Origin of the sequence: Pseudoalteromonas sp. PPB1, from assembly GCF_015356275.1 — a bacterium.
GTDB classification, from domain to species: Bacteria; Pseudomonadota; Gammaproteobacteria; order Enterobacterales; family Alteromonadaceae; genus Pseudoalteromonas; species Pseudoalteromonas rubra_D.
This window is the reverse complement of sequence record NZ_JACEQV010000005.1, coordinates 57,672-115,342: the sequence shown is the minus strand read 5'-3', so window position 1 is coordinate 115,342 and position 57,671 is coordinate 57,672. Positions and strand designations below refer to the sequence as shown.

Genomic DNA, 57,671 nt, shown 5'->3' with positions numbered 1-57,671 from the left:
CAAGGCTTGAGCAAAATGGACAGCCACTTTACTTTCAACAGGGCAACACGTCTATTCCTGTACTTATCAAAATTGAGTACGGACGCATTTATGAAGTCGATGCCAAAGCCAAGCAATATTGGCAGGAAAATATAGAACAATGGATTAAAAATGGCCTAAGAGCATCACTAAAAAGTGGTAATATTTTAACAGGTGCGGTATATATAGAGCTAGATTTTTACAATTCAACCCCTCCGACCAGCTTAGGGATGAATTTCGCGTACCCGGTGTTGCCGAGTGTACCGAGTGGATTTACAGCTTTATCAGAGCAAGTCATGGCTTTGTTGAACAAACTCAACAAACTGCCGCTGGATAACTCGCTCAATGAAGCACAACAAACGATGCAGGCGTTCACAGCACTGGCAGAAGAAACGCAGGCACTGGTTAATAGTTTCAACACAACGAAAGTATCTGAAAAAGTGGAAAAAAATCTAACACAATTACAGGGAACGCTGGCCCAACTCACTGCCAGCCTCAAACAATTTGAGCAAACACTAAACAACTACCAGAAAGGCTCAGGTATGGTCGAGCAACTGACAGATACTCTGCAAGAACTTGAAAGCCTTAGTAACTCGCTCAAGCCTGTGTCGAAAGGGCTTAATGAACAACCTAATATGCTGCTGTTCGACAAAGAGACTTTGGCAGATCCTGAACCCAGGAAGCAGCGCTAATGAAAGCAGTTATTGCGCTACTGTCAGTCGTGCTGACCAGCTGTGCGGGATCAGACCCAGCTCAGTATCAGTATTACCGATTTGATTCAGCGTTCGACACAAAACCAAGCACTGGCATTAGTGCATCCAGAGTATACGTCGATGAGGTAAATATTGTTGGCGTTGCCGACCAGCAAGCACTTGTCCAGTATACTTCAGCACATACTGTTCACATTGCCAATTATCATTATTGGGCAGAACACCCGAAGCTAATACTGACCAAAGAAACACTCAAATATCTTGAAAATAAAGGCTTATCGCCCGTACTCTCTGCCCATGCCAGTGATTTCAATACTGGTGATTTCAGATTGCTTATTGAAGTCTCAGATCTGGCCGGTCATTACCAGCAAGGCGCGATTTTAAAAGGTGCGTGGCACCTTTATCAAATAACAGATAATGGTACCAAGCTGATCCGTGTTAAACATTTTGACTACCAATCAGCGCTCTCACAAGACGGCTTCTCAGCTCTGATAAGCGCCCATCAGGCCAACTGGCAACTTTTGATGGCACAATTACACACGGATATCGGGTCGAGTGATATTATCTCCCCAGCAGATTAACGTATAAGTTAGTCTGCGCCATCCCTGGCACAAGCTCAAAGCTACCAACCAGAACAAAATTAAGCTTCGCTAATAGCTTGTTACTCGACGTATTTTCAGGGGTTGTAATGGCTCCGAGTGCCTTATACTTACCACAATTACTAACAAATGACAGTAATGCCTCTGCCGCTTCAAAAGCATACCCTTTGCCACAATACCGGTCGAGAAAAGCGTATCCCAGGTCCGGAAACTCCAGATAGGGCCGCTGATAGAGACCACAAATACCAATTGCAGTTCCGTCATTTAGCGCGACAATATAGGGACTTGGCGCTGCCAAGTCATATGGTGTAAAAAAGGCGCTTTCAATATACTTTTGCGCATCGGACATGGTTCGGATCTGTTTATCCGCAACATTATCGATAAAGCTCTGCTGGTTAAGCAGTTCAAAAATCAACTCCGCGTCTGCAATTTGAGCCCTGCGGATAATTAGCCGCTGTGTGCGCGTTACTATGTCTGACATAACAGTGGATCCTCGAGAAAGCGGGACAACTTGTCCCGCAAACGTTATGGCCGTTTATTCAAAACGCGCCTTCTTATAGAGCTCAGCCATAGAGTCGAGCTTCACTTCATTTGGTAATGTCGCGAATGGTTTATCAGCGAACTTCTTGCCACGGATCTGCACATTGATTCTTGATGCCTCAGTATTGAGCATACTTTGCTGGTAATAAGACTGGATATCAGCCAGTGTCACCTGTTCCATTGCGGCGATGAGCTTTGCTTTGGAGTCAAATGTCAAATTGTCACGATACCAGTCAATCAGGAATGGCTGAGACTCTTCTGCAAGATTCTTAGGGACCTGCTTCAAAGACAAAAGGGCAGCCTGCTTGAGCTGTACAAAGGCTTCTTCATCGAGCTCTTTCAATGCCTGGGTATATTCCTGTCGATAGCGGTCAAATCGTGCCTGCATTGACTGCACATCTAATACGGGAGTCTGAATATAAAAGCCAAACGCCGAGTGCTCGTCAATACTTTGTGCAACTGCGCCTACAGCGTAGGCTAGCTGCTCTTCGGTGCGTAAAGCATTAAATAAATGGCTGCTCAAATGGGATTTAAGTATCTGGGCCGCTGCTTTTTGTGCATACCCAGGTTCCGGGTGGACAAACATATCAACAATAGCGACGTCTGCCGTCTCACTGTCTTGCTGCCAAACCAGTGATTCACCGGCTTGTGGTTTTAGAAAATCAGCACGAACATAGTCATTGCGCTCAACAGGCTTTGACAATGTACCCTTGACCTGTTTCACTACCTCCGCAAGGAATTGTTTGTCGTAATTACCATACCCAAATATTCGCACAGTGTGATGATTCAAAATATCATTTTGAGCCTTACTGAATGTATCTCTGGTCATCTTAGAGGCCGTATCAATCAATCGTACTTCATCGAAATTACCTGTACGTACAAGAGATTGATACCGACCGAATGCCTGATAGAACGGAAATTGCTGACGTTGATTTTTAATATTGCGGATAAATCGATCAACGGCCTGTTCAAGTTGCTTAGCCGTTGGTTGCACTTTTAACCCTTCCAGTGACTGAGACAACAGCATCCCCTGCTTATCTGTAAACCCAGATAAGGTAAGCAATAAGCCATTGTTCACACTCATTCGCATCCCCATACCCGCAATCGATGCTTCTGTTTGCAATTTTGCTTTTTCGATTGCGTATAGGTCGGCCCAGAGTGCTGCAGCAACCCGAACCTGTATACTGTCTAACGTCAGTGGAGAGTTAATATGAACCAATAATCGACCCTTTGGTTGCTCGCTGTATTTTTCGCTGGTCTTTTGCCAAACTGCGACCGTGCTGTCCTGATATATTTTATCGACTGTATCCAAACTTTCTGACTGCGTAACAATATCGAATTGCTCAGGAAGTAAACGATTTATACTTGGGAGTGACAACTCTGGCGCTGGCTCACCTTGCCAAGATGCAATTTCTTGCTCTGTGATATCGGTAATCTGATAACGACCATCATAAAAATGTAGTTTTTGGTCATTTGGTTCTTGTTTGCTGATATACCAAACCCTTAGCTGTTGTGGATTCAGTTGTTCCAAAACACTTTTAACGGCTTGCTCGTTAAAATCAGCAAAGTGGTAAGGTGCATTAATAGCATGGTTCAACGGATATTTTTGCATACTATCGGCAAGATCAGAAACGTAAGCAAATTCATCACCCCGCTCTAAGAAACGAAACTGATTGGCAAGAGAAGTTCTGATCTCATTAAAGTACTTGCTGTCGATTCCCTGCTCTTTGATCAATGCAATATATTGCATGACAGTCGCGACAATTTGCTCACGTTGTTGCATGCCTTGATCGGTCAACTGGATATCTACGCTTAAAGCGCCGAAGTTACCGTACAAATCTGGCGTAGCATTAGCTGTGAGCTCAGAGATCCACCCTTTTTGTTTAAGCACCTGCGCCGGACTGCCTTGCATTTCATTACTAAGCAGATACGTCACGAAATAATTTGGCTTAAACGCAAATTCTTCGCGATTATTGGCGATGGTAAAGTCCAGCTTCAGCGTCTTAACATCTTCATTAGGCACATAATGAATACGCTTCTTTCCTAGCTTCAAAAAATCCAGCTCAGCGTCTACTTGTGGCTTTTCTATTTGCTTGTCTTCAATCGTAGCAAAATATCGCTGCGCTTTTTTAGTCATATCAGACAAAGGTAAATTGGATATCATCGCCAGCTTCATAATATTTGCTGAATAATATTTATTGTAAAAAGCGACGGTTTCCTGATGCAGGTTACTGCCTGGTTTGTCGCCCAAGGTTTCAAGGTTACCTATCAAAAAACGATTCGCCGGGTGCGAGCCCATCATACTGCGTGACAATTTATATTGACCAAAGAAGTCCAACTCACGACGCATTGACCATTCAGCATTAACTGCATTCTTCTCTTTGTCGGTATACTCAGGGTAAAGCTTTGGCGCTTTAAAGAAATCGGAAAAGCGGTCAAGCGCCTCGTCATAAGCCTGATTATTTACTTTGAACATATAGTTAGTAATGTCTAACCAGGTATACGCATTATGAGACCCACCATTGCGGCTCATAAAGTCTTTGTAGCCCTGTGTATCAGGAAAACGGTCAGTGCCAAGAAAAAGCATATGTTCCAGGTAATGCGCCATGCCTTGCTGTGACATAGGATCATGGAGTAGACCAACACCGACACTCAAAGCCGCTGCAGACTTTTCTACTTCAGGATCTGAAACAAGAATCACCTCTATCCCATTTGGCAGAGTAAGCGTCTTATACTGTCGATTATCATTAGGGCTGACAACCAGCTCATTAGCTAAAGGGGCAACTGACGTATTCCCCGTTCCGTTTTGCGTTGCCACACATCCGGATAACAAAGCCAGCGTGATACTGGCCACTAACATCGTTTTTTTCATTAACTGTCCATCTCAATACACTATTCTAGCCCGTTTGGTCCAAGGCTATTATCGATACTCAAACGCTACCATCTAACCCCGGTACAATTCAATCTCCGCTAGATATTTTAGTCACTTACGGCCCGAATAAGCCCACCTCTCAGCAGCTCGATACTCGCCCAACTGGTCCCCTTATGCCTATTAGTAATAATAATCATCAATCTTAAACGAATTTTTTATCACACAAGTTTATCTATTTGATAACATTAGGCACGAATTATAATGACAACTACAGATCATCAGGGGCACATAATGGAAATAAATCAACCGATCTGCGATTTTGGGCTGCACAGCGGTGAGCCATACTGCAAACTACCCGCGAGCTTCCTAAATTGGATGGTCGAAACCGGCCATGCCAAACAGGCGTTAGCTAAAGATGAACTTACTCGCAGGCACAATGCGGTATGTGACTCAAGAATGAAGTCAAAAGTTCAATAATCAGCTATGTTTACTTAGAGCTTTTAGTTTAAACTAGAGCGCATAGTTCGTCCCCACTGAAGTATATTTATGCGCTTTATCATTCCGTCGCTGCTGGCACTATCGCTGACAGCGTGTTATTCGACATCACAGTCAACTAATCAATCTACAGACAATGCGACCCGCTACCTCACTGTGCTACACACCAATGACCACCATGGTCGTTTTTGGCACAACGAAGATGGCGAGTATGGCATGGCAGCCAGGAAAACCCTGCTTGACCAGCTCAGAACCCAAGCCCATGCGCAAGGACACAGCGTTGTATTGTTGTCTGGCGGTGATATTAATACAGGCGTGCCTGAGTCAGATTTACAGCATGCCGAACCTGACTTCAAAGGCATGAGCCTGCTAGGCTATGATGCTATGGCCATTGGCAACCACGAGTTTGACAATTCGCTGGATGTGCTTGACAAGCAAATTGCCTGGGCCAATTTCCCGCTTCTGTCCGCTAATATTTTACATAAGCACAATGGCGAGCACGCCTATCAACCTTATACTATCATCGACAAGCATGGACTAAAGATTGCGATTATTGGATTAACGACCGTTGATACAGTGAAAATCGCCAATCCAGAGTTTGTTGGGGGCTTAGATTTCGTAGACCCTGCGCCTATCACAGCCCGGCTATCTAAGCAGATCAAATCACAATACAACCCTGATGTAACCATTGCAGTAACCCACATGGGCCATTACCACGACGCGTCTTTTGGGATTAACGCTCCAGGCGACGTGACACTTGCCCGCAATGTGCCTGAAGGTACGCTCGATATGATCATCGGTGGTCATTCACAAGAACCCGTGTGTATCGACGACAATGGTGCTGAAGACAATAATTTCGTACCTGGAAAGGCGTGTAAACCAGATCAACAAAACGGTATCTGGATAATGCAAGCTCATGAATGGGGTAAATATGTCGGTAAAGCAGTATTCAAAATTTCAGACGGCAAAAAAACACTGCAAAGCTATGAATTATTACCGGTTAACCTTAAAAACGACCAAGGACAATGGGCGACAAATTACATCGAACACGACCCTGAATTGAAAGCGTTCCTTGCTCCATTCCAGAAAACAGGTGAAAGCAAAATCTCAGGTGCTGTTGGTGAAGTTGATGCCTTTCTGGATGGACGCAGAAGCACGGTTCGCTTTAAACAAAGTCCATTGGGAGATTTAGTTATCAAAGCGCAAATGGCGGCCGTTGGAGCAGACTTTGGCTTTATCAGTGGTGGCGGTATACGCGCCAGTATTAAAGCAGGCGAAATAAGCTATAAAGATATTCTTACCGTGCACCCATTCGGAAACCGAATTGCTTATATCGATTGGCGTGGCGAACAGCTCCTCGACTATTTGTCAGTGGTTAGTCGCTTTCCGCCAGACTCAGGCGCCTATTTGCAATATCACGGTATCGAATTCGATTTACTCAATGGTGAACTGGCGAACGTAAAAATCCAGGGACAGCGCGTTGAACCAGACAAGACCTATCGTATGAGTATCAATAGCTATAATGCTGCCGGGGGAGATGGCTACCCAGTGTTAACTGACCAACCAGGATTCACAGCGACAGACAGCACAGATGCTCAGGTCCTGAAAGACTATATTGAACGTCATACTCCGATCAAGCGCTCGTCTTTATAGTCATTAAAAAATGTTGGGGTATACCAAATACATACCCCAACGTGCTACTTACCAATAACTTCAACGTCATTGGCTCCCAATGCCTTTAGCCCATAGCTATGCAACTTAGAACGTGAACCTTCGCCATGTGCTTTAGGCGGGTAAAGCTTTAACCTGAGATCGGGTTGGTGTGTCAGTAACTCATCCAGTGCAGCACGTATTTCACTGAGAGTTTTCTCCAGACTGTTCGAAAAGTTAGGACGCTTCCTGATAGTATGTCCCAACGCGACTAAGCGATGAAAGTACTTATCAGCAATATCCAATAGCTCATCTGGCAACTCTTTATTCTGGTTCAACGATACTTTCGGGTTATGTAAACAAAACTCCAGTAACGCAAGATAAAAACACAAGGGCTTGTTGGCCAACTGAACCTGACACGCTTTGTCTCCACTAAGACATAAGGTCTTTGAGTATAAATCCACAACCAGGTGCTGTGGTTGAGGTTTAGCCGTCACTGTTGTTGCTTTTTGCCGCTTAGCCTGCTCTCTTTTATTTGATACGGATTTATAAAAAGCCAGGTTTAACAATGCGATTAAAATGGGAATGATGTACAACCAATAGTTATGGCTGGTATTAGCCTGATAGCCGATAGCCGTATCGCCATCTGCGCCTGAAAGTAACAGCTGGCCTTCTTTCAACTCTCCATCACTACTGGCAATACTCTCTATCCGGATCCGACTGGTTTTCTTTTGTAAGTTGTCGTTGAGCGCATCAATGTACGCCTGCACCCGGGTTGCGTCACCGGCGTAATTCAGGTGTGGGACCGCAATAGGAAGCCTGTTCTTATCCAGCGCCACTCTTAACTTAATACTATCTAAATCTTGCTCGATAGCGTGTCGAATTGCGTGCTCATGTGCAAAAGCAAAAATCACCGTAAAAATGACACTATATATAGCAAACGCAAGCATACCCGTTTTACGACTCATTTTTTTCTCCAATAAAATAAACAGGTAATTTGTTGCATTGCCAGTACAAATCTAATTCGTCAAAGTAACTTGAGCCATTGTTTTTGGCTACTTCCTGTAATAAATTCTGTAACGCACAAGCCAAATCCGTGTTGTCGACATCCATTTTCATGTACCAACGGCTACCACTAATATTTTCTCCAATCGGTGTAATGTAATTAGCAGAAAAGCGGCTTTCGTCGCTTTCTTGCCAGTAGGTGGCGATAATGTCCAGCTCGCCAGATGACAGCTTTTCTCTCAGTACCTGATGGGAGCTGACGTACTGGATATCCAGAACACGCATATCCAGTTCAAGCCGTTTAAACATCTGTTTAGGAATAATGTGGCCGGAACGACTGGTGGGATAATCGAGCAAGCCAATTTTTTTATCTAAAAAATAGGCTTTGTCTAATCTCGGCTTTTCCCGATTTGAGATAAAAAAGGCTGTGTAGGTAGGGTAACCCACGACTGGCATATAATTGTAGGTCGATTGTGCTTTCAGCGCGGCCATAACATTGTCTTTTGACAACGTCAGATCAGCAAGCCCCTTCGCGATATAGTCAATTTGTTCAGCCAGCTCACCACTATAGCGCACTTCGACGTGGCCATATTGTTTGGCCACCACTTCATTCAGACACAAGGCAGGCGCCAGCCTGCGGGCCAATGGTTCTACGGGTACATGTACCCTGAACATGGCTTGGTTACTGCTGGAGCGTGTTTTACATGAGACGCTACTTTCAACCAGTTTTGGTAACTCACCAATGGGTCTGGCCGTGAGGTTACTAGCAAGTAACCAACAGCACCAGACTGAGAGAAACAAAACTGTAACAATAGTTGTTTTATTGCTTAGAGAGTGATTATATTTCAAAACATCATATTTCTTTTATTGCGCGCCCCTATATTAGATCAATTTTTATTACTCATTGCAATAGGTAATCTTACTAAAAAGATATAAACATTTGTTTTTACTACTTTATTAACAAGAAATTATGAATCTCATTGAGTCCTTTTCTTTTTCTGAAAAATCCGGACAATTGGCCGCATTCCAAATGAGTAAACAATACCCATTTTAGGTAATGAGAGATTTTGATGTTACGAGCTTCTATTAAGGGTTTAGCGTTATCTGCGCTGCTTATAAGCACCAGTGCCTGGTCTTGGGGCATGAATGGCCACAGAGTAGTAGGTGAGTTAGCCCAACAGCACCTCACCCCTGCGACAGAAAAAGCAGTAAAAGCCCTGTTATCTGAAGATTCTTTGGCCGAGGTGTCTACTTGGGCAGACGAAATGCGTGCTAACCCGAATACGTTTTGGAAAAAACAATCTGGCAAGTGGCATTACATCAATATTAAAGATCCCAGCAAAATGGCTCAGCACAACAAAGCGATTGAGCACAAACATCAGGTTGAGCATATTCTCGATGGCATCAATTACGCCGTTACCACACTAAAAAATAACAAAGCCTCAAAAGAAGACAAGCAGTTTGCCTTAAAGTTCCTGGTGCATCTGGTAGGCGATGCTCATCAACCATTTCATGCCGGTCGCAAAGAAGATCGCGGTGGTAACTTAATTAAAGTGACCTTTTTTAAAGAAGAAACTAATCTACACTCCGTATTCGATACTAAACTCATTGAGCATCAGTCTCTGTCATATCGCGAGCTAAGCGACTTTATTATTACGCGTGACAAACAGAAAATCGCTCACATGTTAGACAGCCGCCCTGCCGACTGGCTTTTGGAGTCAAATCAAATAGCTGAAAAGATTTATGACAGCAATGAAACTGACATCAGCTGGGAGTATATTTACAGGTACACCCCTGTTGTAAAGTCTCGGCTTCTTCACGGTGGGATTAGACTGGCAGGATTGCTTAACCAAATTTTTGACAAAAATTCAAGGCCACTCGAAACTGCATTGAAAGCAGTTAAGTGAACTTGACGATTATTATTTAATAAACCTATAACACGGGAAACAACATAATGAAAACGCAACTACGCAAAACGGCCCTATCGCTTGCAGTTATTGCAGGTATTGGCGCTAGTGGTGCTGCATTCGCTAACGAAACCTCTTCATCTGTTAAAGGTCAGATCGTTGGCCCTAACGGCAACCCTGCCGTAGGCACAACTATCACGATCATGCACTTACCTACTGGCTCTACAAAAGTCACAAGTGTTAACGATGCAGGTTACTTCAGTGCCAAGGGTCTGCGCGTTGGTGGTCCTTACCAAATTATCGTTGATTCAAACAAATATGAAGATCAGCTGCTAGAAAACGTTTATCTTTCTCTGGGCTCTGAATACCCAGTAAACGTTCAACTTCAGCCTGAATCGAGCATGGAGCAAATCGTTGTTACTGGTCGTCCAATCAGCCAGATGTCTGGTGGTACAGGTCCAGCTGCGACGTTCACTTTAGAAAACCTGCAAGAAGCACCGGCTATCAACCGTGATCTGAAAGACATTGTACGTGCAGACCCACGTGTATATGTTGACGAAAGCCGCGGTGCAATTCAGTGTGGTGGTGGCCACCCGCGTTTCAACAGCCTGACACTTGATGGCGTTCGCATGAACGACAACTTTGGTCTGAGCTCAAACGGTTACCCAACCGTTCGCGCACCTTTCTCTTTCGACTCTATCGAGCAAGTAGCTGTTGAGTTGGCACCTTTCGATGTTCAATACGGTGGTTTCACGTCTTGTAACATCAACGCAGTTACTAAAACAGGTTCAAATGAAATCCACGGTGGTGTTTTCTACGACTACACTAACGATTCAATGAAGGGTGACAAAGCAGACGGCGAAGAGTTTGACCCAGGTAACTACACTGAGAAGCGCTACGGTTTCAACGTGGGTTTACCAGTGATCAAAGACAAGCTATTTTTGTTCACTTCTTACGAAAAGCTAGAGGGTGTAGAGCAGTTCCAGTACTCAGCATTAGAAAAAACTGTTACCCGCGACGACATTGACAGAATCACAAAAATTGCAGCTGAAAAGTATGGCTACAATGTTGGTGGCATGACACCGAGTATGCCAGTAGAAGACGAGAAACTACTCGTTAAGCTTGACTGGAACATCAATGATTCTCACCGTGCAAACCTAGTGTATAACTACAATGATGGTTTCAGACTAGACCAGTCTGACCAGGCCAGTAATAAGTTATCTCTTGGTAGCCACTTCTATGAGCAAGGCGCTGAGTTCACGTCTATCGTTGCTTCAGTCTATTCAGACTGGAACGATGAATTCACTACAGAAGTACGTGTTGGCAAATCTGACCTTGACGCGCGCCAGCAATCGCTAGATGCGGCAAGTGGTTTTGGTGAGTTCCAAGTTGATACTGTAGGTGAAGGTACAGTTTACTTCGGCCCTGATGACTCTCGCCACTCCAATGACCTGGATTGGGATAACTTCACACTGAAGCTAGCTGGTACATACTACCTGGACCAACATACCATCACAGCAGGCTATGAATACGAAGACCTCAACGTTTTCAATTTGTTTATGCAGCAAACGCAAGGTGAGTTCGTTTTTGACTCTATTGAAAATTTTGAAAACCAGGTAGCCTCTAAAATTGACTATAATAACGCGGCTGGCACAAACAACCCGGATGATGTCGCGGCATCATTCTCTTATCAGCAGCATACATTCTACATCCAGGATGAGTACAGCTTCACTGATATTGATGCGACTTTGACATTCGGTTTACGTTATGACAAATACACCAGTGATGACCGCCCCACCAAAAATGAAAACTTTAGCAAGCGTTATGTAACGGCAGATGGTATGCCACTCGATAACAGTAAAAATATGGACGGTATCGATCTTTTGCAACCTCGTGTAGGTTTCAACTGGTACGTTGACGACGCACTAGAAGTACGCGGCGGTGTCGGCCTGTACTCAGGTGGTAACCCGAACGTTTGGGTGTCTAACTCTTACTCAAATGACGGTGTAACACAAATCGGCACATCTCGTCGCGATTACAACCTGGCTGGGGCAACGTTCACAAACTTCAATGGTGGTACCGCTGGCTTCGATGTACCTCAGGAAATGTTTGATGAAGTAGCTGGTAAAACTGTGGGCGCAGGTGACGGTGCCGTAAACTTTATTGCGCCTAATTTCGAACTGCCTTCAGAGTGGAAGTTTGCCCTTGGTGCAACTTATACAACAGAAGATGAGTATGTATTCAGCGCAGACTGGCTATACACGAAGAAGCGTGATTCAGCACTGGTTATTGATGTTGCCCTGAAAGACTCAGGTAAAACAACATTTGACGGTCGCCCTATCATCGAAGCATATGACTCGAATGACTCTCGTTCAGGCGACTACATGCTGACCAACGTCTCAGGTGACGACGGTGAAGCGCAGACTCTGTCTTTCTCTGTTGCTAAGCGTTATGAGAATGGAATCAACTTCACATTGTCTTATGCTTACACTGATTCAAAAGACGTAAACCCAATGACTAGCTCTACTGCAGGCTCTAACTACGGCAACCTTGCAGTCAGTAACCCAACTAACCCAGGTCTGGCAACATCTGACTATGAAGTACCACACCGCTTTACACTTCAGTTAGGTTATAAGCATGAGTTCTTCGACGGTTACGCGACTAAGTTCAACCTGTTTGGACAAGCGAGTGAAGGCCAGCCATATAGCTACCTGTATCGAAATGATAGAAAAACAGGCACATATACATGGGGCGATTCAAGCTGGAACCGTTCAGGTCGTCAACTAATTTACGTACCACTTGAAAACGATCCAAACGTAGAATACGACATGTCTGCTGAAGAGCTAAAAGAGTTTAACGACTTTATTGCAGCGGAAGGTCTTGAGCGTGGCCAAATCGTAGCTCGTAACTCTAAAAATGCCGACTGGTTGGTTAAGTTTGACTTTAAAGTGACTCAAGAACTTCCCGGCCTGATGGATGGTCACAAAGGTGAAGTCTTCTTCGTAATAGACAACCTGACTAACTTACTGAATGACGAATGGGGTGTTATGCGCAAAGGTAACTTTGTGGGTAACAACATTGTTAGAGTCAACAATGTTGATGGTAGATTCGTATACTCTGGCTTTAACGCGGACTCAGTACAGCCTTCAATTCAAAAAGATGCGTCTGTTTGGGAAATGCGTGTAGGCGTTAAGTACACTTTCTAATATCTAAAACACGTAATTAGATAATCTCAAAGGTCAACTTCGGTTGACCTTTTTTCGTTTTAACTCTGTAATTAGCAAATTGGTATAAGACTGAATGTAATTTGATACTTCAGATTTAACGGGTTAGAAAGTGCCCTTCCAGCTTTTGCATCATCACTAACAGTGCCTGCTTTTCTTCGGGGTTTAGTTCACTCAACAATGTGCCTTCCCAAGCCAATGCTTTCGGCGTTAAGGTTTCGTACAATGCAACCCCTTGCGGGGTCAGGTGCATTTCTGTTGCACGTTTATCTGTCTCACTTTGCTGCGCCACGAGCATGCTTTGTTGCTGTAACTGTTTAATAGCGCGTGACACCGTTGATTTATCCATACTTGCCAGATCGCATAGCTGTTTAGCTGTCGCTCCCGGATGCTGAGCCAAATGAACCAGTACCCGCCACTGAGGCACAGTCAAACCTGCTTGCTCATATACTTCGGAAAAGGCCTCACTCATAGCATTCGCCAGCCGAACCATGCGATAAGGAAGAAATTCATTAATATCAAATGCCACTATCAAGCTCCTGGTACACCGGCCCAAATCCTGTACATAAAAATTTACACATCAATATTGGCCAAAGATTGAAAATACTCTCACATGAGAGTATCTTTACAAAAAACATCAACGGAGTCTATGCAAAATGAGTGCAGAATTCGAGTACATGAGTGGTTTTGGTAATGAATTTGAAACTGAAGCCCTGCCTGGTGCCCTGCCAGTCGGTCAGTTTTCACCACAAAAAGTAAAATATGATTTATATGCTGAGCAGTACAACACCACTGCTTTCACAGCACCACGCGCGGAAAATCGCAGAAACTGGTTTTACCGAATTCGCCCTTCAGTTGTACAGGGTGATTATCAGGCTATGGATAATGGTCTGTTACGTACAGCACCGATCACAGAAGTCCCGACACCGCCAACTATGTTACGCTGGAATCCGGTTGAAGTTCCAGCTGAAAAAACAGACTTTGTCGATGGCTTAGTGACTATGGCAGCTAACGGTAGTGCGAACGGTCAAGCTGGTATAGGTATCCATGTCTACGTTGCCAACGCTTCTATGGAAGGTCGTTATTTTTACAACGCAGACGGCGAGCTGCTGTTTGTGCCTCAGCTTGGTGAGCTGGTGCTTCACACTGAGTGTGGCAAGCTGGCAATTAAGCCGGGGGAAATTGCCGTGATCCCGCGCGGAATTAAGTTCCGCGTTGAACTACTGAGCGAACAGGTTCGTGGTTACATCTGCGAAAACTACGGTAATCCTTACATTTTACCTGAGCGTGGCCCAGTTGGTGCCAATGGCTATACTAACGAACGTGATTTCCTGTATCCAGTTGCCTCTTTCGAAGACTTAGAAGGTGATTTCGAGCTCGTCGCTAAGTTCAATGGTAACCTGTTCCGCTGTGATATCGGACATTCTCCGTTAGATGTTGTTGCCTGGACTGGTAACAGTGCCCCTTACAAATATGATCTGGCCCGCTTTAACGTGATGAACACCGTCAGTTTCGACCACCCGGATCCATCAATTTTTACAGTACTGACTTCACCCTCTGGTACACCTGGTGTAGCAAACGTCGACTTTGTTATCTTCCCGCCACGCTGGATGGTTGCAGAAGATACATTCCGCCCACCTTACTACCACCGCAATATCATGAGTGAGTTTATGGGTCTGATTGAAGGTGTTTATGATGCAAAAGAGCATGGTTTTGTACCTGGAGGCATGAGCTTGCATAACTGTATGTCGCCGCATGGTCCTGAGGCTGATGTTTTCGAAAAAGCGTCGAATGCGGAACTTGAGCCACAACGTTATGAAAATACTCTGGCCTTCATGTTTGAATCGCGTTACGTCATTTCTCCGACCAAGTACGCACTGGAAGGCAAAGAGCGCCAGCCAAATTACCTTGATTGCTGGAAAGGCATCAAAAAGTACTACAAAGGTGCATAAAATAAATTGGTAAATAACATATGACAGATTAAGCGGGCTCAATGCCCGCTTTTCATCGTATTTTATTCGACCTCAATAATGAGCAGGCTATTTTATAGCAGAGCCAACGTCGTGAACAAAAGGAACAAACATGAAACTGTATACTTATTTTCGCTCTTCTGCCGCATATCGTGTGCGAATTGCACTCAACCTGAAAGACCTGGATCATGAATTAGTACCGGTTAACCTGCTAAAGTCAGAACAACAAGGAACTGACTATCTGAGTAAAAACAATCAGGGGCTACTGCCTGCACTGGAAACAGATCAGGGCGTACTGGCTCAGTCATTGGCTATTCTGGAATGGCTGGAAGAAACTTATGAAGCGGCTCCGTTACTGCCTGCTGATGCCTGGGAAAAAGCACAAGTGCGCAACTTCTGTTACGCTATTGCTTGCGATATTCATCCGATCGACAACCTCAGAGTACTAAAATACCTGAGTAACGAGCTATCCGTATCAGATGAGCAAAAAAACACCTGGTATCGCCATTGGGTAATTGAAGGGTTCAAAAAGTTAGAAGTGATGCTAGGCGACAGCCTGTTTTGTTTCGGTGATAAGCCATCGCTTGCTGATGTTTGCCTGGTACCTCAGGTTTATAATGCGCTGCGCTTCAAAGTCGATATGAATGATTTCCCTAAAATTGCGCGTATCTACGAACACTGTAACACATTGCCGGCATTTAAAGATGCAGCACCGGAAAACCAAGCCGACGCCCCTCAGTAAAAACGGCCTCAGGAGCGTTGAGAATACGCTCCTGATACCGCCGGTCCAACTATTTAAGTGCACTGTGCACCTGGTCTAAATGCACCAACAAATCGTGCCCGAGATCTGTTAGATAACCCCCATCAGGCTGATCAATCACCCCTTTGGCATATAACCGCTCGGCTGCCGATAGAATATCCTGATCTGCATTTTTGTGTATTTTTATCCCCTGATGCAAACTACTACGTGGAAATTTCACCAGTAGTTCCAGCTCAGCCATTAGTTTTTCATCAAATGCCATATTCCCTCCTGAGACCATAAAATAGGCCCGACTTCTGCATGTATTACAACAACTGACAGACCAAAAAAGGTGTGTCAGCACATTACCAATAGCTAAGGTGTATAGTACATTAGCTTTACCCCCTTAAATTTAGCTCGAACTTGGAGTTATGCCATGAAAAATAAGCTAATTTGCTTTTTATTTACAATTTTATTGATTCCACTCAAAGGTGTAGCCTATGGCAACGAGACGAATCTCTACCTCGAGCAGTTACAGGCGGTGTGTTGGTATCAGGATCTTCGTTATACTGAAGGCGCGGTAATCAAACAAGCCGAAATGTTGTATGTCTGTACTCACCGCTATAAAAACCAGCCGCAAAGCCCGTTGATATGGCTTAAGCTGGACGACAAGGGCGAACCAATCAGAGTAGAAATGAAAGGTAAAATCAGGGTACACTAGCCGTTTTAATTAAGCGAACAAAGCAGTATGAGTGGATCACAACCCAATAACCCCTTGCATGGGGTCAAACTTCAGGACATCGTAGAACGCCTGGTTGAGCAACTTGGTTGGGAAGCCATGGCAGAAGCGGTGGATATCAATTGTTTCAAAAAGGACCCATCTGTGAAGTCAAGCCTGAAGTTTCTGCGCAAAACGCCATGGGCAAGAGACAAGGTGGAGGCGCTGTATTTGGATACGTTCCATGGCTTCAGCTGGCCTGAGGCTAAAAAGCCCTAGTATAAGCGCTTGTATGCTGCCTGAATACGGCTGATTATCCGTGCTGGCACTTTCTTATTACACGCGAAATAAAGCTGAGTGTTCATGTTATCTATTGTCATAACCGGCTCGAGTTCATTGCTCATAGGTTCACTCTTGCTCTTATGCTCAAATTGCGCATCACTCAAAATGACCAGGTCAACAATATTCCGGCGCGTCGCGAGGAGCTGAAATACTCGATCAAAAGATTGGATCAATAGCAGTTGTTGGCCTTCTACAAACCCCTGACTTTTAAGATACTGATGGCTAAAGTTGTCGCGTATCACAGCAATTTTATACTGTCTGGCTTGATCGAGAGAGTCGATACTGATGTTTGCGGTCTTCAAGGCATAAAATGAGGTCGTAAAAGCACCAATGGGAAACACCCAGTTAAATAAGGCGTTACGTTGCTCACTTTTAGCAATTGAAAAAATGCAAGTATTCGGATCGCGTTTAGCACTGTTGTAGGAACTACTCCAGTTATCAACAGAGATACGATAATCTATCTGCGCCTCATTAAGCACAGAAGTCACTTTCTCAGCAGCATGACCCGTCAGCTCCCCCTCTCCGTTCACATATTGAAAATGTGCAAAGTTCTCAGTTACCAGAGTCAGTGTATAAGCGGATACGCTTGCATTACCTAAGGCCAGCCACAAATAAACAAACCAGCGTACCAAGCATCGCTCCTTATGATCGATTCAGAATGCAATTTTTAATATAGGAAAATATTCGGATGCTGTGAATATAAAAGTAGGTAAATTTTTGATGAGATAGCATAAATGCGCATGATATGCGGCCACAAAGAGGGCCTGCCGCCCTCTTTGTGCATGTGATTAGCCTTTGTTGATGGCGTCAATCAGGAAAGCTGATAGCTTAGCGCCTTCACGAAGCGTCGTTTCTGAGCTCGACAATCCTGCCAGCGAGCTATCCGTAAATGGAGCAATCTCCATCATATCAGCACCTGTGATAGGAAACTCTTTGCTCAGAGCCGTCAGTATTGTCATTGCTTCATCTGGCGTCATACCGCCTGATTCTGGTGTACCCGTTGCCGCAGCAAACTGCTCATCCAACGCATCAATGTCAAAACTCACGTACAGCTCGTCAACCTTGTCTTCTTTGAGCTGCTTAATCACCTGCTCCACAATGGCCTCAGCGCCTTGTTCACGGATCTCATTGGCCCAGTGCTGCTTAACACCGAATGTTGACTCCCAATGCTGTTTGCTCTTGCCGCTTGAACGGATCCCAAACTGGATCAAATGGTGCGGAGCTGGCAAAAACTCCAATATATGTGTACACCATGAGCCAAAGCAAAGATCAATACCCAATCGCTCTACCAGCAGGTCAGTGTGTGCATCAAAGTGGATAATCGCAGTGCGTTTACCCTGCTCACGTTTCGCCTTAAGGTAAGCTTTGGTAAGTGGATAGCTAATTGAGTGGTCACCGCCGATACCAAAAATGCCTTTGTCAGGATAATTAGCATAAAAGCCATCACAAACATCCTCTGTAATAGACAAAGGCGACACATGGTATTCGCTATTTTCGTCCTGATAGAGCGCCTTTTGGCAGTTGCTGATTGTCCCTTCATTCAGGTACTTATCATGTAGTAGGTGAGGGATAACACGCACGTCACCTAGATCAAACGCACTCACTTGTGGCTGCTGTGTCAGCAATGTTGAGCGAAGGAATAACGGACCCCAGTTCGCGCCTCTCAGGATACCACCGCCACAGTCAGAGCTGATCCCCAAAATGGCGGCTTTGTGCTCACTTTCACCCAGTGCATTTAATGACGCTTTCCACAGAGGCTCAATGTTTTCAGTCTGCCCGTAGAGTTTTTCGCGTAACGCCGCTTTTCTTTCTTTTGCCGTGTTAACGGTAAACACGCCATCTCCTGGCGGACACAGACAGTTTTCTATTTTCTGATGAAATTTTGCTTTGCTATCACTCATTGAGACCTCCTCAGTCAACTGCATAAACATGCCACGCCGTTACTCACGGATTTATTGTCAGGTTCACTGAATAGACAGGGAAAATTCCCCAAATATATCAAACACCTTTCACAACAAAAACATCAAAGCCATAGCTTTCAATGAGTTACGAATATAAAGTGGACTTTAAAACGCTAAAATATACTGTGCTGGTGTCGGTATAACATGGCTGGGAGATAAGTCAACCGCCCTGGCACCACCGAAGTTTGCCAAAGCGGTTGAATATGCAGGCTAAGTGTTTGCTTATTCGTATTTTCTGGGTTTTTTGGTTTTTATCGTTGCAATGTATCCATGCCAACTTGCATAGGCGAGTAACGGCATTATCACGATAAACCCGGCCGTGCCCGTTAAGAAGCCAACTATAACCAAAACACCAATTGTCGCGCCCCATACAATCATCGCTGCAGCATTAGATCTCACTGCGTGGATTGACGAAACCACGGCAGTCATAATGTCGACACGGCGCTCCATCATTATCTGTGGTGTGAACGCAGAAATGGCAAACACAGTCACAACCAATATGCCCCCTACCAAGGTTCCCAACCCAAGGAATGCCGATAATTGCTCAAAGTTGGGGTTTGGCACATTGGGATAAAGCGCATGAATGAGCGCTGCCAGACGCATCCAGACAATCATTATCACCATCAGTAAAATGGCGAATCCCCATTCTCCTGCTGGGTTTCTGAACATAGATTTAAGACTATGACCGAGCGTAGGCTTATGGCCTTTTTCCAGCTCCCAGGCAACATCGTAAAGACCTGCGGCAAATGCGGGGCCAATCAATGCAAATGCAACGGCAGCGGGTAAGATCACAAGGTGTGAATCAACTTCAAATGCAAGCCACATAATCGCAGCTGGTATTGTTGTGAAAACCAGTCCATATATAAGACTGAGTAAAGGAGCCCTGGCGATGTCTTTGAACGCCAATGCGAGCCAGTGAAAAGCCACAAAGGGGCTTAACTTGTTGCTTTCAAAACAGCGGGCAAACTCGGTGTGCTTGTCTATCGATTGTGTTGTAGGCATTGTAGGTATTCCCCATTTGCTTCTCCTTATTAAGGTTTAGAAGACAGTCGACAATGTTGCAAGCAATTGGTTAATTTGAGTGATACCTAAGGTTACAAACGGCGCTGTTTCGCGTTAATATCTTTGTATAATACTCGTGAGCAACCTATTGTTTAAGATGCCATTACACCTTGAATTGGCGATTTATCCTGAGCATTTATAGGATTTAAAGTAAAAAATACATTTGTCATGCTCAAAGGCCAACATAAGGACATTCGTCCTGTACTTAAATGCAGGTAAAATTGACCATTGGGCTTTAGAACTATACAAGGTTTATATATGGAAAAGGTATTTCACCTGGGTCTTTCGAAAGCAGATCTCAACGGTGCAACACTGGCTATCGTACCTGGCGACCCTAAACGTTCAGAGCGTATAGCTTCGCAACTCGACAACCCCAAATGTTTGGCTCAAACCCGAGAGTTTCATGTTTATCTTGGCGATATCAACGGCCAATCCATCGTGATTTGCTCAACCGGCATTGGTGGGCCCTCTACTTCGATTGCTATTGAAGAGCTCGCTCAACTGGGTGTAAATACCTTCCTTCGTATTGGCACCACTGGCGCTATCCAGCCACATATTAACGAAGGTGATATTCTGGTCAGCACAGCTTCTGTGCGCCTTGATGGTGCCAGCCAGCACTTCGCCCCACTTGCCTACCCGGCTGTGTCTGACTTCCACTGTACCGCGGCCATGGTCGAGGCTTGTGAACACATGGGCGTCACCTATCACACGGGCATTACTGCTTCGAGTGATACTTTCTATCCGGGCCAGGAACGATATGATACCTTCTCAGGATACGTACCAAAAGCATTTCAGGGCTCATGCGAAGAGTGGCAAAAGCTCAATGTAATGAACTATGAGATGGAATCAGCTACTCTGTTTACTATGTGTGCTGCGCTGGGACTAAAAGCAGCCTGTGTTGCAGGCGTGTTGGTTAACCGTACCCGTCAGGAAATCCCGAACGTCGATCATCAGATGGTTGAAAAAAATGCGGTTTCTGTTGTCATCAAAGCCGCTGAACTGGTACTGGAAAAAGCAAAGCAGGCTTAAACCTGCTTTGACTCTATTAGATAATAATGTAGCTTTAGCGTTTCGTTAAAGCTGCTTATTACAGCTTCTGTCACCGCACGCTGGTTTTCTCTTCCTTTTGTTTCTACCAAAGTCGCCCGCTCCAGCTTAGCCTCAGCTAGTATTTCACCGCTCATAGCCAACTGGCTCAGTGCACTTTGCATCGGTGATAAACTTGGGCTGTATGCTGCATTTTCGACATAGCGACCATAAAAACGCTTGCCGTTTTTCATCACCAACTCAGCCGCTGCTATGTTTTTGGTGTACGGTGCATAAACCTGGCTAAGGTGACTGACCAGCGTATCGGATAGCTCATCCACCTTATTAATAGCTACCGGAGCACTGTCAAATAGTGATTCCTGATTGCCTAAATCTGTGGGCCCAAAGTCTCCCGGCAGCAGCTGCGTTAACGTCGTCTCCCCTGTTGGAAGAGTGATTTTCAGCTGTTTTGCATTACTTAGTTCATTCATAAACTGGCGACAGTAACCACAAGGAGCAGCCGTAATATCCAAGCTGGTAATTTCCTTAGCGCCATTCAGCCACGCGTTGTTAATAGCAGCTTGCTCGGCATGCACCACCAAAGACAACGCCCGGTGCGAAAACTCCAGATTAGCACCCAGAAAATAGTGATCACTATGCTTATCGTATGCCACTGCACCGACCAGAAAAGAAGAGATAGGGGCCTGAGCAAAGCTTGCTGCATATGGCAACAACGCCTGCCCTAACTGAGCTTTACTGCAACCCAATAAGGCCTGAATATGAGTTTGAAGTTCTGAATTTAGTACGCCGTTGGCGGTTTTACACGCTTCCAGTACGGAAGGAATTAGCTTGTTGTCAGTATCTGCCATATATCGTTATTATTCGCACAGGCTTGCGCCTGTACAGCGCTGTTTTGCGCTTGTTTCATGGCAGACCAGTTTACGCCTGAATCAGCTTTTACTCAACCATTCCTTAGCACTTTTGAAGCACTCAAAATTCTCCGCGTTAATGCCAAATCGCTGAACCTTTTGCAAGAACAAATCATGCATAAACCCTTCAATACCCACCACTCTGGCAATCTGCATGTTTTTCACCTGATGTGCGACTTTTGGCATAATATTAACCACATCTATTGCTGCAAACCGGTGCTCCAACTCAGAAACATCCACCAACAACTTACTACTCTGGTGTTTAGAAGCATAATTGTTCGCCGCCCTGTAGGCATTAACAACATCATCTACCCCTGCTTTCCCTCTAAGGGTCATCATGATCAGGGTTGTGGTTTCATCATATGTGATACTGGTTGAAAGCGTTGACATTTCAGCCTCTGACTATTGCCTTAATTCGTGTTAAGCGCGTTTACAAGGTAGCAGGGGATTCTAGTTAATTAAGAATTGATGTCAACAAAACAACCATAAAAAACTAGATAAAATGAAAAAACCAACCCTATAGGATTGGTTTTTGTTATGAGGGGATAAAACTGCTATTGCAGCAAATTAAATTAACCCGTATTTCTTAGTCCAGCCGCAATACCCATCATAGTGATCATCAATGCACTGTCTAAGTCCTGATTATCTTTGTCCCGGGTCCGTTTAAGTAACTCAACCTGAAGCACATTAAGTGGATCGGTATACGGATTTCGTAATTCAATTGATTCACGTATCCAAGGTTGTGCTGATAGTAGCGAACCTTTTGGCGCATACTTTTCAATAAATAGCGTAGCCTCAGTCAGCTCTTTGCGCAAAGACTCCCCGAGTGGGCGCAATTGCGCCGGCACCAGGCGCTCATCGTAGTATTCGCTTAGCCAGAGATCTGTTTTACAAAATACCATCTCAAGCATCTCGAGACGTGTTCTAAAAAATGGCCACTGCTCACTCATCTCACCTAGCAGTGCCTCACCATGCGCTTTCACGACACTTTGTATGCCAGCCAAAGCACCAAGCCAGGCTGGTAACATTAAGCGATTCTGACTCCAGGCAAAGATCCAGGGAATGGCACGAAGACTTTCTATCCCACCTTGAGGTTTACGTTTAGCCGGACGAGAACCCAAAGGTAACTTCGCCAACTCAATTTCAGGCGTCGCAGCCCTGAAATAAGATACAAAGTCTGCATTCCCGCGAACAAAATCCCGATATTGATTACAAGAATGCTCACTCAGCAGAGCCATGGCATCGCGCCAGTCAGACTTAGGTTGTGGCGGCGGACAAAGGTTATTTTCTATAATCGCACTGGCGTACAGAGACAAGCTTTGAATGGCGACGGGTGTCAGGCCAAATTTGAAACGGATCATCTCTCCTTGCTCCGTCACACGTAAGCCATGACTCAGTGAACCTGGAGGCTGTGAACGCAGCGCCTGTGCAGCAGGCGCCCCACCCCGTCCAATGGTACCGCCTCGGCCATGGAACAGATGCATCTCAACCTGGTATTGCTCGCCTACTTCAATGAGCTGCTCCATCGCAAGATACTGTGCCCAGCCAGCAGCCATCATGCCCGCATCTTTGGCAGAATCGGAATATCCAATCATGACATACTGCTGCTGGCCCACATGTCCTTTATACCAGCTTGAGTCGAATAACTGCTGCATCACCTTCTGTGCATTATTCAGGTCATCCAGTGTTTCAAAAAGTGGTGCTACAGGCAGCTTAAACTGACACCCGCTTTCCTGAAGTAACAGTTCAACAGCCAGTACATCGGATGCTTCTTTGGCCATAGAGATAATATAGATCCCCAAAGCGGCTCTATCCTGGTTGGCAATAACAGCGAAAGTATCAAGCACTTCTTGTACTTCCTCGCTGGGTTGCCAGTGCTTTGGTAACAATGGGCGCCGCGACGATAACTCAGACAACAGAAACGCCTGCTTGTCCTGCTCAGACCATTGTCCGTAATCTCCCACGCCCAAATAGCGTGTTACTTCAGAGAGCACATCACAGTGCCTGCCTGAGTCCTGACGGATGTCCAATTTACACAGCTGTACACCAAAGCATCTTAATCTGTGCATGACATCCAGCAACATACCATTGGCCACCACTTCCATTCCACACTCGGTCAGCGAGCGATAACAGGCATTTAGCGGCGTCATCAGTTGTTCTTTTGAGCGGACCTTATCCTGATACGAACTGGGTTTATGTTTGATCTTGTGCTCCAGCGACAATATCGTCTCATTAATATCAGCTTTGAGTTGTTTGAGTAACGCCCTATATGGTTCCGGATGGTCCCCGGTCAGTTTTTTTAATTCGTCATTCGCCGGCGCCATAGAAAGTTCAGCACTCAGCACATCCAAATCACGATAATACAGATCCAGCGCCATCCAGCGCCCATGATCAAGCACGCTTTGAGTCACTTGGGCAGTCACATTGGGATTACCGTCTCTGTCTCCCCCCATCCAGGAAGCCAGACTAATCGGTGCATATTCTTCCGGGAGCGTGATACCAAGTTGACCTTCAGCAAGCTGAGTGAGTGTGCGGGTAAATTTAGGCACCGCATCCCACAGGCTATTTTCAATAACAGCAAAGCCCCATTTTGCTTCTTCAAGAGGGGTTGGACGCTTGTTCCTGATTTCATTGGTATGCCATGCCTGGCAGATCAGCTGCTCGATCCGCGCGATGACTTCATTCCGACACAAGCTGCTATCCTGACATGCAGCCAGCTCAGACAGACAATCACTCAGCTCAACATGCTTACTGATCAAAGTGCGACGGGTTACTTCCGTTGGGTGTGCCGTAAGTACCAGTTCAATAGATAAATTTTCAATTACTTCAGCAACTTTATGCTGATCTGTCTCACCCTGATTTACTTTTCTCGTGATTTCAGACAAGGTGGTTTGCAGAGTCTCAAATGGACCTTGCGGGCATCCTGAGTCAGAAATGGTGTGTTGCTGCTCTGCAACGTTTGCCAGGTTAAGGAAATGGCTAAATGCCCGACATACAGGCAGTAGCTCTTCATCAGGCAAGGACTGCAGGGTTTCAATTAACGTTTCTCTCGCCTGTACATCACCACCGCGTGACGATTTCGCCAGGTGTCGGATCAACTCAACTTTTTCGAGTACCTCCGCTCCCTGGGAATGGGCGATAGTGGTGCCTAACAGCTCGCCAAGCAGACTCACGTTTCTTTTCAATTCTGTGTATTGCTGTTGCATAACTTGCTCCCTGAACAATTTTCACTCACTCCAATATACTGACTATACAAAGAAAAAGAAAAGATACTTTGATGACAGACAGAGGCAAAAAGTTATAAAAGCCACAAATGCAATTAATTATCATTTATTGTTTGACATATAAACATTCTCAAGTGATAATCATTCTCAATGAAGTCCTAAACACCTCGTTGCTCGATTCTCCGTTTCCGGCTTCATTAACGTTGATATGCCAACGACTTTTCACAGGGGGAGTTGGTAAACGTACTCATTTACTTGCTACATTGCTCATATCAGTGACGGTTGATATGTATCAGAAAAGCCCGAAAGGGCTTTTTTTATTCTGCTTCAATCGCTTATACTATTCACTTGGCATTACTACTAGCTAGCACCGGCGCAACCCAGACTGCTATACTCTGCACTCAGGTCTGGTGAATTACAACATCGGTTATGAAGGAGAACGCTCATGTGGCAAAAACTTACTTACGCACTGGCCTTTGTCGGCCTGCTCGCCAATACGCCCGCTGCACAAGCCGGGCTCGAAGAAGGTATTGCAGCAGCCAATGCCGGACAATTTGATGTTGCTCTCAAAGAATTCAGATATCTTGCTGATATGGGATACGCACCAGGTATCTACGAGCTAGCCAAGATGTATGAGGGTGGATATGGTGTACCGAGAAATCCACATAAAGCGGCTGAGCTTATGCAGCAGGCGGTTAAACTTGGCAGTGCCGACGCCATGTTTTCATTGGCTGTCATGTATGAGCAAGGTAAAGGCGTAAAAATCGACAAGCAAAAAGCTGTCGACCTGTTTATGGCAGCAGCCAGAAAAAACATGCCCGCCGCGCAGTTTAACCTCGGCGTGATGCACGCCAACGGGGATGGAGTAACACAAGATTATAACCAGGCTAAGTTCTGGTACGAACGTGCCGCCGCTAATAACTATACACTAGCCATGTTCAATCTTGCGCTTTTGTATTATCAGGGACTCGGTGGAGAAAAGAACATTCAGCGATCCTACATCTGGAACACACTGGCAGAGTATAATGGCTACCGCCCAGCTTCAACCAGTCGCAGACTGGATGAAAAAAGCATGTCTCGCTCACAGCGAGAGGATGCACAAGAGATAGCTGATACCATTTATCACAAAATCCAGGCTGGAACCTATATAGCAGGGTCGCAAATTACAGAAGACTGATCTGCCCTAAAGCAATCCGTGTCACTCATTCATCGTTGCACGGATTGCCATTCATCCCTTAGTCTATTCACCAAGTGATTACCTCCTCAAATACCATACCAGTCAGTACTCAAAATTTAGATCCAACCATCACACAATGTGAACATTAAAGCACCAGGAAAATAGTTCATCTAAATTTAGATAACAGGCTGTTAAATATAAATAATTCTTTTATTTTATGTTGTCCAGTGAAGATTTCTGCCACCCGATATGATTTAATCGCCACCTCCCTGATATAGGGACATTTTGATAACTTATAAAATATAAAAGGACATATAGATGTTTAAGTATTCTAAAGTCGCTCTTGGTATTGCTACCTGCTTCGTACTCACAGGATGTCTTGAAGTTGAGGACAACGATGACAATCAAAAGCTGGTTGAGCAACTTGAACAACAGAATTCAATCATTCAGGAACAGCTTGATATTACTAAGCAGCAACATGAAACTACTCAAGCACCGATTACAATAACAGGTAGAATCGTCAGCGTTTCTGAAGGTGTGTCAGCCAGTGATGCTTCAATTAGTGTTTTGGTAGAAGGACAGTGGCGTGAATCAAGTGCTGTAAATGAGCAGGGACAATTTTCCCTTACAAAACTGCCAGCCAATACTGAGGTACTCGTTAAGGTTTCCAGCGCGAAGGAAGCATTTTTAACTCGATACTTCGCAGTCAACACGTCATCTTCACCTATCACCCGAGAAACCACCTATGATTTACTTGACCTCGAAGTTTCAGCAGGTTACACAAAAGAGTTTACCGTTCTTGAGTCAGGTACAGGTGATATTCTAAAGGCGCTTTCAATTTGGTCAGCAGACATAGTTGTTGATGAAGGTATGCAAAGCCAGTCGATTCCACGCGACGCCTACCTGGAACGAATGACCAAGGAATATGGCCAAAAAGCGGTGTTCAATGAAGATAAAGGTGTATATCAGATCTCTTTGGCGAAAGATTTACCATCCGCACTGTACTACCAGGCAGACATCAACGAAGATAGAATAGCGGATTACCGGCCAGAGTTCGCGAGTTACGACACTGACGCAGATTCTATGATGTTGGTTTCAGCCGACAACGTTAGGGACACAGATACTTTCCACTTAGAGCCAGTCGAGCAACAAGCCTATACATTGGCATTAACAGTGTTGGATAGAAATGGCAATGTAATTGAAGTGGACCGTGTTGTGGCACAGGGCAACGACATGGGTGCACAATTTGCCACTCTGAATGCTGATACCGGACAATATGAACTGGATGCAAAGTACTTTGGTGATTTAACACTCCAAATCCCTGGTTTTGTTAGAGGTGATGTCGCTTTTAGCAGCGCTACTGTGCATATTTTTGACTATAACGAACATAACGAGTCTTATAGAGTCAATGCCAATGGCTCCGATATCACTGTAGACCTGGTAGACAACACGCTTAACCTGGTTGTGAAAGTGTTTGACAGTCTTGTTGAGGAAACGAGCGTTGTGCTAGTTCAAAGCAAAGCCATGCGCACAGCGGAAGATTATGCTGAATTGTACTTTAACGTGCCAGTCGCAGTTGAAGCCAGTTCTATTAAACTCAAAAAGAATCAAGATATAGCAATCAGCAGTGAAAACGGCATCACGACGGTTGATGCAAAACCAATAACTGTTGCAGCAAATACATCAACAGACTTAAATAACACCCGCTTGAGAATTACACCAGAAACTACTCTCTAAGTTGGTAGTTCATATTCAATAGAACTGTCAGAAATACAAAACCTGGCATCAGGCAAAACAGAAAATATTTATTACAGACCTGGATTTACATTGGTCCATTCTGGCAGTGATTTCGAGCCCGAATCAATTGTAGCTGATAACAACAACTATCTCGAAAATGACCAGCTTATTCTCACTAAGAATTCAGCTGGTGAAGAGAGTCAACACTATAGACCATACAGCAGTGTCGATTTGTATTTGCCGATTAACTTCAGTAATGTAGAGTACTTTGGTATTCAGCTTACAGGCTATACCAGAGATGGGGAAGAGTATGAGCACAACAGAGATATGTCCATCATTGAAAATGGTGAGATGGTAACCTGGAATGCAGTGGAAGTTGTGCGTACACATCAACTCGCGAACAACGAGCACATTAGCTATACCTATCATTACACTGAAATTAAAGCCGGTACAACTCTGGCAAACGGTAACTATATTCGGGTATGGACTAATGTTGCCTTGAATGACAATACAGCCGATACCACCAACGAAGTTTCATTTACCTACAAGCTACAGCTTAAGGGCGATAAGACGATTAAAACTGGCACTATGACTTTACCTGTTCGATAACACGATTACATATAGTATCTGCTTTCAATCAAGGCGGTTCAATAGCGAAAAACAAGCCGTATTTGCGGCTTGTTTTTTATCAATTTTAGAAAATATCACCAAGTCTAATAGCCAAACAGCCGGCTGCCCACCAGCATAGTCAATGTTGTGATCACCACAATCGCAAACAGGTTCATAACAAAGCCTGCCTTGATCATATCACGGATTTTTATCTCTCCGGATCCAAACACAATGGCGTTTGGCGGTGTTGCCACTGGCATCATAAAGGCACAACTTGCCGCCATAGCAGCAGGTATTACCCAGATGAGCGGTGTGCCGGCAATTTGCTCAGCGACAGGACCAAGTAAAGGTAAAAAACCCGCAGCCGTAGCCGTGTTACTGGTCAGCTCCGTTAAAAAGGTAATGAGCGCAGCAACAGCCAATACACCCAGCACCAAAGGTATTGCACTGGCGCCGGCCAGCATGTTGGCAATGTACTCAGCCAGCCCCGAGCCTTTAATCTGGGACGCCAGTGTTAAACCGCCACCAAACAACAACAAGATCCCCCAGGGCACTTGCTGCGCGGCTTGCCAGTCCATTAGGCGAGTATCACTGCCACTCTTTGCTGGCAGAACAAATAGCAAAAGCGCAGCCGCCATAGCAATTCCCGTGTCGGTAATGTCCAGACCTGTCCAGCTTGCCAAGTAAGGTCGGCTGATCCAGCTAACTGCGGCAAAAACAAAAACAAGCAGCACATTTTTTTCGGCCAGGCTCATGCGACCTAATTCACCTAATTGCTTGGTAAAAATTTGCGTCAAATCTGTGTCATTATTGGTTTTTTGCACTTTAAACGCAAAACGCGTCAACCACACCCAGCACAATAAAATCATACCAAATGTGAATGGAACAGCCATCACCATCCATTGCGCGAAACCAATTTTTATCTGATAGTTTTCCCACAGATATGCGACCATCAACGCGTTGGGAGCGGTGCCAATAATGGTCCCTACTCCGCCCAGACTCGCGCTATAGGCAATCGCCAGCAACAGGGCAATACCATAGTTATTATCCTGAGATTGGTTATCCTTCAGTACATGAATCACTGACAAGGCAATTGGCAGCATCATTAAAGTGGTCGCTGTATTGTTGATCCACATAGATAGAAACCCGCTGACCAGCATCATTGCCAGGATCTGAGTCTTAGGATTGTTTCCACTGCGTAACATGGTATGCAAGGCAATACGTTTGTGTAGCTGCCATCTTTCCATTGCAATAGAGATCAAAAAGCCGCCAAGGAACAAAAAGATCAGCGGGTGTGCGTATAAACTCGAAGCAGATTTAATGTCGTTTATTCCCGCCAAAGGCACCACAAGCAAAGGCACCAGAGAAGTTGCCGGTATGGGCACAACCTCACTGACCCACCAGATCCCCAGCCATAGCGCAAGTCCGGCAGTACGCCAGGCTTCAACACTCATCCCTTCAGGGGCTGCTGTCAAACACGTCAGCAGCATAAATGCCGGACCGAGCAGCAGACATAGCCTGTCGGTCCAGAGTTTTGACTTCTTCAAATTATCCATTACTTATATTTTTACCTGGATTTAACACTCTGGGCGTATTATGCCAGTAAAATAAGTACAGAGTATGGAAAATCTGTCTACTGTGCCGATATGGACAACGTCATTCCACTGGCACTTTGGTAACCTTTTATACCGATAAACCAGTTACCAGCGCCAGGTGCATTGAAAGTACAGGTTTCTGCATTGCCGCTTTTATAAGGACGACAATCGTAGCTATTGTCCCCAACCTCTGAGCCATATTTAACATACAGGTCACCATCCCCCACTCCGCCCGACAATGTCACGGTCAAAGACTGATACCCATTGCCCAGAGATTGAGAAAAGTTAACCCAGCCGCCCTGCGCCACTGATAAGTTAGATTCGGTACGATTGATGGGAGCTGGCGTGGTCCCACCTTGTTGATACTCGCCTACCAAAGAGACATTCTGAATCTCATTCCAGGCTTCAACCATGACATAATAAGTCCCCTCACTGACGTTACTAATGGTGCAGGTTTCATTGCTGCTCGACGTAGTGCTTTTACAGTCATAGCTTTGCAGTGTTGGCTTAGAGCCGTACTTAACATACAGATCTGCATCTCCCGTGCCGCCTGATGTTTTAAAAGTCAGGTTACTGCTACCAGCAGGTACAGCCAGAGAATAATCATGCTGAGACTTAGCTATGCCGCTAATACCCGTTTTTGGTACACCATTTTGTAACTTGCCAGGATCAGGCGGTGGAGTAGAACCGGCGTTTTTACCCATTTCAGCCAGATAAGCGACCGCCAGTTTGGCAAATTTACTGGCATGTGTAGCATCAAACGAAGTGTCATTGCTGGTGTGTATTTTTCTGTTGATTTCAGACATCCGGGATTCGAAAGGCATAGAGGCTGCAAACCCCTGTTGATACCAGGAAGCATGATCTGAACAGCCGTAACCACACTGATCATAGCCATAACTTAAATTGGGTAAATAGGCGTCAAGCAGCTGCGACAAAAACTGATTCTGACCACTGTTGGTGTAATCCGTAATCATGGTGATGTCCTGCGTACTGCCATTATTTCCGGTCATATCAAACTGCACCATGCCGACCACATTTTTACCCTGAGACTTGTAATCTTGTGCAATGGCTTTAGAGCCTCTCAGGCCCACTTCTTCAGCCGCAAAGCCCATGATCTGAATCGTCCGTTGGGGTTTGTAATCCGCTGCGACCAGAGCTTTAAGCGCTTCTGTTAACACGGCAATTCCAGATGCATTATCATCTGCACCTGGTGCTCTACCCGTCGTAGGACTAGACTGATTGATAGAGTCGAGGTGTCCACCAATAACGACGATTTCACTGGCATTCTCGGCTCCGGCTATCGTCACAACAACCGACGATTGAGACCAGCTATGGTTATAAAAATCTACACTGATGTCACTGCGAGACTGTGTGATTGATTGCCAGTTTTGTTTAATCCACTGAGCCGCATCTACTCCACTTTGCTGCGTATAATAACGGTTATGGAACGCAGTGAGATTCGCTACTGTGCTATCCAGGCTCGTGGTGCTCACCTCTCCTATCATAGCGTTAACCATAGCTGGGTTATCTATGGTGTACGTCTGCAATGGTTGGCTAGTATGTGCCTGACTCAGTTGGGACAGATACGCCTCGGCGTCAGCTTTCGATTCATGGGCAACAAACCCACCACAGCGGTGGTAGTTTTCATGCATAAAATGACTGAGTTCACCATGCTCTATCTCATCAAGCTGCGCTATGCTAACACCTGGGATTGCACTCACCTGTGCGTTAACGTATTTACCTGTCAGCAGGTTTTGTAACTGATAATGTTGCCCGGCCATGGTATCTAGTGTGATCCAAGCTCTTTCGGGCTCTAACGGTACACTAGCAAATGCTGCACCGCCTGAGAAAAGTGTAAAGTTCGCGGCCATTAATAAGCTCAGCACACGAACGGGTCGTTGAACTATCATCGCAACACCCCTTAATTAATGTGATTGAACAAAAAAGGGAGCGATATGCTCCCTTAGTCGATGATTAATTAGCCTGAATATTCACAGTGACACCACTGGCTGCTGAGTAGCCACGTAAGTCAATGTGCCAGGTTCCCGCTTGAGGGTTAGTAAAAGTACAAGTCTCACTATTGCCGTTGCGGTAAGGGCGGCATTGATAGGTGGATGTGGTGGATTGGCTACCATAGTTGACATACAGATCAGCATCACCTGAACCACCAGAGATAGTTACTGTCAGGTTCGAATAGCCGGCACTTAAGTCTTGCGTAAAGCGTTGCCATTGTCCCGATCCAACACTAACATTACTCTCTGTTCGGTCAATTGGGGGCGTACCTGTACCACCCGAGGTGTACGAGCCAGTCAGAGACACACCAGAAATCGCATTCCACGCTTCGACCATCACATAATAGGTCCCAGCCTGAACATTGCTGATGTTACAGGTTTCATTACTGCTGGACGTGGTACTATTGCAGTCATAAGTTTGCAACGAAGGACGGCTGCCAAACTTAACATAAAGATCAGCGTCACCAGTACCGCCAGAAGTCACAAACGACAGATTCGTCGCATCAGCCGGAACTTCTAAACGGAAGAAGCTTTGAGCTTTAGACGAACCGCTGATCCCGGTGCGAGCAACACCATTGGTTAGCAGCTCATCCTGGGGTGGTTCAGTAGTGCCACATGAACTACCCGGGCTTAGCTGAGAAGTTACGCCCACAACTGCAAGCGCATCTTTAACATCATCATGGTTATAGCCCAGGTCACAAGCAGCGTCCATAACGCCGTTACCTGCGGTATCCCAGTCAGTGCTGGCCGTCCAGTATAATTGGTTTGCTTTCGCCATCACGATGAAAGCTTTCTTAGTATCCCAGCCTGCTTTATTCGCCAAAGTATAGAACGCTTTGTTAAATACACCTGAGCTGTGATGCACATCCATACTGGAAGTATAATCTGACTGATGGCCAATAGAGTTTCCATCTTTAGTGGGGTCATCCATATAGCGCAGTGCACCTGTGGATTTAAAGATCTCTTCACCGACCATCCAGTCATTACTGCCTTTCATGTAGAACTCAGCGGCCTCACCTGCCATATCAGAAAAAGCTTCATTCAGGCCACCTGATTTGTAACGATAAACAAGGCCGGAGTTTTGCTCAGTAAAACCATGACTGACTTCGTGTGCCGACACGTCCAGGCTAACCAATGGATAGAAGCGATTCTGACCATCACCAAATGTCATCGCACTGCCATCCCAAAACGCGTTTTCGTAGTTATTACCATAATGAACACGCATTTTAAGCTGGAAAGTTAACGGCGCTGTACCTAACCAGTCGTTGTACATATTGAAAACGACATTACCAAAATAGTGTGCATCATTTAACGGAGAATAGGCGCCGTTAATTTCCTTAACTGTATTCTCCGGACAGGTAAAACTGTGCGCCGTAGACCCGCTACTACCATGATTGAGGTTAATGGTCTTAACGTTTGCATTATTCATCGTACAGGTGTTGCCCGACTGAGACACATCCAAATGACCATAGTCAGTACCATACTGATAACGACCTGTTTTTTGGTTGCCACCCGGTCCGGTTGCATTCGCATGCTGGATGTTGTCAAACTCCATCAACAACTCGCCACTGTTGGCATCAATAATTTTGTAAGGTCGTGAGGGCGATTTGCCATAGGTCACATAGGTCACCTCGTAGACCAGTCTGGCCTGAGACTGGTCATCAAGCCAGATCCCTAGTCGGCTGGTTTCATTATGCTTAGCCAGCGCGATTTCTTCGCCATTTTGTTGTGCCGAAAACTGAGCTTCCAGTTGGCTTTGCATTGCCTGCATAGACAGTTTTGGCGTGACGGTATTCAAATCAGCCGCAATCTCATAAACAGCAGCACCATGTGCGCGCTTTAATGCGCCTGCGTTGTTATAGGTCAGGCTGACTGTGTCTCCGATAACCGGCAAACCTTTATACATTTGTTGGTAACGTGTCGTAACCGCACCATTCGCATGAGGGTATGACTTCAGCTCAACCAGTGTGCTGCCTGCATCAAGCCCAATGAGCTGCTCTGGTTGTGCCGACAAAACAGCCGGTGCCGCAGATTCCAGCATCGCAGAAATGGTATTATGTGTGTTGAGGAAGCGCTTTTGAGCTGCATTTGCAGTGCCTGATACCAGTACCAGACCGGCAGCTGTTGCCAAAGCTATTTTTGATAGTTTCACTTGATTTGCTCCATGATTACTTGTTGTTTTATGTGCAACCGGGATATTGCTATCCACAGTGCAAAACGCACATTTAACGAGTGCGCAACATAGAGACTAGTGATAAAGCTAAAAAAATAAACTTTTATTAACTTTTAGTTATTCTGAAATTTACACCTTTTTAGAATTAAAAATTAGCTTTATTTACATCTAGTTAAAGGCAACCTTCTGACACAAATTTGAGTTTAGCATGCACTAAGTGTAAAAATTTTGTTACACGCGAGCTAATATCAGTGCTTTATAAATGTACCTTAAGGTTGCCAATACAAGGATGTTATACTATAACAAAACGTTTTTTGACCGTGGTATCTTGATCAGATGCTAGTCACTTGAGCATGCTTGGCGGGCTGTAATTGCTGTGGCAATCAGTGACCAGCTAATTGGAGTTTCCTTTAACTCCGGTAAATTCCCGGGTTCTGTTTGAAGACATACTGATTGCTCTCCCTCGGCGGTTACCAGCAATAGCTCAACGGTAGCATAAGCGAGCTCGTCGTCTCCGCGCTGGGCATGAAAATCCACTTTCAACAGAGTGGCAGAAGAGACATCCGGATATTGCTCTGCAATACGAGTTGTTATTAGCTGGAATCCCTGATCTTTTGATTCTTCCATAGCAGTCGCTATGTCCTTACCTATTCCAACGTCAATAGCGAATCCAACCGCGATGCCGGCAGGGCCCAACGCCCCCATCAACATAGGCCCAGCAGCTGCGCCTCTTCCCTGATAAGAGACACTTGGCATCTCCGATTTTATAACTGGTTTAGGAGGCACAGACGAACAGGCACTCAACAGAGTAACTAACAATGCAAAGATAAATAGTTTCATTTCAGTAGCATATAAAAAGTGAACGATACCGCTATTATATGAGGGTTATGCAATTATGCATAGTATAATCAGACCTTTATAATTAACTCTCTTAGTGAAACGCAAAGTACGGCTGCCAAAGAGTAAACAGCCAAAGCAGATCATCGCGCCACAAACCGCAGTGATTGCCGTTAACTAATTAGAACGAATATGAGTATTCTAGTGATAGCTGCTGTCCGGATTGTGGCACTCGGCCGTCGAATACTCTGGGGTCGAATGCACTCGTTTGTTTATCAAACAAGTTTTGTGCCTTAATCCTGAGCTGCTTATTCGCAGCAAAGTGCCAGGTAATAGTGCCTCCTATCAACCAGTGTGCTTCCTGATCATAATGTTGGAAGTCCGGATCATCCGGTATAAACACAGGGAATACTTTAACCTGAGATCGCCACACCCCATTGAGCCCAATCTGCCAACTACCAAACTTATGGTGTAACTGCCACGATCCAAAACGCTTGTAGCTGGCACTGAATGGATCGTCAAAATGCTGGGTATAGTTTAATTTGAACCAGCTGGCATCACTTAACTCAAATGAAGCACTGACCTCGAGCCCTTGCATGTTCGTAGAGTAGGCGTTATTAAACGTGAACCGGCTTTGTGCCATATCAACCGGCTCCAGAATGATAAAATCATCCAGCTGGTTTTCAAATAACACCAGATCGAGTTGCCAGCGTGTGTATGCCATATGCCAAACGAGTTCAGTCGTTTTAATATTTTCTGACTTAAGCTGCGCATTACCCTGAGTAATATCATCATTAGAATTAAGCTCATTACTCACCGGGATCCGAAATGACTCTCCGTATTGCAGCTTAAATGCATGCTGTGGATTAAACTGATAAATGGTTGCAATGCGCGGAGACAACTTGCTGTCTATGTCGATAAACTCGTCAAAACGCAGCCCGGTAAATAATGTCAGTTGATCATCCAACGCGTATTTCAGCTGTACATAAGTGGCGTAGGAGTCAAAATCCTGCTTCAGGCTATCGAACGCTGCAAACTCGTTAAGCGGCTTGATACCACCCAAATAGTATTGATCTTCAAGAATTATTTGCCCGCTGACTGGGTCAAAGTGCGATGTGTAAGTACCAGCCCTGGACTGCTCCTCTAATGAGTACTCCAGCCCCCAGTTTAGCGCCAGCTCAGTGCTATGCTGGTAGGCCAAATCCCAGTTCAGCGTCAAATCTTCAGAGCGCCATTTTGGTCCATTAAAAAAGTCCTGCTGGAGACCCAACTCTTCTGCTGTTGCTATCAGTCCGGCACTGTCTATGTCATGGCGGATAAAACTCAACGTTAAATCACTGTCTAGTTTGTCCGATAATCTGGCCCGGTGATTTAGTTTTACTCCAATGTTACGGCTGGTATGAAAGTTGTCTTCACTGTAACTGGACAAATTCATAAACTCATCTAACGTCGTTCTGGTCAGGTGGAGCGACCCGCTAAATGCCCCCCATTGACCACCAAATTCCACAAAAAGACTCGATTGCGGGTCACGGGCTTGTTGGGCATGATAGGTTTCCCCATCCGTTGCAAAAGCACTGATATTGGCATGAAAGTGCCGCTCGGTATCAGAGTTATGACTGTAATTGAACGAGGCATGTCTGCTTTGGTGCAGGCCTGCACCAAGCTGTATCTGACGTGCAGACTGACGCGTTACGATATTCATTACCCCCAAAAACGCGTTACTGCCATACAGGGCTGAACCAGGCCCGCGAATAAACTCGACTTTTTCGACCACATCCACGGGAATAAAAGGGGCATAAACAGACGCTTTACCAAACGACGAATCATTGAGCCGCTGGCCATTTAACATCACCAGAATATTACCATTGTCGAGATAAACGCCTCTGGCATGCTCTTTGGGCACACTGCCTACCCAGTCTCCACGGGTTGACTGAAACCCTGGCACAAAGTTCATCAGTTCATAGACGTTACGAATGCCAAGTAAAGTGATTTGTTGTTGAGAAAATGAGGTAACGCTGGATGGGACGGACTGGGCTGTTTCAGCCGTTTTGCTCGCAAGCTCTACCGTCACGTCCATCAGCTCTTCAAACGACAGCTCGAACAACGCTTCCTGACGGGCACTTAAAGGTAAACTGAGCAAGATTAAACTTACAGGTAGCAGACTTTTTATCATACTCATTCGCTCAACGACACAATTACGGCTAAACAGTTGTCATGTAACATAAAAATCAAACAGCGATTTTTTATTTCAATTTTAATATTACGCAGACAGGGACAGTTCGCAAGTTTTTTGTGATATTTTAGTAAGTTAATGAGAAATGTTAGTAATAAAGCGCGAGGAAAGATAGTTGAATATGAATAAATGTTGCATAAATAACAAAAAATAGAGTGATTTATTTTCTGTAATTTGTTGAGCAGCACATCCTGGATGCGCTGCCCTACCGTTAAATTAGGCTGTCGTAAGTTTGCGTTTTTTAAAGTACTTGTACAGTCCAATTAAAGAGGCCACTATCCAGAATAACTCGATGACAAAGCTAGCCAGATTGAAGTTATAGCAAAGACTGATAAGCAGCAAAATGGCACCACTGAGGTTCATCATATTGTACTTAATACCGTCGGGGCTTACTTTGTCCAACTGGAGTAAAAAGAACGCACCAACCACCAGGAAAGTACCCGTCATACCAATGATGTCAAATAATATGTCTATCATGTTTTTGTCCATATAAAATAGGCTCACCCAAACACGCTGGCCCGGATCCATGGGTAGGGTGATTTTCAGTCTTTGAAACAGCACAAACTTTTCTATGATACGGCGTTAATCCAGCATATAACAGGATATTTGTCCGCTTCCACGAGACCACTGCACCGGGCAGATTGACCTCTATCTGTGACAGTGTCATGACATCCAGGTAAGATAGTCCATTATTAGCTCAGTATGGCAAGTACGAACCCTATCAGACAAAATTGAGCGGTATGGTAACCCGCATTGATAAGAAATAACTTCAGAGGGCGTTGTTCAAACAAATAACTGGTACCCAGGGTACTGGCGACAAAGCACACTCCAACGGCTAAGCCCAGCAACACTCCGTCTATAATAGCGGGGCTTTTACCCAGCAGCGCAGCCATTAACAGTGCAGCCAGTATGGATAAAAACATCGCGCCACTAAACACTAGTTTATGGTCGGCATTTTGAATATCCAATTCAGTAAGACCTGCTTCTTCCAGCCAGGGTTTATGAAATAGTAACGGTGAGTACCATATTCCCCCTAAAGCAAAGGAGGAGATTGCCGCAATCACAACGGCAACCACATCTACATCAAACACAGCCACAGCACTTACCTCGATTATTTCACTAATTTCAATTTAGTTAATAACCTTTGGAAGAGCAAACCAGACTGTGCATGGATTATTTAAGTACCGGGCGTTTCTGAAGTTTTCTTTGCAATGTCCGTCGGTGCATATTCAGTTGTCTTGCTGTTTCAGAAATGTTGCCATCATTAGATTTCAGGGTTTGCTGTATATGTTCCCATTCAAGCCGCTCCGGTGACATGGTCGTGTCTGTGGTTTCAGTCATTACAGTCTGTGTACCCAAAAGAGTTTTGGCTATCAACTGAGTGTCCGCTGGCTTGGTTAGGTATTCATCGGCACCCAGCTTAATTGCCTCAACGGCCGTCGCGATACTTGCAAACCCAGTCAGAAGTACAATTTTTGCGTCCGGGACGATGCCCCGGATCAATGCGATGTGCTGCAAGCCGGAGCTCGCTGTTAACTTCATATCCAACAACACATACTGCGGCATAAATGTCTGACACTGAGCCGTAATATCCAGCTCATCATGCACACACCGACATTCAAAATTCAGCTTAGTCATTCTGCGCGACAGCGTTGTGGCAAATGGTACGTCATCCTCAATAATCAATAACTTCATAATTTATACTACAGGTAAAGTCACCACAGATACGGCACCCTGAGTCTGATGGTTAGACAAGTGTAAGGTCCCCTCAAGTCGCTCGATTGTAGCATGAGAAAGCAGCAGCGCCATGCCCAAACCAGATGAACTGTCGACCACTGACTTACCTATCAAAGCCAGTTTGTCCATTGCAATGCCGGGACCGTGATCTCGGATCGACAAAGACCATGTACGATCACTGCCAGCTGAGGCCTGTTCTGACAAGCTCACACTGACTTCCAGGCTGAGCGCAGAGCACTTCTCATTGGCCTTCGCCGCGTTCACAAACAGGTTAAACAACGCCGGGATTAGCATAGGATCACCACTGACTGAAAATGACTGTTCGGGTAACTGACAATTGATGACCTGCTCAGGAAACTGCAGCGTCAGTAGTTCGTGAAGCTGCTGCCAGAGCATTGTAAATGCCTGGCTGTTAACCTGGGCATGCGGCTTAAGTAGCTCGGTTTGAGCCCTGAAACCATCTAACTGTGTCTTACACTGCGCCAAAGGAGCCTGCATATCCAGCACAGCCGGATGCTGCGGAAAATCCTCACTTAACTCTTCATACAGCAAACTCAAATGTGCGATGGGTGTGGCCAGTTGATGGGTTACCTGAGCAGCAGCACTGCCTAATGCGAGCACCTGCTCCTGTTGCAATTGTTTTTCTCTGCTTTTAGCCAGCGCCAGTTCTCGTTGCTGGATACGGCTAGCCAGAAAGGTCACTATCGTCACGATCACAATAACCATGAATACAAAATTCACCAGCATGCCAAGCAAGTGCTGGCCCATATGCATACCGTGATGGTGCATCGGAACAACCGTATACAAATACCCATAAGCAGCTAAGGCGGCACCAGAAATAAACACTACAAACTTTGGTGGCACCGTAACCGCTGCAATGATGCAAGGTAACAACAGCAAAGAGACAAACGCGTTGCTGGCTCCTCCGAGAAAAGACAACAGGACTGTCAAAAATAAAATATCAGCCACCAGCTGCATAACCATAGCCCCTGGTGATACATCACTCACTTTGCGATAAGCATAAATACTCGCCAGTTGAAATACAGACTCCAGCGCAATAACTGTAAAAATAGGTTGCTCTGGTAAATTTTTATCTAAAAACCACAACGAAATGAGCACCAGCACCAGCTGTAGTACAATGGCGATGGAACGCAGCAGCAATAACTGGCCAAGCGCCGAGTTAGGCGAGAAATTAATTAACATGATATTTTACGTTTTACACTCAATAAATACGCAGACACCAGGTGTGCCTGAAGACTTCTTAACGCTTAGGTTGCCTGACGATGGCCAGTTGACCGTCGATATGCACATCACGCTGTGGAAAGGCCACCACAATATTATGCTCGGCAAATAACTCATCAAGGCGAAAGCGCACTTTACTTCTCGCCTGCCTTAGCCCACCTTCGACGGTAGAATTGAGCCAGAAATTGACTTCAAATATCAGCGCGTTGTCACCAAAGTCTTCAAATGTAACCTGGGGCTTAGGATCGTTCAGTATTTCAGGCTGCTCTTCAGTTGCCTGCAGGATCAAGGCTGCCACCTGTTTTGCAGGCGAGCCATACGCCACTCCTACACGCACCGATGTACGCATAAGTTTATCAACCAAAGTCCAGTTGATAACCGTGTTTTCCAGTAATTTACTATTGGGGATCAGCATATGTACCCCATCCACCCGGCGTAAACGAGTTGAACGCGTGTTGATTTTTTCAACGATCCCTTTGGTGCCCTCCACTTCAAGAAAATCACCAATACGAATGGGCTTTTCCCACATCAGGATCCAACCACTGATAAAATTGTTGATGATGTTCTGAGCCCCAAACCCGAACCCTATGGCAATCGCACCTGACAAAAAGGCAAAAGCCGTAATAGGCACATTGATCACATCCAGGATAGTGATCACCGTAATGGCAATGGCCAGGACGTAGCACAGTCTTTGCACCAGATGCACCATATTCGGGTCGGTATTGCCAGCTCTGAGGCGGTTGGTTAATTTACCGACCAGATAACGGGTCAGCCAGATCCCTAATATCAACAGCAGCGGAACAAGCAATAGCTTCCCGACTGTAAAAGAATGCTCAGCGTAAGTGAACAGTGAAAAGTTCAACCATTCGCTCAGTTTATCCAGGTAATACACTATATACCTCTGTCTGTACTCGAACGACGCAGCGCCGGCGAGCTTAGTGGGTTAAATTAAGGCGCACGGTGGCATTTATTCATATTTGAGCTTAAATTCCGGACAAGGTGTTCCCTGGTGGAACATTAATTGCCAATTCGCTCCCTTGTAGCGCCAGATCGACATTCTGACGGAATAATTCAAATTAGAATAGGCATTTCGACGATAAGCAGCATGATAGGTGATCTGGGCCAGGTTTTCGGCGAGCATCTGGCCCTGAAAGTCCTGATTATAAAACTGCGGGACTTTCTCCCTAGGCAACCTGGCCAGTACGTGAGATTTATTAAACATCAACCCGTTAGCCGAAATCTCATAAAAATCTTCATCCAACAGCTGAGCCAGTCGCTGCGGATTTTCTCGCACGGCGGGATCGAGTAACTCGCGCTCCAGGTTTATGAGCATATCCAGCGTATCAAATTTAATTTTTTGCATTATAAACCAAGCAATTAACGCCATCATCTTTTATCAGTCTAGTCAATAAGCCGATTTCGACAAGGGATAATTGGATGTAACGCAAAGCGGTTTACGATATACTATGCCTTAGCCTACTGGTCGGATTTGAATAAGAGATAAAATGAAGTACGCCAAAATAACAGGATGGGGAAAAGCAATTCCCCCCGCCTCTATTAGTAATGACGAACTAAGCAACATTGTTGACACTAATGACGAATGGATCAGCACCCGAACGGGCATTAAATCTCGCCGTGTCAGCCATGTGAGTACCGCAGAGTTAGCAACGGTTGCAAGTAAACAGGCGTTAGCCTGCGCTGGCCTTAAAGGCGAGGACATAGATCTCGTCCTGCTGGCAACCTGCACACCTTCCACTATGGTGGCCAATACCGCATCTTTGGTGCAAAAAAACATTGGTGCCGTGGGTGCAGCTGCCTGCGATACCAATGCGGCCTGCTCAGGCTTTCTGTACGCACTACAAAATGCCACTGCGCAGATCCAGGCTGGTATGATCAAACGCGCTGTGGTTGTGGCAGCTGAGCGTATGACCTGGTACGTAAACTGGGCAAAACGCGACAGTGCAGTGCTATTTGGTGACGGCGCTGGCGCGGTTATTCTTGAAGCCAGCGATGAGCCCTGTGGACTGCTTGGCACTAAAACCGGGTGTGACAGTGAAGATCGTGGCATTTTACATATTGCGAATTACGGCACAGATCTGACCCGCTATGAACCAGCAGGCCCATCAGACTTATCTTTCGAAGGGCGAGAGATTTTCAAACGAGCGGTCACTGGCATGAGCGTTGCGTGCGATGATGTATTGGCACAGGCAAATTTATCCCTGTCTGATATAGATGTGCTGGTTCCACACCAGGCAAACCTGCGGATCATTCAGGCAATCCAGAAAAAACTCGATATTGCAGATGATAAAGTGATGGTCAATATCGACAAGTACGGTAATACCTCTGCAGCAACCATTGCCATTGCCTTGTGTGAAGCAGTGGAACAAGGGTTAGTTAAACCACACGCAAACATCATGTCAGCCGCCTTTGGTGCAGGCCTGACCTGGGCTGCCAGCTACATAAAATGGGGCGAGCGGGTCACGCCTTTGGCGCACAGCGAAGAAACACTGCCAGCCTGTGAACAGTCAGGTGTGGAGTTAATAGCGGATGCCGTCAAGGCATGCCAACAGTAAAGGGCTAATCTCTTTACAGGGCCAGTTCAGCATTCACACTGAATTGGCCTTATCTACTCGACCCTAAACACCTACGAGTGGTAAACTCCCCCCACTTTTTACCCACTTCCCAGCACCACTGAACCGCCAAACGTTCAGGCTGGAAGACAATAGCTCAAATAAGGGGAACCCGGTGTTTAAACCTCATTCCGACATCGCCAATTTGGCGCCTCAGATCGTATGGCAATTCTTTGATCAGATCTGCTCAATCCCACACCCGTCAAAACACGAAGAAGCATTAGCGACCTTTATTGTTGACTGGGCAAAATCACAAGACCTGGCTGTTCGTCGCGATGAAACGGGCAATGTATTTATCAAAAAGCCAGCCACGCCAGGCATGGAGAATCGTAAACCGGTTGTGCTTCAAGCACATATCGATATGGTGCCGCAGAAAAATGACGATACAGATCACGACTTTACCAAGGATCCAATTCGCCCTTACATAGATGGTGAATGGGTCACAGCCCAGGGCACTACCTTAGGTGCTGACAATGGCATGGGTATGGCGTCTTGTCTTGCAGTATTGGCGTCTTCTGACATCCCGCATGGTCCACTGGAAGTGTTACTGACAGTAGATGAAGAAGCTGGAATGTCTGGTGCGTTTGGTCTGCAAACAGGCTGGCTGGAAGGCGACATTCTGCTCAATACCGATTCTGAGCAGGAAGGTGAGATTTACATGGGTTGTGCCGGTGGCGTAGATGCCAGCATGACAGTCAATATTGCGCGTCAAGCTGTAGCAGCAGACCATCAGCTCGTAGAGATCAGTTTAAAAGGCCTAAAAGGCGGCCACTCTGGCGTTGATATCCATACCGGGCGGGGTAACGCAAATAAGCTTTTAGCGCGTGCATTAAAACATCACCTAAGTGGAGTGGACTTTAGCCTGGTGGCCTTTAAAGGCGGTTCACTACGTAATGCTATTCCGCGAGAAGCGTATGCAACTATCGCCATCTCACCTGCGCAGCGCAGTGTACTTGAACAGCGCCTGAGTGAGTTTGAAGCTGTTCTGAGCAATGAGCTAGGTGCCATTGAAACCAACTTGACGTTTGCAGTAAACGACACAGACAGCACGCTTGATGCAATGTCAGAACAGTCTAAACACAGCCTGCTTGCGCTGCTCAATGCCTGCCCGAATGGTGTTGTACGCATGAGTGATGATATTCAGGGCGTGGTTGAAACGTCACTTAACCTGGGTGTGATCACCACACAAGCCGACAAAGCAGAAGTACTTTGCCTGATCCGCTCTTTAATTGATTCAGGTCGCACAGATGTCGAAGGCACACTGAGCTCACTGGCAAGCCTGGCTGGCGCAGAGATTGAGTTTTCAGGTGCATATCCTGGCTGGAAACCAGACCCGGACTCAGATTTGGTGCACATTTTCCGAGATATGTACGAAGGGATTTATGGTAACAAACCAGATATCATGGTGATCCACGCGGGACTCGAATGTGGCTTGTTCAAAGAACCTTACCCTGACATGGATATGATTTCTTTCGGTCCAACCATCAAGTTCCCACACTCGCCTGACGAAAAAGTGCATATTGCATCGGTTGGCTTGTACTGGCAACAAATGCAGGCATTACTGCAGAATATTCCTGAGCGCGACTAATATCGCTCAATGATTGGTTCAGCACCTTACGGTGCCTGAACCATGTTAAGCCAAGTTTTAATCCTGACATTGGAGTGTAGCCTGCTTATCACCTGCCGGAATTATACTGATATCACTAAACGACAAGCTCATACTGCCAGTGGCAGACAGTTCAAATGGCATCACCATTTGATCAAACTTCACGCCCTGGCTGGCAAAGCATTGTAAGTCTATACTCAGCACTTGCCACTGCTGTGCTTCCAGCTTGTTCAGCTCAGCGCCAATATCAACCTGAGCCCGACAGCTTCCTGGCATATCTCCTTCACTTTCACAGTGCATACCAACAAATGCCTGGTCTGCAACCGTGTTACCACGTTTTACGGTCATACTGAGCACACCACCCCCAGCCTGGTAACGAGCCAGATCTTCTCTGAAGCCATTGCCACTGACAAACTGAACACCTGCTTTCATGCCCTGCCAGTCAAGCCGAAAGGCATCTTCCTGGATTTCCTTATCTATGGTTCTGTAACTCAGACTAGACAGCGTCATACTGCTTGCGGTAACAGCAAGATTTTGCTTACCTGAGAACAGCCTCAACTGCCAGGGTTGCTGAGTTTTACCGTTGAAAACCTCATACACATCTGAGGTATTCAGCGCGGCACCTGTCTCCTCAGGTAAACTGTTGCTCAGCGTTGAGGACATGCCATAACTCAAACCAAAACCGTAAGGAAGCAAAGGCGCATAATCCTGGTCGAAACGATTAACCGGCTTACTTGGATGGGCTGGCCAGGAGAAAGACAGACGACCAGTGAAATCATACTGTATCTTGCCCTCGCTGTTTTTCAGCAAAACATCGGCAACGGCTTCGCCCTGCGAGCCAGGCAGCCAGGCGGCCACAAAGGCATCACTGGCGTTGAGCTCCGGGTTAACCCACATAGGCCTGCCACTGATAAACACAGAGACCACAGGAATACCTTGCGCTTTCAGTGACTTTAACAGAGCCAGGTCTCGCTTACTACCATGCTGATAAATCAAGGTTTCCCGATCACCATGCCCTTCGGCATATGGCTCTTCACCAAATACCACAATGGCCACGTCAGGCTTGGTTTTATACTGGCCATTTTCGCTGAGCTCAACCTGACCTCCCGCCTGGGTTATCTGCCGGGCAAATCCGTCGTATATAGACTGACCACCTGGAAAATCCGAGTTCTGATTATTGGTACCCTGCCAGGTGATAGTCCAGCCCCCTGATTGTTTACCAATGTTGTTGGCAGCATCACCGGCTATCAAAATGCGCTGATTGGGTGCAAGCGGTAATAACTGTTGATTGTTTTTAAGCAAAACCAATGACTCACGCACCGCCTGGCGCGCAATATCCCGGTGTGCTTCGTGACCTATCAATTGTGTATTGTTAGCATGTGGACGCTGTGCCGGGCTGGGCTTATCAAACAAGCCTGCGCGAAGCTTCACCCGCAAAATACGACTGACAGCATCATCTATGCGCGACATAGGAATGATGCCCGCTCTGACCTGTGCAATGGTGTTCTCAAGCAGAGGTTTCCAGGCATCGGTAGGCACCATGTAGACGTCCAGGCCCGCATTCACAGCCTGAGGGCAATTGTCATTACTGCAACCGGGTATTTGCCCATGGCCATTCCAGTCGCCCACCACAAAACCATCAAACCCCATTTTGTTTTTCAGCACGTCGGTCAGCAGATATTGATGTCCGTGTATCTTCTCGCCCTGCCAGCTGTTAAATGAGGCCATCACCGATTGTGCCCCTGCCGTGAGACCGCCCACATAACCCTGAGCATGAATATCAAACAGCGCCTGCTCAGAGTCGACATTGTTACCCTGATCGTCGCCTTTCACGGTGCCGCCATCACCCAAGAAATGCTTCACGGTACTGATGACCCGGTCATCGCCCAAAAAGTCCTCGCTGGCATGCCCCTGCAAGCCATGTACAATGGCTGCGGCGTATGCTTTCACTATCTCGGGATCTTCCGAATAGCCTTCATAAGTACGACCCCAGCGATCATCACGTACTGTTGCCACTGTGGGCGCGAAGACCCAATCAATGCCCGTGGCCATCACTTCTTTTGCCGTTGCCTGGGCAATTTGTTCAATCAGTTTGGGATTATTGGCCGCCCCCAGTCCAATGTTATGAGGAAACAAGGTTGCCCCGATCACGTTGTTGTGACCATGGACCGCATCGGTCCCCCACATAGTAGGAATATCAATACCATCTAATGAGTCATCTACGGATGCCTGATACATAGCTTCTGCCAGATCAACCCAGTCTTTAACACTGGCATGCTTGTTGTTCCCGGGAAATGCTCCGCCACCATTGAGATAAGAGCCAAACCCGTAGCGCCGCATATCTGCTACCGTAATGTCACGGATCTCCGGCTGGATCATCTGCGCCACTTTCTGCTCCAACGTCATCTTGCTAAGTAGTACCGAAACCTGGCGCTCAATTTCAGGGTCCCGGGCCACCTCAGAGTGAATTTTGGGCCAGATATCAAGCCCTTGCTTAACTACCGGCGATGGTTGCCCGGCGCCACATGCGGTTAAGATACCGGCAGCTAGTACGCTGAGTGAAATCTTGGTTGTTGTTTTCTTCACTTTACTTCTCCGTAGGTAGCAATACAGGTCGGTGTCCTTTGAGCCCAAAATAACCGATAAATACATAACACAATGCCGGTAGCAGGAACGACAACTGTACGCCAGATGCATCAGCTAACATCCCCTGTAGCAAAGGAATAATGGCACCGCCCACAATCGCAAGACATAACACGCCAGCACCATGGCTGGCGCTCTCGCCCAGCTTGTCGATTGCCAGGCTGAAAATGGTTGGAAACATAATTGAATTGAACAGGCCGACGGCCAATACAGACCACATCGCCACACGGCCTTCGGTCACGACAGCGACGCACAACAGCACAATGACCATAACCGCATTGAATGCCAGCACTTTACCTGCTGCGATTTTTTGCATCACCAGTGCACCAATGAAACGTCCGACCATAGCCCCGCCCCAGTAATAGGCGATAAGCTGTGCTGCCTGTGCTTCATTAAGGCCGGCAATACGAGGGTCGTGTAAGAAATTCACTAAAAAACTGCCAATCGCCACTTCTGCCCCGACATAGAGAAAAATCGCCACGGCCCCAAGCTTAAGGTGTTTATATTGCAGTGCTTTTTTTAATGACGGTGCACCTTGCGACTGTACACCCAGTGATGGCAGTTTGATAAAGGCAAAGACAATGGCCAGTATCGCAAGGGTGGCCGCTATCATCAGATAAGGAAATTGCACCGCAGAAGCATCAGCATGTGCCGGCTCGCTGCTGCCTGAGAAAATAAGCCAGGCACCAAAAAATGGCGCAACCGTAGTGCCAAGCGAATTAAATGCCTGTGTCATAGTCAGGCGCGACGAAGCTGTCCTGGCATGCCCGAGCGCACTTACAAAAGGGTTGGCGGAAACCTGTAACACGGTAATACCAGAAGCCAATACAAACAACGCGCCTAAAAATAACCCATAAACACCGAGCTCAGCGGCCGGATAAAACAACAAACACCCAATGCTTGCGACACTCAGGCCAGTGATGATGCCTTTTTTGAAGCCAATCCTGCCAACCAACATACCGGCTGGCACAGAAACGATAAAATAGGCACCGAAGAAGCAAAACTGCACCAACATAGCCTGTGTATAAGTTAAATCGAAAGCCCCTTTGAGATAAGGGATTAAAATGTCATTTAAGCAGGTAATAAAGCCCCACATAAAAAACAGAGTCGTCAGCGTAAACAGCGCAAATCTGTGCGCCTGAGCGGATTGCGACTCATGCTTGGTATCCAGTATCACGGATGAACTAGCCATAATGAATTTCCAAAAAATATTACCAGCAGGCTCTGGTCCTGCTTAACGCAAAAACCAGAGCGGGTTTAGAATTAATTAAACTTATATCGGAAGCCCAGTGCATACCTGGGGCCGTATTGGCGGGCGAACAGGAATTGACGCTCATAACGACCAAAGCCTTGCTCGGTTTCATCATTGAGGTTCACGCCCTCGAAGAACACCGTCAGCTGCTCTGTCATATCGTAGTTGACGCTCATATCCCATTGACCAAAGGCCTTGGCAAATTGCGGCGGGTTGTCGGAAGATCCCTGATCCTGGCCGACTCCGATCAGATACTCATCACGCCAGGCATATGTCAGCTTCACAGACAGTCCGTCAAGCTCATAAAACACCTGAAAGTTTGCCGAGTCACTGAGCCCGGTAAGCGGGGTTTGTTGCTCCAGACTGGCAACATCGAACTCCACATCACCATTTACAAATGTCGCGTTCACCCCGACGCCAAATCCGGTTTCGCCGAACAGGTGCTGCACAGCCACTTCAAAGCCATCAACTGACTTGGTATCGGGCGCATTGAATGGCCGTGTAAAATCCCACACTATCAAAGGGTCATCGGCGTTTGGCGTAATATACCCCTGCTCATTGAGGGTTGCGCCATTGGCCTGCATCTGGGCAAAAATGGCATCATTCGTGGCCTGCTCACCCCGGCTTTCAATATCGGCAACGGCTTGCAACCATCTGGGTCCCTGATAGATGTCGTTAAAGCCTTCAACAGTCGTTGAGTTTATCTGACTGCCAATGAAGTTTTTCACCGACTTATCGAAGTAACCAATGGCTGCGTAACTGCCCTCGGCGTAATAATACTCGAGGCTGAGGTCAAAGTTAGTCGACTCAAATGGTTGTAAGTTGGTATTGCCTTCGCTGGCATTGCGAGAGCCAATTTTAGGGCTATTTGACAGACTCCGCCCGCCAACCAGATCTCCCAGTGGTGCCCGCGAAATGGTTTTGCCCCAGGACATTCGAGCAACCAGCTCATCAGTCACATCCACGCGTAAGTCCACCATAGGCAGAACCACATCATGTTCGCCTTCCACGGTAAAGAAGGCATCGCCATCAGGTAAATACTGGGTATGCCACTCACTGCCGCCTTTCCACCAGACAGCAGTAGGCGTAGGCTGGAAGGTGTTGCTGGTTACATCGGTTTGCTCGTAGCGAACACCTGCGTTTATCTGTACCGGATAATTGGCAACCTCAAATTCCCAAAAACTTGACAAGTAAATACTGCTGGTTTCCTCCGTCACGCTTTCTCGCGATAAGGTCCCCATGTCGTGATACGCCGTAGTCGCAAAATAATCATTGCCACCGAGTAATTCATTGGTCAAAAAGGCTTCAGAGCGAGCGGCAACCTCATCGAAGTCAAAGGTATAGTAATAGTGTGGCTGTAACGCACTGCCGCCACCGTCAAATGCATTTAAAAAGTCACTGGTATCATGTTGGGTAAACATGCCATCGGGGAATAATTCCGGCCAGGCAGGATTAAACAGGAACCCACCTATCAGGCCACTCCAGGCATTCGATCCGCTCATTTCCTGCTCTGTGCGAGCCACACCAAATTTTATGTTCACCAGAGCCCAACGGTCACTCAGATTTTCCCAGACACCATCGAGCTGTAACTGTTCGACGGTTGCTTTGCCCGGAGAGTGTACAAACTGGCTAAAGTGAGAGTCGATTTCACTGGCTGCCAGCTCATTGGTGCCATTTCGCCACAGAATTTCAGCGTGCGGGATCTCACCGCTGCGAAAATCGTAGCGCTTGGTCGTTAACTGATCTGAGCCCAGTACCAGCGTGCCTTCACTACCCAGGCCGGCGTCTGCACCATTGTCGGTTTCGCTTTGAGAATCGTGATAGTCCAGACTCAGACTCAGAGCATCACTGGCTTGCCATTGAATATTAAAGCCGACTGAGCGCTCTTTCACTTCAGTAGTTGAACGTGAGGCACTGAAAGACCCGTCGTTACCGCTGATATCAGCATACACAACGGTGCCGTTCTCATCCAGTTCATAGCCGTTGATATTACCGCCGTAGTCGTTCCACATACCCCAGGAAATCGCATTCTTACCGGTAACAGTCTTAGTCCCGGTATAATCCAGCGTCATTACAATGTCATCAGTGGGCGCATACTGGAAAACAACCTGACCGTTGGTTCGCTCGCGCTGTAAATCACTTATTTGATAGTTCATATCCCGAGGGAAAAAATAATCACCTGCGGGCACCCCTTGATCGTTTACAGGGCGATTGTCTGTGACGCTGTCTGCTTCAAGGTTAGTTGGTAAATCGACATTCGCCTGCCACCCCTGGATATTGGCACTTTGCTGTTGAAAATCGCGGCGATGGTGGTTAATGGTAAAGCCAAACCCGACTGTGTCATCCAAAAATGCATTGGAGTACAAGGCTGAGATCTCTGGCGTAACGTCATCGCCTGCGACATTTGAAGAATCGTGGATTGCTTTCGCTGAAAACGACATTTTCTCAGCACCACTGTCGAGAGGGCGAGCAGTAACAATATTCACCGTCGCACCTAACCCGCCTGTCGGATTGTCAGCACGCGCTGTTTTATAAACTTCGAGCGCCGAAACCCCATCGGATGACAGGTTTTCAAAATTATAAGAACGGCTATTACCCGTTCCTGGCATTTGTCTGCCATTGAGTGTTACCAGATTAAAGTCCGGGCCGAAGCCACGTACGGTGATCTGACTGCCTTCACCATTGCTGCGACTCACTGCCACACCGGTAATGCGCTGTAAAGACTCTGCCAGGTTGGTGTCGGGAAATTTACCCATTTCTTCTGCTGAAATCGCATCCACCACGCCAGACATATCTCGTTTGACGTTCATAGAGCGGATCAAACTGCCCTTGATGCCACGAATTTCTATGACTTCGGGCGTTTCCTCAGCAACCTGCGGCTCAGCTTCCTCAGCCTGTACCATTGAAGTACCAAGCACCGCACCGATCAGAATCGCGACATGTGAGAGTTTATAATTTACTGTATTCATAATGACCTGCTTGAATAATTTTCGCTGTCTGGGCGTGGCAATGCCACGCCATCGGTTTGGTTTTATTGCGCTGTGATCATCACATTATCGAGCCGGTATACAGCTCCTTCACCCTGCCCCCAGGCTGGGTAAACCATGATGATGTCAATGCCGCTAACATTCACCCCACCATCCTGCAGTGTCTGAAGTGGGAAAGTATAGGTCTGCCACTGGCCAACCTGAGGCGCCACAGCCTCCAGACTGTCGGCCAGATTAAGCTCCAGTGCAAAACTGGCATCCAGCGCTTCTATCTTAAACTTCCAGGGCGCACTGCTATCATTGGGCGCTGTCACTACTTTAAGATCAAACTGAACCGAGCCCTTTTCCAGATAGGGTGATGCATCAAGATAATGGCCGTCTTCAGCAAACAGCCCCATCACAGTAGGCTCGGCGCCAACTTTAAATTCCGCTACCATGCCCTGAGTCATATCATCATTTTCAAGCGTAGGGGTAGAGCCACCACAACAATCCCACAGCGACCATTTGGCTTTAACGTTATCGGCAAATAGCACTTCACCAACAAAGTCATCCGCCTGATTCGGATCGTAAATTTTCACGTTATCTATACGGTATACCGCGCCCGCGCCCAGGCCCCAGCTGGGAAAAACCATCAAAACGTCAATCGCACTGATGTCCAGGCCAGCTGCCACCAGGTCCGTTAAAGTAAATGTATAGGTTTGCCACTGGCCGACTTCGGGAGCTGTTTGCTGGATACTCTTATCCAGGGTCAGTTCAGCAGCACTTTCCGCGCCCACTGATTCAGCTTTGAAGAACCAGGCTGCAGTGGCGTCTTGTGGTGCACTCACCACCTTCATATCAAACTCAATCACGCCGTTGGATAGGATAGAGGAGGCATCAAATGGTGCCGCGCTAACCCCTTCGGCTGAAATAAACTCTTGTCGGGAAATAAAGCCCATCACTGTTGCTGTATCACCTATCACAAACTCTGCAACATTGCCGTGCGTATCATCGTCCAGCTCAACCGTAGGTAACGAACCGCCACAGCAATCCCACATTGGCCAGGCAGGATTTTCGCTCTCTTCAAACACCACCAATGCAGTGGTTGTATCTGGTGTCACAATCGCAACATCTGTGACGCGATAAACTGCGCCTTCGCCACTGCCCCATGCCGGGAAAATAAGCAATGCATCAATACTACTGATGTCCAGCCCTTGCTCAGCCAACATCTGCAGCGAAAAAGTAAAGGTTTGCCATTGTCCAACCGCCGGTAGTACCCCTTCTGCGCTTTCAGACAAAGTAAGTTCAACCGCTTTTTCTCCGTTTGCGCTTTCTATTTTTAACATCCAGAGCGCCTCAGTATTCACAGGCGCAGAAGTCACTTTCAAATCGAAACGCACCACGCCGGACTCAATCAACGAAGAGGCATCAAATGGGCTGGGACTACCGCCGGCATCAGACGCCATCGGGTCTCGAGAAATAAATCCATTGACCGTAGGCTCACTGCCCACGCTAAACTCTACCGCCGTGCCAGCTGTGTCATTTTCGACTAAAGCCGGCACACTGCCTCCACAGCAATCCCATGCCGGCCAGTCTTTATTGAGCTCACCGTCAAAGATCTGCAGACTATCTCCTGAAGTCGCGGGCGGCGGTGGGCTGGGCGCTTTACCTTCAACCAGTGCATCATCCGGTGAATCCCATCCGGCGCGGATCGTTTCGCAGCCTTTTCCTGTTTGCGGGTTTTGCTGACATTGATAGACCCGGACATAATCCACTTCGAACGTTTGCCCGTTTGCAAAGGCATCAGCATCGACGCCCGTTTCATTAACCGCTTCAGGCCAATTGCCACCAACAGCCAGGTTCAGGATAAGATAAAAGTTTTGATCAAACGGTGCACTGTCCCAGTGTGTTACCAGCTCACCGCTGCCCTGATCATGATACTCGGCAAACCACCCCCGGTGTTTCAGACTAAATACGTTGCCGTTACTGTCATACAGGGGCTCAGACTGTCGCTGCGTGGCATAAAGATAATCATCAACATACCAGCGTATCTCTCCCTCTTGCCATTCCACCGCATAAGTATGAAAGTCATCGGCAGGGTTCACACCATCCGGTAAGCTATGCGCTTTACCAGAGTGAACGTTGTCAGGCCAATCCTTGCCATAATGTAAGGTCCCGTAGACATGGGCCTCAGGCATGCCATCCGCATCTTGTGCTTTAAGGTTCACCGCTTCAACTATGTCAATCTCGCCTGATTTAGGCCAGCCACCATAGACTTCATCGGTTGGCAGCATCCAAAATGCCGGCCAGCTGCCCTGCCCGCTGGGAAGTTTCGCCCGCATTTCAAAGCGACCATATTTAAAATCCGCTTTGTGTTTTGTAATAAGGCGCGCAGATGTATAGGGCTGTTCAGCATCTTCCGCAGCGCGAAGCGCAACTATTTTCAGTGTTCCATCGCTAACATACGAATTGACTGCATCATCGGTGTAGCATTGACGTTCTTCATTTCCGCCACCCAGGCAGTTCACTTCGTGCGTCCAGTTTTGAGTATTGATTTGTGTCTCATCAAACTCATCTTGCCAGACGAGTTGCCAGTCAGAGACCGGTGTCTGAGGATCCGTTTTGCTCAGATCAGTGTTGGTTTTAGCGTCGCCGCCACAGCCAGTTAAACCAGCTATCGCAAGCAAGACACCAAGACTGGTGAAGGATTTTGCAACTTTTATCATAATGTGTGTTCCAACTAATCGAACCGATTGTTGTGTAGCGCGGACCTGTTCTTTTTACAGTCTGGCACAGAGCCGCTGTAGTTGTTATTTGCAATCAATCGCACCCAGGTGCAGCCAGTTGCAATGTCCGTACTACAAAGAATGAGCAGCGAATCGGAGACCAATTCGGTCTGCTCCTGAGGCTATCCTGTTAAATTAACCTGAATGTTACAATGGAAACGCGCCATCACGAGCGACTGTTGCGACACAAGTACGTGGGCCACAATAGTGCACGACAAGACGATACAAAAATAAGATGAAAGGTTAGCCTTTTGTTTTTCTTGGCTTTTGGAGGGTATCGGGTACATACATATTGCACCAAACCTTATAGTCGTTGCACCAGAAGAGGTAATACTTCTGGCGCCCCACTGATATTTCTTGCTTTTACTAACGCGAAGCAACTAGCTCAACGTTTTCTTTTTAGCAACAAATTGATGTAATGCCTGACTATAGTTGCGACTTACTTTGAGTTCAACCTGGCCTTTAAGCGTCACCAGACTCTCGTTATTCCGCATGGGTTTAATCGCAGTGACATAACTTAAGTTAACTATGGTCGACTTGTGGATCCGGGCAAACAGGGTTTCATCCAGCAAAGTCTGTAACTTTTTCATGGTAATGCGCAGGACATGAGTTTCTGACTCAGTGTGCACGCACATGTAATCGCCGGCAGCATCAATCCAGCGGATTGTGTCCATCGGAACAAAGACCTGCTCATTATCGCTGTTTTTAATAACCAGCTCTCTGTCCTGCCTGGCTGGTAACGGGCTGCCCGTTTCCAGCCAGGACTCTAACTCAGCCACATCCAACCCAGAAGTCTTTGTCAGTGCCTGCAACAGGCGGTATTTTTCCTGCTCGGCCTGACGAGGCTGTCGACGCTCCAGGATCCGGGTCACCGTTTTTTGCAACCGACCCAGGTTCGCGGGCTTCAAAACATAGTCAATGGCATTAAGCTCAAAGGCTTCGAGGGCGTAATCACTATAAGCACTGACAAAAACCACCATAGGCAAGACATCGGCCTGTATCGCCTGAACCACTTCAATGCCATTAAGCCCGGGCAACTGTAAGTCCAAAAACAGCACGTCCGGACTCAATTCATGGCACAAACGGATCGCATCATCGCCATTTTCGGCCTGACCAATCACTTCTATTTCAGGGATTTTAGCCAGTCTGAGACTCAGCCCCTCCAATGCAAGGGGTTCATCGTCCACTATGATGGCGCTCAGTGGTTTTGTCATGGTCATTCAACCTCGTATGGTAGCACTAAGGTCACGGTATTCCCCCCGGCTGTATTTTTATTCAAAGACACGGTGAAATCACCGTTATACATCACATCCAGTCTGGTTTTAGCATTGTTTAGTCCTATGCCAAACCCTTTATCGGCGCCCTCATCCGAGCCAGTGCCGCAGTCTGAAATTTCTATAATGAGTTGCTGTAAATGCTGCTTTGCCGAGATGGTAACCTCTCCTCCCTGTTTACTTGGCTCAATAGCATACTTAATGGCATTCTCAACTACAGGTTGGCATAGCATGTTCGGCACCAATGCCCTCAGCGTTTGCGGTTCAATCTCATAGCGCACCGACAGGCGGTGTCCAAAACGGACTTTTTCTATCGCCAGATACAATTCAATCAACTGAATTTCTTCTTTTAACGGGATTCTGCTGCCTTGCGTGGCCTCGAGTGAGTGACGGAAAAAGTCACACAGCTTATCGAGCATTTCTGATGCCGCGTCGTTATCCTGTTTCAGGATCAGCGTTGATATGGCATTCATCGTATTAAACATAAAGTGCGGATTAAGCTGATAACGCAGCATCTGTAACTGTGCATCCTTTGCCTGGGTCTGCGCTCTTAACAAACGTTCATGCTCTTTTTGTAGCCGACTGTTATACAGCATGATAAAAAATATCGAGGTCCAGACAAACATAGTGGTCAAAGAAAACAGCAACCAGCCACCAAACTCCAGCATGGTCCAGGCCTCGTTCCAGCGTTGATCATGGACGATAACTTTATAGCTGGCGAGCTTAATGATGTTATAAATGAGTCCCAGCAAGGCTGCAAAGAGAAAACTGATAACCAGGGTGCGCTGCAAAGGCTGATGAATGATTTTTCGAATAAAGAGCCACTGCAACAGGGAGAGCATAAAGCCGCTAAGGCTTTCGACCCCCAGGTTTATGATCTGTCCGGGCAGGTTGAAACCGGGCGCGTCAAACTGAGGCTGAATGATTGCCAGAAACACCACAGCCGCATAGCCGAGCCATCCGGCAATTTGCAAGCTCCAAAACTGTTTCGACAAATGTGGCAATGCTGATGATTCAGGTTCAAGCGGTGCCAGTTCAGATTGTTGAGGTGAAAACACAGACAAAATGGTACTCAGAATAAAGGCCTAACCTCCGATACTCTAAGACTTTTTAAAATTATAGCAACCGAGCCCGTCAGATTTCCCTATTTAGAAACACGAAAAAAGGGCCATAATGGCCCTTTCATCACTTTGACATTTGTCAGAGCAAATTACGACGCGTAACGCTGCTCAAGATACGCAAACGTCGCTCTGAGGCCAAGCCCTTCACCGCCAACAGGTCGGCCAGGCAAGGCGCGTATGTTCCACGCCATCACATCAAAGTGCACCCAAGGAGTCTGTTCAGGTTCTACAAACTCTTTCAGATACAATGCAGCGGTGATTGAACCACCAAATGGCGTAGAACCACAGTTTGCCATATCTGCAACGTCGCTCTTAAACAGAGCCTTATATTGATCGAACAAAGGCAGTTGCCAGATTGGATCCTGAAGCGCATTACCTTGAGCAATCATACCATTGGCCACTTCCTGATCTGTGCTATAGAAGCCCGGCAACTCAGTTCCCAGCGCTATCCGGCATGCACCCGTCAAAGTGGCGAAATCAATCAACAGATCAGGACCATCTGCCTGTGCTTCTGCCAGTGCGTCACACAATACCAGACGACCTTCGGCATCCGTGTTGTCAATTTCAACTGTCAGACCCTTACGCGTCTGGATCACATCACCCGGACGAAATGCATTGCGCGACACAGCATTCTCAACTGCCGGGATCAATACCCGCAGACGAACAGGCAATCCAGCCGCCATAATCATATGAGCAAGACCCAACACGTGAGCAGCACCACCCATGTCTTTTTTCATGTTGCGCATGCCGGAAGCTGGTTTGAGATCTAAGCCACCCGAGTCAAAACAGACACCTTTACCGACCAAAGTCAGCTTGGGAGCGTGTTCATCACCCCAGCTCAAATCTAGCAGGCGTGGCTTGTTTTCACTTGCTCTGCCAACCATATGAATCGTTGGATAGTTATGTTCCAGTAATTCATCACCGACGATTTGAGTAAACTGTGCACCAAATTGCGCCGCCATCTCTGTGCAGATTTCAGCCATGTGTTGCGGCATCATGTCCGCCGCTGGCGTGTTGACCAAATCTCTGACCAAGTAGATGGCATCAGCT

45 protein-coding genes and 1 pseudogene (2 of these 46 cut by a window edge) are annotated in these 57,671 nt (G+C 46.5%); 16 read left to right on the top strand and 30 right to left on the bottom strand.

The features are described from left to right. Together pqiB and IY568_RS06840 are read left to right on the top strand one after the other, a co-directional pair. Nucleotides 1–710 (top strand): annotated as a pseudogene (gene pqiB / locus IY568_RS06845) (intermembrane transport protein PqiB); it begins 948 nt to the left of the window's first position. Further along, a complete protein-coding gene (locus tag IY568_RS06840; protein WP_194867156.1) occupies nt 710–1,309 on the top strand; it encodes an ABC-type transport auxiliary lipoprotein family protein in 600 nt (199 codons plus the stop codon). Before pqiB ends, IY568_RS06840 begins: the two are co-directional and overlap by 1 nt. On the opposite strand, the gene IY568_RS06835 is transcribed toward IY568_RS06840, so the two are convergent. Next, entirely contained in the window at nt 1,290–1,808 is a 519-nt protein-coding gene (locus IY568_RS06835) for a GNAT family N-acetyltransferase (protein ID WP_125557116.1), read from the bottom strand. The two genes, IY568_RS06840 and IY568_RS06835, sit on opposite strands and share 20 nt — an antisense overlap. A 54-nt stretch (nt 1,809–1,862) precedes the next feature. Next, a complete protein-coding gene (locus tag IY568_RS06830) occupies nt 1,863–4,739 on the bottom strand; it encodes an insulinase family protein (protein WP_194867155.1) in 2,877 nt (958 codons plus the stop codon). A 291-nt stretch (nt 4,740–5,030) separates the two neighbouring features. Here IY568_RS06830 and IY568_RS24685 point away from each other — a divergent pair, with 291 nt between their 5' ends. Continuing rightward, nucleotides 5,031–5,216 carry a hypothetical protein gene (locus IY568_RS24685; RefSeq protein ID WP_228553171.1) on the top strand — a complete coding sequence of 62 codons (186 nt, stop codon included), beginning with the start codon at nt 5,031–5,033 and terminating at the stop codon, nt 5,214–5,216. Nucleotides 5,217–5,285: 69 nt separating this feature from the next. Beyond that, nucleotides 5,286–6,887, top strand: coding sequence for a bifunctional UDP-sugar hydrolase/5'-nucleotidase UshA (gene ushA, locus IY568_RS06825; protein ID WP_194867154.1), 1,602 nt, complete (start codon nt 5,286–5,288; stop codon nt 6,885–6,887). 44 nt (nt 6,888–6,931) lie between these two features. On the opposite strand, the gene IY568_RS06820 is transcribed toward ushA, so the two are convergent. After that, complete coding sequence (locus IY568_RS06820) at nt 6,932–7,852, bottom strand: hypothetical protein (RefSeq protein ID WP_125557122.1); 921 nt, start codon at nt 7,850–7,852, stop codon at nt 6,932–6,934. Next, complete coding sequence (locus IY568_RS06815; protein ID WP_228553170.1) at nt 7,842–8,564, bottom strand: PhnD/SsuA/transferrin family substrate-binding protein; 723 nt, start codon at nt 8,562–8,564, stop codon at nt 7,842–7,844. The genes IY568_RS06820 and IY568_RS06815 overlap by 11 nt, the downstream gene beginning before the upstream one ends. Before the next feature lie 395 nt (nt 8,565–8,959). On the opposite strand from IY568_RS06815, the gene IY568_RS06810 reads away from it, so the two are divergent. Both IY568_RS06810 and IY568_RS06805 read left to right on the top strand, forming a co-directional pair. Next, a complete protein-coding gene (locus tag IY568_RS06810) occupies nt 8,960–9,796 on the top strand; it encodes a S1/P1 nuclease (protein WP_194867152.1) in 837 nt (278 codons plus the stop codon). Nucleotides 9,797–9,843: 47 nt separating this feature from the next. Further along, on the top strand, nt 9,844–13,002 hold the full coding sequence (locus IY568_RS06805) for a TonB-dependent receptor (protein WP_194867151.1): 3,159 nt from the start codon (nt 9,844–9,846) through the stop codon (nt 13,000–13,002). Nucleotides 13,003–13,117: 115 nt separating this feature from the next. Here IY568_RS06805 and IY568_RS06800 read toward each other — a convergent pair whose 3' ends face one another. After that, entirely contained in the window at nt 13,118–13,549 is a 432-nt protein-coding gene (locus IY568_RS06800) for a MarR family winged helix-turn-helix transcriptional regulator (protein ID WP_194867150.1), read from the bottom strand. A gap of 127 nt (nt 13,550–13,676) precedes the next feature. Here IY568_RS06800 and hmgA point away from each other — a divergent pair, with 127 nt between their 5' ends. Both hmgA and maiA read left to right on the top strand, forming a co-directional pair. Continuing rightward, the gene (gene hmgA, locus IY568_RS06795; protein ID WP_010381053.1) at nt 13,677–14,972 is read left to right on the top strand and encodes a homogentisate 1,2-dioxygenase; all 1,296 of its coding nucleotides are present in this window, start codon (nt 13,677–13,679) and stop codon (nt 14,970–14,972) included. Nucleotides 14,973–15,102: 130 nt separating this feature from the next. Further along, nucleotides 15,103–15,732, top strand: a complete 630-nt coding sequence (gene maiA / locus IY568_RS06790) for a maleylacetoacetate isomerase (RefSeq protein WP_194867149.1) — start codon at nt 15,103–15,105, stop codon at nt 15,730–15,732. Nucleotides 15,733–15,781: 49 nt separating this feature from the next. Here maiA and IY568_RS06785 read toward each other — a convergent pair whose 3' ends face one another. After that, the gene (locus tag IY568_RS06785) at nt 15,782–16,012 is read right to left on the bottom strand and encodes a TIGR02647 family protein (protein ID WP_010381049.1); all 231 of its coding nucleotides are present in this window, start codon (nt 16,010–16,012) and stop codon (nt 15,782–15,784) included. A gap of 153 nt (nt 16,013–16,165) precedes the next feature. Between IY568_RS06785 and IY568_RS06780 the strand changes: the two genes are divergently transcribed. Together IY568_RS06780 and IY568_RS06775 are read left to right on the top strand one after the other, a co-directional pair. Next, nucleotides 16,166–16,450 carry a DUF1496 domain-containing protein gene (locus IY568_RS06780; RefSeq protein ID WP_010381046.1) on the top strand — a complete coding sequence of 95 codons (285 nt, stop codon included), beginning with the start codon at nt 16,166–16,168 and terminating at the stop codon, nt 16,448–16,450. A gap of 27 nt (nt 16,451–16,477) precedes the next feature. Next, nucleotides 16,478–16,726 (top strand): VF530 family DNA-binding protein, encoded by a 249-nt coding sequence (locus tag IY568_RS06775; RefSeq protein ID WP_125557132.1) that lies wholly within the window; start codon nt 16,478–16,480, stop codon nt 16,724–16,726. Here the strand turns inward: IY568_RS06775 and IY568_RS06770 are convergent. From IY568_RS06770 to IY568_RS06760, 3 genes are all read right to left on the bottom strand, one after another. After that, complete coding sequence (locus IY568_RS06770) at nt 16,723–17,421, bottom strand: transporter substrate-binding domain-containing protein (protein WP_194867148.1); 699 nt, start codon at nt 17,419–17,421, stop codon at nt 16,723–16,725. The genes IY568_RS06775 and IY568_RS06770 overlap by 4 nt on opposite strands. 156 nt (nt 17,422–17,577) lie before the next feature. Continuing rightward, nucleotides 17,578–18,690, bottom strand: coding sequence for an arginase family protein (locus IY568_RS06765; protein ID WP_125557137.1), 1,113 nt, complete (start codon nt 18,688–18,690; stop codon nt 17,578–17,580). A gap of 282 nt (nt 18,691–18,972) precedes the next feature. Next, nucleotides 18,973–19,752 carry a DUF2189 domain-containing protein gene (locus IY568_RS06760; RefSeq protein WP_125557139.1) on the bottom strand — a complete coding sequence of 260 codons (780 nt, stop codon included), beginning with the start codon at nt 19,750–19,752 and terminating at the stop codon, nt 18,973–18,975. Nucleotides 19,753–20,070: 318 nt separating this feature from the next. Between IY568_RS06760 and udp the strand changes: the two genes are divergently transcribed. Next, on the top strand, nt 20,071–20,841 hold the full coding sequence (udp, locus tag IY568_RS06755) for a uridine phosphorylase (protein ID WP_125557141.1): 771 nt from the start codon (nt 20,071–20,073) through the stop codon (nt 20,839–20,841). On the opposite strand, the gene cdd is transcribed toward udp, so the two are convergent. The 3 genes from cdd to ppc all read right to left on the bottom strand — a co-directional run bounded on the left by cdd (nt 20,838) and on the right by ppc (nt 24,973). Further along, nucleotides 20,838–21,707 (bottom strand): cytidine deaminase, encoded by an 870-nt coding sequence (gene cdd / locus IY568_RS06750; RefSeq protein ID WP_125557143.1) that lies wholly within the window; start codon nt 21,705–21,707, stop codon nt 20,838–20,840. The two genes, udp and cdd, sit on opposite strands and share 4 nt — an antisense overlap. Before the next feature lie 81 nt (nt 21,708–21,788). After that, nucleotides 21,789–22,157, bottom strand: coding sequence for a hypothetical protein (locus IY568_RS06745; protein ID WP_010381034.1), 369 nt, complete (start codon nt 22,155–22,157; stop codon nt 21,789–21,791). A 182-nt stretch (nt 22,158–22,339) separates the two neighbouring features. Beyond that, complete coding sequence (gene ppc, locus IY568_RS06740) at nt 22,340–24,973, bottom strand: phosphoenolpyruvate carboxylase (protein ID WP_194867147.1); 2,634 nt, start codon at nt 24,971–24,973, stop codon at nt 22,340–22,342. Between the two features lie 463 nt (nt 24,974–25,436). On the opposite strand from ppc, the gene IY568_RS06735 reads away from it, so the two are divergent. The 3 genes from IY568_RS06735 (at nt 25,437) to IY568_RS06725 (ending at nt 28,514) form a co-directional block, all read left to right on the top strand. Beyond that, the gene (locus IY568_RS06735; protein ID WP_125557147.1) at nt 25,437–26,168 is read left to right on the top strand and encodes a tetratricopeptide repeat protein; all 732 of its coding nucleotides are present in this window, start codon (nt 25,437–25,439) and stop codon (nt 26,166–26,168) included. A 318-nt stretch (nt 26,169–26,486) separates the two neighbouring features. Beyond that, a complete protein-coding gene (locus tag IY568_RS06730) occupies nt 26,487–27,905 on the top strand; it encodes a hypothetical protein (RefSeq protein WP_194867146.1) in 1,419 nt (472 codons plus the stop codon). Between the two features lie 90 nt (nt 27,906–27,995). Next, the gene (locus IY568_RS06725; protein ID WP_194867145.1) at nt 27,996–28,514 is read left to right on the top strand and encodes a hypothetical protein; all 519 of its coding nucleotides are present in this window, start codon (nt 27,996–27,998) and stop codon (nt 28,512–28,514) included. 104 nt (nt 28,515–28,618) lie between these two features. Here IY568_RS06725 and IY568_RS06720 read toward each other — a convergent pair whose 3' ends face one another. From IY568_RS06720 to IY568_RS06670, 11 genes are all read right to left on the bottom strand, one after another. Continuing rightward, a complete protein-coding gene (locus IY568_RS06720; protein WP_138537933.1) occupies nt 28,619–30,070 on the bottom strand; it encodes an SLC13 family permease in 1,452 nt (483 codons plus the stop codon). 77 nt (nt 30,071–30,147) lie between these two features. After that, complete coding sequence (locus IY568_RS06715; RefSeq protein ID WP_194867144.1) at nt 30,148–32,019, bottom strand: M28 family metallopeptidase; 1,872 nt, start codon at nt 32,017–32,019, stop codon at nt 30,148–30,150. A gap of 64 nt (nt 32,020–32,083) precedes the next feature. Next, nucleotides 32,084–34,273 (bottom strand): M4 family metallopeptidase, encoded by a 2,190-nt coding sequence (locus IY568_RS06710; RefSeq protein ID WP_138537935.1) that lies wholly within the window; start codon nt 34,271–34,273, stop codon nt 32,084–32,086. Between the two features lie 360 nt (nt 34,274–34,633). Further along, nucleotides 34,634–35,134, bottom strand: coding sequence for a hypothetical protein (locus IY568_RS06705; RefSeq protein WP_125557159.1), 501 nt, complete (start codon nt 35,132–35,134; stop codon nt 34,634–34,636). 178 nt (nt 35,135–35,312) lie between these two features. Continuing rightward, entirely contained in the window at nt 35,313–37,304 is a 1,992-nt protein-coding gene (locus IY568_RS06700; RefSeq protein WP_194867143.1) for a TonB-dependent receptor plug domain-containing protein, read from the bottom strand. Between the two features lie 276 nt (nt 37,305–37,580). Next, nucleotides 37,581–37,841, bottom strand: coding sequence for a CBU_0592 family membrane protein (locus IY568_RS06695; RefSeq protein WP_125557163.1), 261 nt, complete (start codon nt 37,839–37,841; stop codon nt 37,581–37,583). A gap of 215 nt (nt 37,842–38,056) precedes the next feature. After that, entirely contained in the window at nt 38,057–38,461 is a 405-nt protein-coding gene (locus IY568_RS06690; RefSeq protein WP_125557165.1) for a DUF1761 domain-containing protein, read from the bottom strand. A gap of 76 nt (nt 38,462–38,537) precedes the next feature. After that, entirely contained in the window at nt 38,538–39,059 is a 522-nt protein-coding gene (locus IY568_RS06685; RefSeq protein WP_194867142.1) for a response regulator transcription factor, read from the bottom strand. A gap of 3 nt (nt 39,060–39,062) precedes the next feature. Further along, entirely contained in the window at nt 39,063–40,304 is a 1,242-nt protein-coding gene (locus IY568_RS06680; protein WP_194867141.1) for a sensor histidine kinase, read from the bottom strand. 58 nt (nt 40,305–40,362) lie between these two features. After that, a complete protein-coding gene (locus IY568_RS06675; RefSeq protein ID WP_125557171.1) occupies nt 40,363–41,235 on the bottom strand; it encodes a mechanosensitive ion channel family protein in 873 nt (290 codons plus the stop codon). A 75-nt stretch (nt 41,236–41,310) separates the two neighbouring features. Beyond that, nucleotides 41,311–41,706, bottom strand: coding sequence for a DUF4440 domain-containing protein (locus tag IY568_RS06670; protein WP_125557173.1), 396 nt, complete (start codon nt 41,704–41,706; stop codon nt 41,311–41,313). 142 nt (nt 41,707–41,848) lie between these two features. Between IY568_RS06670 and IY568_RS06665 the strand changes: the two genes are divergently transcribed. After that, on the top strand, nt 41,849–42,916 hold the full coding sequence (locus IY568_RS06665; protein ID WP_125557175.1) for a ketoacyl-ACP synthase III: 1,068 nt from the start codon (nt 41,849–41,851) through the stop codon (nt 42,914–42,916). A gap of 172 nt (nt 42,917–43,088) precedes the next feature. Beyond that, nucleotides 43,089–44,561 carry an aminoacyl-histidine dipeptidase gene (locus IY568_RS06660; RefSeq protein WP_194867140.1) on the top strand — a complete coding sequence of 491 codons (1,473 nt, stop codon included), beginning with the start codon at nt 43,089–43,091 and terminating at the stop codon, nt 44,559–44,561. Between the two features lie 57 nt (nt 44,562–44,618). Here IY568_RS06660 and IY568_RS06655 read toward each other — a convergent pair whose 3' ends face one another. The 7 genes from IY568_RS06655 to IY568_RS06625 form a co-directional block, all read right to left on the bottom strand. Beyond that, complete coding sequence (locus IY568_RS06655) at nt 44,619–47,231, bottom strand: glycoside hydrolase family 3 protein (protein ID WP_416365157.1); 2,613 nt, start codon at nt 47,229–47,231, stop codon at nt 44,619–44,621. Further along, nucleotides 47,167–48,414 carry a sugar MFS transporter gene (locus IY568_RS06650; RefSeq protein ID WP_194867138.1) on the bottom strand — a complete coding sequence of 416 codons (1,248 nt, stop codon included), beginning with the start codon at nt 48,412–48,414 and terminating at the stop codon, nt 47,167–47,169. Before IY568_RS06650 ends, IY568_RS06655 begins: the two co-directional genes overlap by 65 nt. Nucleotides 48,415–48,485: 71 nt before the next feature. Further along, nucleotides 48,486–51,443 carry a TonB-dependent receptor gene (locus tag IY568_RS06645; protein WP_194867137.1) on the bottom strand — a complete coding sequence of 986 codons (2,958 nt, stop codon included), beginning with the start codon at nt 51,441–51,443 and terminating at the stop codon, nt 48,486–48,488. A 62-nt stretch (nt 51,444–51,505) separates the two neighbouring features. Beyond that, the gene (locus IY568_RS06640; RefSeq protein ID WP_194867136.1) at nt 51,506–54,166 is read right to left on the bottom strand and encodes a glycoside hydrolase family 16 protein; all 2,661 of its coding nucleotides are present in this window, start codon (nt 54,164–54,166) and stop codon (nt 51,506–51,508) included. A 440-nt stretch (nt 54,167–54,606) separates the two neighbouring features. After that, nucleotides 54,607–55,440, bottom strand: coding sequence for a LytR/AlgR family response regulator transcription factor (locus IY568_RS06635; RefSeq protein ID WP_228553169.1), 834 nt, complete (start codon nt 55,438–55,440; stop codon nt 54,607–54,609). Between the two features lie 2 nt (nt 55,441–55,442). Beyond that, a complete protein-coding gene (locus IY568_RS06630; protein WP_194867220.1) occupies nt 55,443–56,558 on the bottom strand; it encodes a sensor histidine kinase in 1,116 nt (371 codons plus the stop codon). A 152-nt stretch (nt 56,559–56,710) separates the two neighbouring features. Then, nucleotides 56,711–57,671: the 3' portion of a leucyl aminopeptidase family protein gene (locus IY568_RS06625; protein ID WP_194867135.1), read on the bottom strand. It continues 407 nt past the right edge of the window; the window shows 961 of its 1,368 coding nt (coding positions 408–1,368); its start codon lies beyond the right edge, outside the window; the stop codon is at nt 56,711–56,713.

What these genes read in the sequence shown, in the direction of transcription:
- IY568_RS06840 (WP_194867156.1), top strand. Translation starts at nt 710, where the DNA reads ATGAAAGCAGTTATTGCGCTACTGTCAGTCGTGCTGACCAGCTGTGCG.
- IY568_RS06835 (WP_125557116.1), bottom strand. Translation starts at nt 1,808, where the DNA reads ATGTCAGACATAGTAACGCGCACACAGCGGCTAATTATCCGCAGGGCT.
- IY568_RS06830 (WP_194867155.1), bottom strand. Translation starts at nt 4,739, where the DNA reads ATGAAAAAAACGATGTTAGTGGCCAGTATCACGCTGGCTTTGTTATCC.
- IY568_RS24685 (WP_228553171.1), top strand. Translation starts at nt 5,031, where the DNA reads ATGGAAATAAATCAACCGATCTGCGATTTTGGGCTGCACAGCGGTGAG.
- ushA (WP_194867154.1), top strand. Translation starts at nt 5,286, where the DNA reads ATGCGCTTTATCATTCCGTCGCTGCTGGCACTATCGCTGACAGCGTGT.
- IY568_RS06820 (WP_125557122.1), bottom strand. Translation starts at nt 7,852, where the DNA reads ATGAGTCGTAAAACGGGTATGCTTGCGTTTGCTATATATAGTGTCATT.
- IY568_RS06815 (WP_228553170.1), bottom strand. Translation starts at nt 8,564, where the DNA reads ATGTTCAGGGTACATGTACCCGTAGAACCATTGGCCCGCAGGCTGGCG.
- IY568_RS06810 (WP_194867152.1), top strand. Translation starts at nt 8,960, where the DNA reads ATGTTACGAGCTTCTATTAAGGGTTTAGCGTTATCTGCGCTGCTTATA.
- IY568_RS06805 (WP_194867151.1), top strand. Translation starts at nt 9,844, where the DNA reads ATGAAAACGCAACTACGCAAAACGGCCCTATCGCTTGCAGTTATTGCA.
- hmgA (WP_010381053.1), top strand. Translation starts at nt 13,677, where the DNA reads ATGAGTGCAGAATTCGAGTACATGAGTGGTTTTGGTAATGAATTTGAA.
- maiA (WP_194867149.1), top strand. Translation starts at nt 15,103, where the DNA reads ATGAAACTGTATACTTATTTTCGCTCTTCTGCCGCATATCGTGTGCGA.
- IY568_RS06785 (WP_010381049.1), bottom strand. Translation starts at nt 16,012, where the DNA reads ATGGCATTTGATGAAAAACTAATGGCTGAGCTGGAACTACTGGTGAAA.
- IY568_RS06780 (WP_010381046.1), top strand. Translation starts at nt 16,166, where the DNA reads ATGAAAAATAAGCTAATTTGCTTTTTATTTACAATTTTATTGATTCCA.
- IY568_RS06775 (WP_125557132.1), top strand. Translation starts at nt 16,478, where the DNA reads ATGAGTGGATCACAACCCAATAACCCCTTGCATGGGGTCAAACTTCAG.
- IY568_RS06765 (WP_125557137.1), bottom strand. Translation starts at nt 18,690, where the DNA reads ATGAGTGATAGCAAAGCAAAATTTCATCAGAAAATAGAAAACTGTCTG.
- IY568_RS06760 (WP_125557139.1), bottom strand. Translation starts at nt 19,752, where the DNA reads ATGCCTACAACACAATCGATAGACAAGCACACCGAGTTTGCCCGCTGT.
- udp (WP_125557141.1), top strand. Translation starts at nt 20,071, where the DNA reads ATGGAAAAGGTATTTCACCTGGGTCTTTCGAAAGCAGATCTCAACGGT.
- cdd (WP_125557143.1), bottom strand. Translation starts at nt 21,707, where the DNA reads ATGGCAGATACTGACAACAAGCTAATTCCTTCCGTACTGGAAGCGTGT.
- IY568_RS06745 (WP_010381034.1), bottom strand. Translation starts at nt 22,157, where the DNA reads ATGTCAACGCTTTCAACCAGTATCACATATGATGAAACCACAACCCTG.
- ppc (WP_194867147.1), bottom strand. Translation starts at nt 24,973, where the DNA reads ATGCAACAGCAATACACAGAATTGAAAAGAAACGTGAGTCTGCTTGGC.
- IY568_RS06735 (WP_125557147.1), top strand. Translation starts at nt 25,437, where the DNA reads ATGTGGCAAAAACTTACTTACGCACTGGCCTTTGTCGGCCTGCTCGCC.
- IY568_RS06730 (WP_194867146.1), top strand. Translation starts at nt 26,487, where the DNA reads ATGTTTAAGTATTCTAAAGTCGCTCTTGGTATTGCTACCTGCTTCGTA.
- IY568_RS06720 (WP_138537933.1), bottom strand. Translation starts at nt 30,070, where the DNA reads ATGGATAATTTGAAGAAGTCAAAACTCTGGACCGACAGGCTATGTCTG.
- IY568_RS06715 (WP_194867144.1), bottom strand. Translation starts at nt 32,019, where the DNA reads ATGATAGTTCAACGACCCGTTCGTGTGCTGAGCTTATTAATGGCCGCG.
- IY568_RS06705 (WP_125557159.1), bottom strand. Translation starts at nt 35,134, where the DNA reads ATGAAACTATTTATCTTTGCATTGTTAGTTACTCTGTTGAGTGCCTGT.
- IY568_RS06700 (WP_194867143.1), bottom strand. Translation starts at nt 37,304, where the DNA reads ATGATAAAAAGTCTGCTACCTGTAAGTTTAATCTTGCTCAGTTTACCT.
- IY568_RS06695 (WP_125557163.1), bottom strand. Translation starts at nt 37,841, where the DNA reads ATGATAGACATATTATTTGACATCATTGGTATGACGGGTACTTTCCTG.
- IY568_RS06685 (WP_194867142.1), bottom strand. Translation starts at nt 39,059, where the DNA reads ATGAAGTTATTGATTATTGAGGATGACGTACCATTTGCCACAACGCTG.
- IY568_RS06680 (WP_194867141.1), bottom strand. Translation starts at nt 40,304, where the DNA reads ATGTTAATTAATTTCTCGCCTAACTCGGCGCTTGGCCAGTTATTGCTG.
- IY568_RS06670 (WP_125557173.1), bottom strand. Translation starts at nt 41,706, where the DNA reads ATGCAAAAAATTAAATTTGATACGCTGGATATGCTCATAAACCTGGAG.
- IY568_RS06665 (WP_125557175.1), top strand. Translation starts at nt 41,849, where the DNA reads ATGAAGTACGCCAAAATAACAGGATGGGGAAAAGCAATTCCCCCCGCC.
- IY568_RS06655 (WP_416365157.1), bottom strand. Translation starts at nt 47,231, where the DNA reads ATGTATTTATCGGTTATTTTGGGCTCAAAGGACACCGACCTGTATTGC.
- IY568_RS06650 (WP_194867138.1), bottom strand. Translation starts at nt 48,414, where the DNA reads ATGGCTAGTTCATCCGTGATACTGGATACCAAGCATGAGTCGCAATCC.
- IY568_RS06645 (WP_194867137.1), bottom strand. Translation starts at nt 51,443, where the DNA reads ATGAATACAGTAAATTATAAACTCTCACATGTCGCGATTCTGATCGGT.
- IY568_RS06640 (WP_194867136.1), bottom strand. Translation starts at nt 54,166, where the DNA reads ATGATAAAAGTTGCAAAATCCTTCACCAGTCTTGGTGTCTTGCTTGCG.
- IY568_RS06635 (WP_228553169.1), bottom strand. Translation starts at nt 55,440, where the DNA reads ATGACAAAACCACTGAGCGCCATCATAGTGGACGATGAACCCCTTGCA.